At 42.7% G+C, this 47,329-nt stretch carries 36 protein-coding genes (1 of these 36 only partly in view); 14 read left to right on the top strand and 22 right to left on the bottom strand.

From position 1 onward, the window contains the following. On the top strand, nucleotides 1-489 hold the 3' portion of the coding sequence (locus MHB45_RS25940) for an alpha/beta hydrolase (RefSeq protein WP_048688814.1). The gene continues 270 nt to the left of window position 1, outside the view; 489 of the gene's 759 nt are visible here — the last part of the coding sequence; the start codon falls outside the window, past its left edge; its stop codon occupies nucleotides 487-489. 81 nt (nucleotides 490-570) lie between these two features. After that, nucleotides 571-741: a CsbD family protein gene (locus tag MHB45_RS25935; protein WP_065310846.1), complete on the top strand. Its 171-nt coding sequence runs from the start codon at nucleotides 571-573 to the stop codon at nucleotides 739-741. A 112-nt stretch (nucleotides 742-853) separates the two neighbouring features. On the opposite strand, the gene MHB45_RS25930 is transcribed toward MHB45_RS25935, so the two are convergent. The 6 genes from MHB45_RS25930 to MHB45_RS25905 all read right to left on the bottom strand — a co-directional run bounded on the left by MHB45_RS25930 (nucleotide 854) and on the right by MHB45_RS25905 (nucleotide 9,928). Further along, a complete protein-coding gene (locus MHB45_RS25930; RefSeq protein ID WP_340908145.1) occupies nucleotides 854-1,996 on the bottom strand; it encodes a PP2C family protein-serine/threonine phosphatase in 1,143 nt (380 codons plus the stop codon). 380 nt (nucleotides 1,997-2,376) lie between these two features. Then, nucleotides 2,377-3,735, bottom strand: a complete 1,359-nt coding sequence (locus MHB45_RS25925; RefSeq protein WP_072272405.1) for an IS1182 family transposase — start codon at nucleotides 3,733-3,735, stop codon at nucleotides 2,377-2,379. 303 nt (nucleotides 3,736-4,038) lie between these two features. Then, nucleotides 4,039-4,872, bottom strand: coding sequence for a CheR family methyltransferase (locus MHB45_RS25920; RefSeq protein ID WP_063595458.1), 834 nt, complete (start codon nucleotides 4,870-4,872; stop codon nucleotides 4,039-4,041). Between the two features lie 28 nt (nucleotides 4,873-4,900). Beyond that, entirely contained in the window at nucleotides 4,901-7,702 is a 2,802-nt protein-coding gene (locus MHB45_RS25915; protein WP_048688805.1) for a response regulator, read from the bottom strand. A 287-nt stretch (nucleotides 7,703-7,989) separates the two neighbouring features. Next, the gene (locus MHB45_RS25910) at nucleotides 7,990-9,288 is read right to left on the bottom strand and encodes a hemolysin family protein (protein WP_048688850.1); all 1,299 of its coding nucleotides are present in this window, start codon (nucleotides 9,286-9,288) and stop codon (nucleotides 7,990-7,992) included. A 190-nt stretch (nucleotides 9,289-9,478) separates the two neighbouring features. After that, nucleotides 9,479-9,928 carry a MerR family transcriptional regulator gene (locus MHB45_RS25905; protein WP_048688802.1) on the bottom strand — a complete coding sequence of 150 codons (450 nt, stop codon included), beginning with the start codon at nucleotides 9,926-9,928 and terminating at the stop codon, nucleotides 9,479-9,481. A gap of 693 nt (nucleotides 9,929-10,621) precedes the next feature. Between MHB45_RS25905 and MHB45_RS25900 the strand changes: the two genes are divergently transcribed. Continuing rightward, entirely contained in the window at nucleotides 10,622-11,050 is a 429-nt protein-coding gene (locus tag MHB45_RS25900; RefSeq protein ID WP_072274027.1) for a DUF4395 domain-containing protein, read from the top strand. Nucleotides 11,051-11,088: 38 nt separating this feature from the next. On the opposite strand, the gene MHB45_RS25895 is transcribed toward MHB45_RS25900, so the two are convergent. The 4 genes from MHB45_RS25895 to MHB45_RS25880 form a co-directional block, all read right to left on the bottom strand. Next, nucleotides 11,089-12,843: an FTR1 family iron permease gene (locus tag MHB45_RS25895; RefSeq protein ID WP_340908144.1), complete on the bottom strand. Its 1,755-nt coding sequence runs from the start codon at nucleotides 12,841-12,843 to the stop codon at nucleotides 11,089-11,091. A gap of 88 nt (nucleotides 12,844-12,931) precedes the next feature. Further along, nucleotides 12,932-14,218 carry an iron uptake transporter deferrochelatase/peroxidase subunit gene (efeB, locus tag MHB45_RS25890; RefSeq protein WP_048688794.1) on the bottom strand — a complete coding sequence of 429 codons (1,287 nt, stop codon included), beginning with the start codon at nucleotides 14,216-14,218 and terminating at the stop codon, nucleotides 12,932-12,934. Continuing rightward, nucleotides 14,219-15,064, bottom strand: coding sequence for an iron uptake system protein EfeO (gene efeO, locus MHB45_RS25885; RefSeq protein WP_048688791.1), 846 nt, complete (start codon nucleotides 15,062-15,064; stop codon nucleotides 14,219-14,221). Nucleotides 15,065-15,255: 191 nt separating this feature from the next. After that, a complete protein-coding gene (locus MHB45_RS25880) occupies nucleotides 15,256-15,735 on the bottom strand; it encodes a MarR family winged helix-turn-helix transcriptional regulator (protein WP_048688788.1) in 480 nt (159 codons plus the stop codon). A gap of 128 nt (nucleotides 15,736-15,863) precedes the next feature. On the opposite strand from MHB45_RS25880, the gene MHB45_RS25875 reads away from it, so the two are divergent. Then, nucleotides 15,864-17,378 carry an MDR family MFS transporter gene (locus tag MHB45_RS25875; protein ID WP_048688785.1) on the top strand — a complete coding sequence of 505 codons (1,515 nt, stop codon included), beginning with the start codon at nucleotides 15,864-15,866 and terminating at the stop codon, nucleotides 17,376-17,378. Nucleotides 17,379-17,506: 128 nt separating this feature from the next. Next, entirely contained in the window at nucleotides 17,507-18,208 is a 702-nt protein-coding gene (locus MHB45_RS25870) for an SGNH/GDSL hydrolase family protein (RefSeq protein ID WP_048688782.1), read from the top strand. A 42-nt stretch (nucleotides 18,209-18,250) separates the two neighbouring features. Here the strand turns inward: MHB45_RS25870 and def are convergent, their stop codons facing one another. Continuing rightward, nucleotides 18,251-18,829 carry a peptide deformylase gene (gene def, locus MHB45_RS25865; RefSeq protein ID WP_072274029.1) on the bottom strand — a complete coding sequence of 193 codons (579 nt, stop codon included), beginning with the start codon at nucleotides 18,827-18,829 and terminating at the stop codon, nucleotides 18,251-18,253. 250 nt (nucleotides 18,830-19,079) lie between these two features. Between def and MHB45_RS25860 the strand changes: the two genes are divergently transcribed. Next, nucleotides 19,080-20,813: an AAA family ATPase gene (locus MHB45_RS25860; RefSeq protein WP_048688776.1), complete on the top strand. Its 1,734-nt coding sequence runs from the start codon at nucleotides 19,080-19,082 to the stop codon at nucleotides 20,811-20,813. 104 nt (nucleotides 20,814-20,917) lie between these two features. Here the strand turns inward: MHB45_RS25860 and MHB45_RS25855 are convergent, their stop codons facing one another. The 10 genes from MHB45_RS25855 to MHB45_RS25810 all read right to left on the bottom strand — a co-directional run bounded on the left by MHB45_RS25855 (nucleotide 20,918) and on the right by MHB45_RS25810 (nucleotide 36,734). Continuing rightward, complete coding sequence (locus MHB45_RS25855) at nucleotides 20,918-21,172, bottom strand: hypothetical protein (RefSeq protein ID WP_048688773.1); 255 nt, start codon at nucleotides 21,170-21,172, stop codon at nucleotides 20,918-20,920. Nucleotides 21,173-21,284: 112 nt separating this feature from the next. Beyond that, nucleotides 21,285-22,010 (bottom strand): 4'-phosphopantetheinyl transferase family protein, encoded by a 726-nt coding sequence (locus tag MHB45_RS25850; protein WP_048688845.1) that lies wholly within the window; start codon nucleotides 22,008-22,010, stop codon nucleotides 21,285-21,287. Nucleotides 22,011-22,104: 94 nt separating this feature from the next. Further along, on the bottom strand, nucleotides 22,105-23,553 hold the full coding sequence (locus MHB45_RS25845; protein ID WP_226990544.1) for a DHA2 family efflux MFS transporter permease subunit: 1,449 nt from the start codon (nucleotides 23,551-23,553) through the stop codon (nucleotides 22,105-22,107). Next, a complete protein-coding gene (locus MHB45_RS25840; RefSeq protein ID WP_048688770.1) occupies nucleotides 23,550-23,771 on the bottom strand; it encodes an MbtH family protein in 222 nt (73 codons plus the stop codon). Before MHB45_RS25840 ends, MHB45_RS25845 begins: the two co-directional genes overlap by 4 nt. Beyond that, nucleotides 23,771-30,967 (bottom strand): amino acid adenylation domain-containing protein, encoded by a 7,197-nt coding sequence (locus tag MHB45_RS25835; protein ID WP_373689714.1) that lies wholly within the window; start codon nucleotides 30,965-30,967, stop codon nucleotides 23,771-23,773. Before MHB45_RS25835 ends, MHB45_RS25840 begins: the two co-directional genes overlap by 1 nt. A gap of 30 nt (nucleotides 30,968-30,997) precedes the next feature. Beyond that, on the bottom strand, nucleotides 30,998-31,912 hold the full coding sequence (locus MHB45_RS25830; protein ID WP_048688767.1) for an isochorismatase: 915 nt from the start codon (nucleotides 31,910-31,912) through the stop codon (nucleotides 30,998-31,000). A 27-nt stretch (nucleotides 31,913-31,939) separates the two neighbouring features. Further along, on the bottom strand, nucleotides 31,940-33,565 hold the full coding sequence (locus tag MHB45_RS25825) for a (2,3-dihydroxybenzoyl)adenylate synthase (RefSeq protein ID WP_048688764.1): 1,626 nt from the start codon (nucleotides 33,563-33,565) through the stop codon (nucleotides 31,940-31,942). A 22-nt stretch (nucleotides 33,566-33,587) separates the two neighbouring features. Then, entirely contained in the window at nucleotides 33,588-34,811 is a 1,224-nt protein-coding gene (gene dhbC / locus MHB45_RS25820; protein WP_340908143.1) for an isochorismate synthase DhbC, read from the bottom strand. A gap of 54 nt (nucleotides 34,812-34,865) precedes the next feature. Then, a complete protein-coding gene (locus MHB45_RS25815) occupies nucleotides 34,866-35,651 on the bottom strand; it encodes a 2,3-dihydro-2,3-dihydroxybenzoate dehydrogenase (RefSeq protein ID WP_048688836.1) in 786 nt (261 codons plus the stop codon). 213 nt (nucleotides 35,652-35,864) lie between these two features. Next, entirely contained in the window at nucleotides 35,865-36,734 is an 870-nt protein-coding gene (locus MHB45_RS25810) for an alpha/beta hydrolase (protein WP_048688759.1), read from the bottom strand. 450 nt (nucleotides 36,735-37,184) lie between these two features. Here MHB45_RS25810 and MHB45_RS25805 point away from each other — a divergent pair, with 450 nt between their 5' ends. From MHB45_RS25805 to MHB45_RS25790, 4 genes are read left to right on the top strand one after another with little or no spacing between them, the layout of a single operon-like run. Further along, nucleotides 37,185-38,159 carry an iron-hydroxamate ABC transporter substrate-binding protein gene (locus MHB45_RS25805; RefSeq protein ID WP_048688755.1) on the top strand — a complete coding sequence of 325 codons (975 nt, stop codon included), beginning with the start codon at nucleotides 37,185-37,187 and terminating at the stop codon, nucleotides 38,157-38,159. A gap of 22 nt (nucleotides 38,160-38,181) precedes the next feature. Continuing rightward, the gene (locus MHB45_RS25800; RefSeq protein ID WP_048688752.1) at nucleotides 38,182-39,189 is read left to right on the top strand and encodes a FecCD family ABC transporter permease; all 1,008 of its coding nucleotides are present in this window, start codon (nucleotides 38,182-38,184) and stop codon (nucleotides 39,187-39,189) included. Next, complete coding sequence (locus MHB45_RS25795) at nucleotides 39,182-40,204, top strand: FecCD family ABC transporter permease (RefSeq protein ID WP_072274031.1); 1,023 nt, start codon at nucleotides 39,182-39,184, stop codon at nucleotides 40,202-40,204. Before MHB45_RS25800 ends, MHB45_RS25795 begins: the two co-directional genes overlap by 8 nt. A gap of 15 nt (nucleotides 40,205-40,219) precedes the next feature. Continuing rightward, a complete protein-coding gene (locus MHB45_RS25790; RefSeq protein WP_048688748.1) occupies nucleotides 40,220-41,041 on the top strand; it encodes an ABC transporter ATP-binding protein in 822 nt (273 codons plus the stop codon). A 346-nt stretch (nucleotides 41,042-41,387) separates the two neighbouring features. Here MHB45_RS25790 and nagE read toward each other — a convergent pair whose 3' ends face one another. Then, complete coding sequence (gene nagE / locus MHB45_RS25785; protein WP_202186570.1) at nucleotides 41,388-43,298, bottom strand: N-acetylglucosamine-specific PTS transporter subunit IIBC; 1,911 nt, start codon at nucleotides 43,296-43,298, stop codon at nucleotides 41,388-41,390. A gap of 305 nt (nucleotides 43,299-43,603) precedes the next feature. On the opposite strand from nagE, the gene nagA reads away from it, so the two are divergent. The 4 genes from nagA to MHB45_RS25765 all read left to right on the top strand — a co-directional run bounded on the left by nagA (nucleotide 43,604) and on the right by MHB45_RS25765 (nucleotide 47,039). After that, a complete protein-coding gene (gene nagA, locus MHB45_RS25780; RefSeq protein WP_202186569.1) occupies nucleotides 43,604-44,782 on the top strand; it encodes an N-acetylglucosamine-6-phosphate deacetylase in 1,179 nt (392 codons plus the stop codon). Beyond that, a complete protein-coding gene (gene nagB, locus MHB45_RS25775; RefSeq protein ID WP_063595476.1) occupies nucleotides 44,782-45,516 on the top strand; it encodes a glucosamine-6-phosphate deaminase in 735 nt (244 codons plus the stop codon). The genes nagA and nagB overlap by 1 nt, the downstream gene beginning before the upstream one ends. Before the next feature lie 14 nt (nucleotides 45,517-45,530). Continuing rightward, nucleotides 45,531-46,253: a GntR family transcriptional regulator gene (locus MHB45_RS25770; RefSeq protein WP_034304859.1), complete on the top strand. Its 723-nt coding sequence runs from the start codon at nucleotides 45,531-45,533 to the stop codon at nucleotides 46,251-46,253. A 63-nt stretch (nucleotides 46,254-46,316) separates the two neighbouring features. Further along, nucleotides 46,317-47,039 (top strand): SIS domain-containing protein, encoded by a 723-nt coding sequence (locus tag MHB45_RS25765; RefSeq protein ID WP_048688739.1) that lies wholly within the window; start codon nucleotides 46,317-46,319, stop codon nucleotides 47,037-47,039. Nucleotides 47,040-47,329: the final 290 nt, after the last annotated feature.

Here is a 47,329-nt window from a genome sequence, read left to right as displayed (position 1 = left end):
TTCGCCATCGGACAATCCATGGGAGGTGCCCTTGTTCTCGACTTAGCGACAAAATTGGCTTGTGATGGAATTCTCACCATCAACGCCGCTCTCCAAGTTCCTGAATATGAAAGATATCGTAACCAATCGGTTCCACGCTTCATTCCCGAAGGCAAGCCTGACATAAAAGACGATACACCTAAAGAAATCACATATGACCAAGTTCCGTCAAAAGCGATTAATCAATTGCTTGATATAATGGAACATACCAGCCAAAAACTAATAGACGTTTCGTGCCCGATACTTATCTTCCATTCACCAGAAGACCACGTTGTACCGGACTCGTGTTCCTATCAGATTTACGATACTGTCATGTCCGGTGATAAAGAGATGGCGCGCCTTGAAAATTCATATCATGTGGCGTCGTTGGATCATGACAAAGATCATATCATTGAACATTCCTATCAGTTCATTCAAAGGTTAAGTAAAAGGGAAATAATCGCTTCTTAAAACTCCTTTCTCCATATAAATCAGGTTTACCCACTCACTTCATGGGTATATACAGTATATAAAGAAAAAGGAGGTAACATAATGAGCGGTTTATCAGACAAAGTAAAGAGTGCTGTAAATAAAGTTAAAGGTGAAACGAAAGACCAAGTCGGAAACGCGAAAAATGATCCTCACTTACAAGCAGAAGGTAAAGCCGATAAATTAAAAGGCAATCTCCAAGATGGCATTAGTAAATTGAAAAATGACCGTTAATTGCAAATAGCCGAATACAGGATTCACTCTCTTAGAACATTCTCATTTCATATAATAGTGACCCCCCTTTTATAGAGAAGAGGCGGCAGATGATCTGCCGCCTCTTCCTTCTTCAATTCGCTTGAATAACCACAACACACATATCATCAGGCTGATCTTGCTGCATTTCAGGTGACATCAAAAAATCGATAGGGGGAGATTCTTTACAATCAAACCATCTTGTCGAGACCGCTTCTTTTATTTGGTCGAGGCCTTCCGTCCCTTCTCGATCTATCGCTTCCATGACTCCATCCGTAAATAGCATAAGCTGAATCTTCTCTTCATAACGAATGACGGATTTCTCTACTTTCATCTCGGTGAAGAAACCAACAGGACATGTCCCTTTTGAAAGGGAGACCACTTTTCCATCGTCCATTAAAGCAAATCCAGGAGGATGTCCGGCATTTATATATTCCACTGTCTTTTGATCTGTATCAATGATCATATAAATCGCGGTAAAATAATAATGCACTTGATTATCATCTTTATTAAGGGTACTCATCCAGCGATTCATTTCATTTATTACTGACACTGGGTCCGAATGAGTCCTGATGGCATCCCTCAATACGGAGGATATGAACATACACACAAGTGAGGCGGATATGCCATGCCCCATCATATCCAACAGGATGATCCCATACCGATTTTCATCGATGCGGTGCCAATAGTACATATCCCCTGCTAATTTATTCGCAGGTAAGTATGATGCCCTTATAGTTAAGTGGTCATTTATAATGGGTTCACTTAATAAGCTGCTTTGAACCTGCATGGAAAGATCCAATTCATTACGGATTTTTTCATCCTGCATTTTATGCCAATCTTTTTCATATTTAAGTCTTAACCCCACGCGAATCCTCGCAAGTAAATCTATTTTATTGATAGGCTTCATTATATAATCAATTCCGCCAACATCAAGTGCCTCGGCCACCTTGTTTGAATCTTCAAGGGCGGTCACAAAAATCACGGGTATATCTCTAAGGTGAGGAATACTTTGAAGTCTCCTGCACGCCTCTATCCCATCGATCTCCGGCATCATGATATCAAGCAGAATGATATCAACTGAAGTCTCTTTAGGTTGCGGACTATCCACCTGTAAATATTCAAACATCTCAACAGCTGAAGTTAATGATAGAAAATCCGTATAGCCAGCTCGTTTTAGAATTTTCTCTATAACGAAAAGGTTAACCTGGTTATCATCTACGATTAAAATCGTCATTCTTTCATTCCCCTTTTGGCTTATATCGAGCGGCAACATTTATCTTTTTTATATGGAACAGTACTTTTATAAAGCTCCCTTAACAGGGATTTTTCCATTATATTATAACGAAGTTCAGTCTCTTTTAATAATGATAAACTGCAGTCGAGATTCTGCATGGAGACCAACTCATTATATATACCCCTTCTTCCGATGACTTAAACATAGTTATTCAAAAAAAGTGAAAAATAATTTAATCAAAAAGAAAGAGTCCGCATATATGCGAACTCTCAGTTTGTAGACAAAAGGGGTTCGGAATTAAAAAATTCTGAACCCCTTTTGAAATTCCCTTTGAATTTTCGCCTAAAGTTTAGAGATTGGGGCTCTACGAGCCCACTATGTTAGGCCATTTTTGGACCTTGCCATGTCCAATTGGCCATCTTCTTTAAATTAATGGCAGCGAAAGTAAGCATCGCCTGCATCGACAATTTTTTAAGTCCCCTTAAAGTAGTCCAACGCATACCATGCTTTTCTTTTGCATCTGCGAATACACGCTCAATCGTTTCTTTACGTTTTGCATATATAGGTTTTACATCTTGATGATGACGCAGATGATCTGCTTCTTCCACATGTGTTTGCCAGATATGCCGTGTCACCACTTTTTGACAGTCTTTGCTTTCTGTACACCGAGATAAAAATGAGCATGTTGTACAAATTTGTTTTGGCGATTTGTACTCGCGATAGCCCTCTTTATTTGTTGTTGAGTACTTTAAAGTTTCGCCCGAAGGGCAAAGGTAACAATCAAAATGTTCATCGTATACATAGTCCTGTTTGCGGAAAAATCCTTCTTTGGTGCGAGGACGTGTATAAGGTAAAGCCGGTATGATTTCTTTGTTAAATAGGTAGCTTGTAATCGCTGGTGTTTTATAAGCTGCATCTGCGGCAACGGCTTCCGGTTTTCCAACTTTCTCAATCACTTGTTCAACTAGTGGCTCTAAGATCTGACTGTCATGTGTATTTCCAGGTGTTACAATCGTTCCCAATACAAAACCGTTGCGGTCTGCGGCCGCGTGGAATGAATAGGCAAACTGTTTTGTTCGTTCATCTTTCACATAGTAGCCACTCTCAGAATCCGTTGTACTTTCTTTAATCTCTTTGGTCTCTTCTTTATCAAATTTATCTGGTGGAAAAGGCTTTTTTCCATGGTTTTCACGATCTTGATTGATTTCTTCTTGAAGACGTCCTTGATACGCTCGTGTTTCTTTACGAACGATTTTCTTTTCAAATTTCCGTTTATTCGCACTGGCTTTCACATGTGTGGAATCCACGAAAACGTGTTCAGCACTTATTAACTTTTTATTAGCAGCTGTCATTAAAATGCGATAGAAAATCTGTTCAAACAGATCTGTATCTTTGAAGCGTCGCTCATAATTTTTCCCGAACGTAGAGAAATGAGGTACTTTATCATGGAAACCATAGCCTAAGAACCAACGGTAAGCCATATTGGTTTCAACTTCTTCAATCGTTTTACGCATGGAACGAATACCGAAGGTATATTGAATGAAAGTCAGTTTAACTAAAATAACTGGATCAATACTTGGGCGTCCTACCTCTGAATACATATCTTTCACCAAGTCATAAATGAAAGTGAAGTCAATGGCAGCCTCCATTTTACGAACCAAATGGTTCGGTGGCACCAATTGATCTAAAGTAATCATTTCAAGTTGATCTCGCTGAATAGAATCATGTTTAGAAAGCATCCTCATCACCTCAAGTTTTAATACTTCTATTTTAAAACAAACATGACTCCAGGCAAAAGTGTTCTATCTAAAAGGTAAGACAAAGTTGATTGGAACGGAAGGTACGAGACTCCTGCGGGAAAAGCGCGTCTAGGGGAGACCCCGCAGGCGAAAGCCGAGGAGGCTCCCCGACCGCCCGCGGAAAGCGAGTGCCTGGAGTGGAAATCAACGTCCAAATTGTACAAGCCATAAAAATAGACAAACTCGATTTTCATCGAGTTTGTCTACAGTCTGAGAGTCCGCATATATGCGAACTCTTTCTTTTTACAGTTTCCGATAAATCCGTTCCTTTGAATCAAAGTCCTCATAATCCTCCGAAAAGGATGATGTATGAAGAGTTTCCTTGCTGCCGACCGCAAGGAAGCCATCTTTACAAAGACTGTCATAAAACAACTGATTAACATAGGTCTGTAATTCACCGGTAAAATAAATCATCACATTCCGGCACATGATGATATGGAACTCATTGAACGAACCATCAGTAACTAAATTATGCTGGAAGAACACAATGTTTTTAAGGAGGCCCGAATCAAGATAAGCATTTTGATAATCGGTTGTATAATACTCCGAAAATTCCTGGTTACCTCCAGCTTGCAGATAGTTTTTCGTATAAGACTGCATTCTATTTAAAGGTAATATCCCTTTTTCCGCATGACGGAGGACTTCATCATTCATATCAGTGGCATATATCCTTGCCTTATCATAAAGTCCTTCTTCCTTGAGGATGATTGCCATGGAAAAGGCTTCTTCACCGGTTGAACAACCCGCATGCCAAATTCTGATTTCTGGAAGTTTTTTCAGGAGCGGTACAATATTTAAACGAAAGGCTTTAAAGAAATCCGGATCGCGAAACATTTCAGTGACATTTATTGAAAAATCTTTCAAAAGCTTCTCGACATACCCTTTTTCATATAAAACCATTTCTATCATTCCGCTAATCCTGCGTATATGGTCCAGCCTCATTCTATTTTCAACTCTTCTTTTAATAGAAGAACGCATATATTTGCGAAAGTCAAAGCCAGAAACGGAATAAATGGCCTCTAACAATAATTCGATTTCTAAATCTTCTCTTTCTTCAATCGTTAAAGTATCCTTCATGAAAATCCTTCCTCACCCATACTATCAATCAATTAGTCAGCCATACTCTTAGGACGGATAGCAGCTGATCCAATTTTAATGGTTTGCTGACATAATCGGAAGCGCCGGCCTTCAGGCATTTTTCCCTATCGCCTTTCATCGCTTTCGCAGTTAACGCGATGATTGGAAGATCCTCGAATTTACTTTGCTCGCGAATTCTGGTCATCGTTTCGTAACCGTCCATACCCGGCATCATGATATCCATCAAAATAACATCTATATTGTTTCCTTTTTCAAGGAGTTCCAAACATTCAAAGCCGTTTTCAGCTGTAAGGATTTCCATCCCCTCATGCTTCAGCGCATTTTTCAGGGCAAATATATTACGGTGATCATCATCGACGACCAGTACTGTTTTATTGCAGAATGGTTTGGCCTTATCCAGATCTTCTTCATCCATCATACCTGCATCCGGTTCTCCCTGATCTCCAAAAGGCGCGACAGAATCATCGTGGTTAGCTGCTGCCACTTCCGGAGAAGCAGCTATTGCTTCGTCGACATTTTTGAAGCCCTCTGGCATGCTTGGAATAAAGAAAGTAAAGGTACTGCCTTGCCCCTCTTCACTATCTACAATGACCCAGCCTCCCAGAAGTTTGGCAAACTCCCGGCAAATCGATAGCCCAAGTCCTGTACCGCCATATTTTCTCATTGTAGCTCCGTCACCTTGCTGGAATGCTTCAAAGATAAGTTTTTGCTTCTCTTTTGATATTCCGATGCCAGTATCCGTCACCTTAATTTCAACCCAATTGCTCGCTCCTTTTGTCTGTATCCATTGTGCTACATTTTCTTCATCAGCTTTTTTGATTTGGACAGAAACAGAACCTTTTTCCGTGAATTTAAATGCATTGGATAGCAGGTTTTTCAAAATCTGCTGGAAGCGCTGTTCATCCGTAAAGAAAATATCCGGAACGTTTTTACTTTTTTCGATTATAAAGTCAATGTTCTTTTTCTTCGCTACATGATCGAAGTTACGGTGCAATAACTCAGGAAGCTCACTCAAATTCATTTCATCAAAGACCACTTCAAGCTTTCCGACTTCAACTTTTGATAAATCCAAAATGTCATTGATCAACGTTAATAAGTCTTGGCCTGATGAATTAATGACACGAGCGAATTCCTGTTGCTCTTCATTTAATTTACTATCATTAGGATCTGAAAGCATTTCTGATAAAATCAGGATACTATTGAGCGGTGTCCGCAATTCATGGGACATATTTGCCATGAACTCCGATTTATATTTTGAACTTAACTTCAATTCTTCCGCTTGTTTTTCAAGATTCAGTTTAGCGACTTGAAGCTCTTTCGATTTTTCTTCCGTTTCACGATTTCTCTCTTCCAATTGTTCATTGATCATTCGCAACTCTTCAGCCTGTGTTTGCAGTTCCTCCGATTGGGCTTGCATTTCCTCTGACTGTGATTGCAATTCTTCCGATTGAGCCTGTAACTCTTCAGTCTGTGCCTGTGATTCCTTCAATAAACGCTCTATTTCCATCCGGCCCTCCACATTATTGATCGTGATGCCCAGAGTATCAAGAACCTGGTTCAGGAACGTTTTTTGCAGCTTCGTAAAGGCCTCCAAACTCGCCAGTTCAACCATCGCCACCACTTCATCCTCAAAAACGACTGGCGCAATGACAATGCTTTTCGGGTTGACTTCCCCCAATCCTGTCGTAACCAATTGGAAATCTTCAGGGATATCCTCGATGACTTTGGATTTCTTTTCAAGGGCGCATTGACCGATCAAACCTTCGCCAAGACGGAATTCACGCCTGCCCGAATCTTCACCATCTCCAGCAAAGCTGGCAAGCTTCACAAAGCGCATATCCACACCCTCACCCCGTTTGACGTAAAAAGCTCCAATTGAAGCTCCCATCATCGGTGCAAGTCTTGTAATGAACCGGTCAGCAAGGACTTCCACATCAACAATGCGCTGATACATGGTAGCTATATCTGCAACACGGGTCTGAATCCAGTTCTGTTCACTGATCTTTTCAGTGAAATCTTTTTCTTTTTGATTATAGATTTCAAGCGATTCCGCCATATCATTGAACGATTTCGCTATTTCCCCAATTTCATCAGTGGTCCGCACCGGGATTCTTGGTATGACCGACAAATTTTTATAATCGATATTTTCGATGACCTTCGTAATTGATTGCAGATCTTTCGATGTACTGCGGATCATCCAAACAACCGTTACGGAGATGACCAAAATGCTGAGAATAACCGCAAAAATTACAAATCCGATCATATCTTCATAGGTTTGTTTCGAATTACTTAAAGTATCTTTCATGACACCTTCTTGGTAATCCTTAAATTCATCCATCGTACTGATGACTTTCGTTCGCTTTTCCCTTTGGTCATCCATCAGGCTTGAAAGATTATCCGAAGAGTTTTCCGATTTTATCTTTTGGATGATTTCAGCCTCCGTTATGGAGTAAGAAGCATATTGGGTCTCGAACTCTTTCAATAATTGCTTCGCTTTCGCCTGATTTAACGAACCTGATAACCCGGCAATTTTTGATTCAATCAAATTATGATTCTCATTGATGATTTCGAGGCTCTCTGCTCTTTCTTCTTTATTTGCATCATTAGCTGCAAACAAAATCTCACGGTCCGACCTAGAAAAAAGCTGACGGATTTCCATCGAAGCTTGAACTTTTTCATAGCGATTTTCAACTATTTCAGTCATGCTGCTCTTTAAATTGTTTAGCGTAAACATCATGAATGAAAGTAAAATAGCCAAGAAAAGCAAGATCAAACCAAATCCCAACATTTGCTTTTTCTTAAAACCCATTTTTTTCCGCCCACCTTCAATACTTATTTATACCAGCCCGAAATAACGGCTTGCAAAATACTAGAACTCACCTTATATTCTTTGAAATGATATATAGATAGTTTCATTGCTCAAAATCAATTTTAACATTTTCCAGGCTAAAATGGTTACCCACACTATCATTTTACATGAATTCCTTTTCCAATTAAGCAACAGTCTGCCTTACCATTGTCATAAACACCCAAATATATGGTTCGTACATAATAAAAGCCGAAAGTTTTCACTTTCGGCTTTTGGTTTGATCCTGTTTATTTAATCTTCTTCACTTCAACATATAAAACATGGTGGCCGTCCATTTCCTTTACAGTAAATTCATATCCGGCGTATTCAATTCTATCCCCGACAGCAATTTCAAATCTGCCTGTCAGGAACCATCCTCCCAATGTATCGATATCTTCCTCCGGCAAATCGATCGCAAGGGTATCATTAACATCTTCAACCAATGTTTTAGCATCGAATACATAATGCCCTTCATCAATTTTTTGAATGAGCGGACGTTCATCCTGGTCAAATTCATCACGGATTTCCCCGACGATTTCTTCAAGGATGTCTTCAACCGTTACAAGACCAGCTGTTCCGCCATATTCATCGGTCAAAACTGCCATATGGATCCTTTCCTTCTGCATTTTAAGCAGCAGATCATGAATGGCGATCGTTTCAAGAACACGGATGATGGGTGTTACAAAGGAATCCACCGTCAAAGCCGTTACATTATCTTCTGTAATCGTCGCTGTATAAAGTCGCTTGATATTGACCATTCCCACGACATTATCTTTATCACCGTCTATGACCGGATACCTTGTGTATTGTTCTTCTTGAATCAGTTCAACAACTTCCAATAATGGCATGCCTTTTTCGATAACGGTCATTTCCGTACGCGGAACCATGATTTCATTGGCAATACGCTCATCAAATTCAAATATCTGATTGACATATTTGTATTCCGATTGGTTGATCTCACCGCTTTTATAGCTTTCCGATAAAATGATGCGCAGCTCTTCTTCAGAATGGGCCATTTCGGACTCGGACGCAGGCTTTAATCCGAACATGCCCGTCAGCAGACGTGCAGAACCATTCAGTAACCAAATGAATGGGTACAAAATGCGGTAAAAGAGAATTAACGGCTTTGCAAATAGCAACGTTACCTCTTCTGCCTTTTGAATCGCAACCGTTTTCGGTGCGAGTTCGCCGACTACAACATGAAGGAATGTCACGGAACCGAACGCGATCAGGAACGAGATGATGTGACTTACAGATGCCTCTAATCCCCATTTAGTGAACAATGGTTTTAAGATCGCCTCGACAGTCGGTTCACCCAACACCCCTAAACCTAAGGCGGTTACTGTAATCCCCAATTGACAGGCAGATAAGTACTCATCGATATGCGATGTCACTTTCTTGGCTGCGAGGGCATTTCTATGCCCTTCTTCAATTAATTGATTGATCCGGGAACTTCTGACTTTCACGATTGCAAATTCCGATGCAACGAAAAATGCGGTTAATGCTATTAATGCAGCTACTGCCAATAATTTTATAAAAATCTCCAATATGTGCGGGTTCGCCATATAGTTCCAATCCCACTGACCTTCGGATTAGACATGTACGGCTTAATCCCAAGCACCTCCTGTATAAATGGTTATTTTCGTTTAATAAGCGATTTTTTCCTTATAACATGAACCAAAACCATTTAGCCTTAATATGCACCTTTGTGCATAAAACTATAGAGCTAAATTTTAATCATACGAGCAACACTAGTAATGATTGGATCAAGGCCATGCTTTCACGGGATATCTGTTTTTTTAGAAGAAGCTCACTTTTTCCGTCCTTTTCAATCAAGCTGATGAATTCCTGAAGTTCTTCGTTCAGGCCATCCATTTTATTCTTGAGCTGAAGACCTTTTTCCTCAATTGCTGATGCGGCTTCCTTATCCTTTTTAAGTATTTCTTTAATATCTTCCAATGTAAGGTTTTCTCTTTTGTATCCTTCGATACGGCGGAGCCTTTCAAGTTCACCGACTGAATAATAACGGTAATTAGAGGCGGAACGTTCTGCTTTAAGCAAGCCAAGATTCGTATAATAATCTACGGTTCGTTTCGTAACATTCGCCATTTCCGCCAACTCGCCAATTTTTAAAGTCTCGTTCCCAACATAGCCCCTCCTAACCGTCACGTTATGGTTTAGACACATCTAAGATATGTCTATTCTTCCTGACGTTTTATTCTATTCCATAATCGTACATTATTTTAATTGAAATGAAAAATATTTATTATCCTCTTTACCCTTCATTGGAAAAATAAAAACCGATTAATTGAATAATCGGTTCAGACTGTAGACAAACGATTGCCTGCATTTTTTGAGAGTGTATAAAATATGAAGGCTGATTGGAACGTAAGGCACTCGCTTTCCGCGGGCGGTCCGCCTCTGCTTGCGCCTGCGGGGTCTCCCTTGGACACGCTTTTCCCTCAGGGATCTCGAACATCCGCACCAATCAACTTTATCTAAAAATTAAGATGGAACCATTTTTGTCCATAAACTCAAACCGATTAATGGTTTAATTTATCATTTACTCCACGGGGTTTTATTTTTTTGTTTTAACTGAGAATTGATTGCTCAGTATCTTAGGACCGCATTGGCATAGGGAAGAATGCTTCAGCTTTTTTATTGGTGTTCCGCATGTTTCACAAACTTTTGCTACCATTTATACTGTCCTCCTCACTTTAATTTCATGATAAATATATTATACTACTTTTATAATAATAATCAATACTAAATTAAAATTATTATAAATAAGGATAACTTTTGTTTTATTGACCTTTCTCTTCACAAGGGATTAAAATAAGGATAAAATATAACAAAACACATCAGGAAGGTTGGTTTTCTATGACGAGTGAAATTCGCTCCATTCCCCGTCCCTTAGTACGTACGAATCAATGGGTCATTTTCTTAAGCGTAGCCACCGCCTTATTAACGGGTCAATTATGGATATTAGCCATTCCTTTAACAGCGGGACTTTTGGGTCTTCTCTTTAATTTCAATCCAGTGATGCGTCTTGCAAAGCTCTTTCTTAAAAAGAAACCGTCCGATTATATTCCTGAAGATCATTCACAGCAGCAATTCAACCAGGCCATAGCAGTCGTTTGCTTAGGACTTGGATTCACTTCTTTTTTGCTTGGATGGAATGTTACCGGATATATATTCACCTTGATGGTCGGAATGGCTTCACTCATAGCCATTCTTGGATTCTGCATCGGCTGCTTCATCCTTTATCACTGGAAGCAATATTCCTATCGCCGATCTCAACGCCAATAGCACACATAAATGGGACTGACATACGTCAGTCCCATTTATTATTCGGCTGTACGTAAGGAATTACTCTTTTTGACCCAGATGGCTGCCAATGCAATCAGCAAAATCAATAGTGCTTGCGGCACCAGCGTTTCCATTGTTGGATAAAGACCTATCGTTTCTATAAACGGGAAGGCGCTGATCGTATTTGTCTGTATCACTTGCGATACCTGAAGTGAATGGATGGATACTCCAAGAATCTTGAAAGCCAAGGCATATATGAGTATCGTTGCCACTTTAAAAAATAGGGTCATCGGTAATTTCACACTGTACCGCAGCATGACGAAGCCAACTGCCGTTAATAAAAGGATTGCAAGGAAAATCCCGCTCAGCAGCTGCTTTAATTCCATATAAGGAGCCATTCCCGCATAAAAGATAATCGTCTCGGCACCTTCACGGAATATGGATAGAAAACTGATTAAAGCGAAAGAGATGATGCTTCCCGTCGCTATGGCTTTGTTCATTTGCTTGTCGATATACCGGTTCCATGCATGTACATTCGATTTACTATGAAGCCAAAGACCAATTGTCAACATCATTGATACGGCTATTATCCCAGTGATTCCCTCAATATATTCCCGGCTTGACGCAGCCGTGATCTGTGAGAAGACAATATTGATTATGACCGCCAATATGGAACTGGCAGCTAAACCCGCACCAACCCCTGTCCAAATCCATTTTTGTTTGTCCGCTTGCCCGATTTTCTTTAGGAAAGACAATAATGTAGCTACAATCAAGAGTGCTTCCAACCCTTCCCGTAAAAGGATCAAAGCGGCATCCCATGTTGTATAACCTGTATCATCAATTAAAGGGAGTAATCTAGTGTTTAAATCGGATACGATTCCCTTCGCTTCCTCCGACTTTACCTTTTTCGATTGCAATAGGCTGATTGCGGTCGGGACTTTCGTTTCCATATCGCCGTAAAGCTTGCTGTCCCTTGTGGAGACCTCCCCTTCGACATTAGGCCAAATTGTTAAGATTTCATTTAGCTTATCAATGGCGGAATCGATGTCATCCTTTTCAATATCCGTTGCACTTCCTTGTAAAAGTTGCGTTACATCCCCAAGTGAATAGATATTCTTCTGGCTTCCTTCTTCCACTTTACCAGCTAGGAAATCCTCGATTAGTCCCTTTAATTCAGTTAGGTTATTTTGGGCCTTTTCCGAATCAGGGGGGTCTTGAGTAATCGCTATCCGAACAAATGCCATTTTTGTTTCAAATTCGCCATATGCAGCAACACTTTTCTCCCTGACAATGACCTCTGCACCGGTCCATTGATTCAGGAGGTCGGTATATAGAACTTTAGCTTGATCAAAGTCACCTTCAGTTATCAAAGCGTTCAACTCATCTATTAAAGGAAGTATCGCTTCTAACCGTTCCTTATAGTCCGTTTTATCAACAGGGTTTTCAGCGGTATCATAAATAACAAGAGTACTTGATAATGCCGATAATCGCTTCTTGATTTCATCTGTGGAGACCTGGTCCCTCACAGCACTTTTTACCGCGGATAGCTTGTCGTCGACTTTCCTTGCACCCTCGCTGTCCGTTTTTATCGTTTTCCAATCTTTCTCGAATAGATCGATATTTTTCGATACTTCCTCAAGGTCTCCGTATTTCACCTTCATTAGACTATCGCCAATATAAACAAAAAGCTGATCATGGTTTTCACCCGCCGAAACCATCCTTATATTAGTCGAAAGAAATAAAAGGCTGACTATTATAACCCATATCCCAGTCTTCCATCTAGAAACGGCCATACTGGTCCCTCCTTATTCATGAACTAAAATCGCCAACCGGATAATATCCATGCTGGCGATTTTCACGTCATCATTTGAAATTTACATTTTATCCAAAAAGGGAATCCCCAATATAGCCACCCTTTTTCGCACCTGGTAAACAAGCGAACATGGCACTTCCCCTGTGAACGATATATTCGTTGAGTTTATCATTTTTCGCTAGTCTCTCTTGTATGGGTATGAATTGTTTACTTGGGTTTCGCTGAAAACAAATGAATAGCAAGCCGGCATTGAAGCTCCCTGTTTTCGGATCCATTCCATCTGCATATGAATAGGAGCGCCGCAATATCTTTGCTTTTCCGTCCCCCCTGGAGAGACTCATATGCGAATCTTCTGGAATGATCCGATTTCCACTTGGATCTTTAGCTTCAAGATCCACGGTATCGAACTCATTCTTCATTCCTAGTGGAGCTCCACTGTCACGATGACGGCCAAATGTATTTTCTTGCTCTTTCAAGATTGTCCGGTCCCAAACTTCAATGTACATCTGGATTCGGCGCACCACCATATAACTGCCTCCAACAAGCCAGTCAGGACCATCCCCCGCCCTCACCCAAACATGCTCATTCATTTCATTATTATCATTCGTATCCGGATTGACCGTCCCATCCTTAAACCCGAAAAGGTTCCGCGGTGTCGTTTTTTGTGAATCGGCTTGCTTAGTACGTTGAAAACCTGTTTGTGCCCAATGAATGATCGTTTTCCCTCTTCCGATCCTCACCAAGTTCCGAACGGCATGAAAAGCCACTTGAAGATCATCTGCACATGCTTGGATACAAATATCCCCACCGCACCATTCATCATCTAACGCATCTAAAGGGAATTTGGGCAGGTCCTTTAATTCAGGAGGCCTTTTCGATTTCAAACCAAATCGATCTTTACCCTCTTTTGAAAACAGGCTCGGTCCCACTCCAAAAGTGATCGTTAAATTGGAAGGTGATAATTCTTTCGCTTCACCCGTATCCTTTGGGGGCATATTCGTATTAAGTGACGCTTCACCAATCAATTTCCCCGCTGTCATCTGAGCCGCAGCTTCTGTCCAATCCTTGAATAACTGGATTAAGTCGGACCTTTTATCCGTGGTTACTTGCAATGATGCGAAGTAAAGGTTATCTTGCGCTTCGGTGGTGATACCGGCTTGGTACGCTCCATAAAAAGGAACAATATCCTTGGTTTGACCCTTCGCCCTTTGTTCAGAAAGTGTCAGCAGCCCGCCAAATCCAGATGCTCCTATCACGACTCCGATTCCACCGACTCCTGCCGTTTTCAACATGTTTCGTCGACTTACCTTTTTTGTAAAAAGTCCGGTTTCATCTTTCGGCGTATGTTCCTTCAATTAAGATTCCTCCGTTACAATCCCTATTTGCGAAAGTGGTTCGGCCAATGCATCAATTGCTTGACTTAACTCTTTGACTTCAGCTTCCTTTAAATCCGTATATGAAATATAGCCATTCCCTTCCTTATGCTTTTCAAGCAAGCCGTATACATCGTCAAAACGTTGTTGGATTTCCGCAGCTAGCTTCGCATCCTTTTCTTTCAGCGCTGGAGTAAGCAGATCATAGATTTTTTCTGCACCTTCAACATTTGCCACGAAATCATACAGGTCGGTATGGGAGTATCGGTCCTCTTCTCCTGTCACTTTACTCGTGGAAACTTCATTCAATAAATCCACGGCACCCGTGATCAACAAATCGGGCGTTACCTCAACCGTTTCAACTTTGGCTCGAAGCAAATTGACATCATTCATTAATTGATCTGCATACTTTTCGTATCCGTTCGTTGTATTTTCTTGCCATAACCCCATTTCAATCCTATGGTAACCGCCCCACTCTTCATCTTTGACATCCCCTTCACGAGCATCGATTTTGGGGTCAAGATCACCAAATACTTCAGCGATGGGTTCCGCTCTCTCATAATGCATGCGGGCTGGTGCGTATAATTCCTTCGCCTTTTCTATATCACCGGCAGATACGGCCGTAGTGAATTTTTCCGTTGCGTTTACGAACTCTTCTATTTCACCAATGGCATATTCCCGGTACTCACTAGATACATCATCAAGCTTACTCGCACTCACTTCTTTGGCATTATCACCTGCCTGTTCAGTTCCTTCCTTTTCCTGCGCACAGCCAAATAATAGGCTGGTTGATAGTAAGACCGCTAATGACGCATGTGCTTTCTTCATTTTGTATTCTCCCTTTGATATGATTTGTAGATTTATATTAGCAGATAATGAGAATCATTATCAATATATATTTTTAATGGAAATGTGACATTATTCATTCTCTTTGAAAAGAATCCACGCTATCCCTTTTGCTTTCGCAGGATAAGTAGCTCCCAGCTGGCTAAAAATAAAAAAAGCAGCCTACATTTCAGCTACCTTTCACGCTCACTCATTAACTTGTTATTTTCTTTATCCATGATTTTTGTGATTTCCTCAACAAATTGATTGATCAATATTAGCTCTTGCTCATTATAAGCTGAGCATAATTCTTTTGTGGCCATAGAAAGCGATTGATAGTGCGATTTAATCTGTTCCTGCCTTTCCGGTATCGGCATAATCATGACCTTTCTTCCGTCCAATTGATCTCGTTCCCTTTTAACATAACCCGACTTCTCAAGGCGATTGATCAGTGCCGTAACCGAACCCGTGCTCAATCCTGTAATTTTGGATAATTCACCGGCGGTAATCGGTCCTGTTTCATTCAATATTTCAGCACTCTTTAAGTCCGTATGGGACACCCCTATTTTCTGGGCCATATTTTGTTGAAATAACACGGATCTCATTCCATACCGCTGCAATCTGTGTGTTAAACTCTCTAACAGAGCTGAATTCACCCTATTATCGCTTGACATAAAATGCCACCCCTTTTACACTTGAATTTATCTTGATTATCAAGATAAATGTTTTGTTTCATCTTAACGTTACCCTTCAACCATGTAAAGGAAATTCATGAGCTGGTTGATATGAAGGAGGAAAATAAATGAACGTTCAAAAAAAACAAAAATTCATTGTTGCCGGTTTATTGCTGGGTATCTTGATGTCAGCAATGGATAATACGATTGTTGCGACTGCTATGGGAACGATCGTTTCTGATTTAGGTGGATTTGATAAGTTTGTATGGGTGACATCTGCCTATATGGTCGCCACGATGGCAAGTATGCCGATATTCGGGAAGCTTTCGGACATGTATGGAAGAAAGAGGTTTTTTATTTTCGGACTTATAGTCTTTTTGATTGGTTCCGCATTATGCGGCATGGCTCAGAGCATCGTGCAGTTAAGTATCTTCCGTGCAATCCAAGGGATCGGCGGAGGCGCCCTGATGCCTATAGCCTTTACGATCATTTTTGATATTTTCCCACCTGAAAAACGGGGAAAATTAACTGGCCTTTTCGGTGCTGTATTTGGGGCATCAAGCGTATTGGGACCACTTTTAGGTGCCTATATTACCGAATACTCCAGCTGGCACTGGATTTTCTACGTCAATGTTCCGATTGGGATCATTTCTTTATTTTTCATCTGGAATTATTACAAGGAGTCACCCAACACCCGAGAGCAAAAAATTGATTGGGGTGGCGCAGCAACTCTCGTCATTTCCGTTATCAGCTTAATGTTCGCTCTCGAACTGGGCGGAGAGTATGGCTGGAGTTCCTCTCCCATCATAGGCCTGTTTGCCAGTTTTGTGGTTTTCTTCGTTTCATTTTTCTTTTTCGAAAAAAGAGCAAAAGATCCAATCATTTCATTATGGCTGTTTAAAAGGCGATTATTTGCCACTTCTCAGATTTTAGCCATTCTTTATGGCGGTACATTCATTATATTAACCGTCTATATCCCGATTTTCGTGCAGGCAGTTTACGGTGGTTCCGCAACAAATGCAGGACTGATCCTAACTCCCATGATGCTTGGTTCTGTATTCGGCAGTGCAATTGGCGGGATATTCAATACAAAGACAAGCTTTCGTAACTTAATGACGGTTTCCGTCATCTGTTATTTTGCAGGAATGCTTTTATTAGGGACCATCACCCCTGATACCAGCAGGACTTTATTAACTTTGTACATGATTTTGACTGGATTTGGCATGGGCTTTTCCTTCTCCCTCTTGCCTATAGCATCCATCCACAACTTGGAACCTAGATACCGGGGGTCGGCCAACTCAACAAACTCCTTCCTTCGTTCTTTTGGGATGACACTCGGTGTAACGATTTATGGAGCGATTCAGAACAATGTATTCACAAGTAAAATGACGGATGCGTTTAAAGGAATGCAAGGAAGTCCGGATACAGCCGGATTGATGGAGGATCCACGCCAGCTCTTCCAATCGGATGCACGTGCCGAGATTCCGGATTTTATCCTGGATAAAATCGTTCATGCGATGTCCGATTCGATATCATTGATATTCACCTTGGCTCTCATTCCGATCGGTCTTGCAGCCATCACTGTGTTCTTTATGGGAAAAACAAGGGTGGAAACACCTTCGAAAAAGGAATCCTTTCAATAAACAAGAAGCGCTGCACTTCCAGCGCTTCTTGTATTTTCATCTCCCTTCTATAAAGGAGGTGATGATTGCCGAAAAATCATTCGACTACTAAAATATAAGTAACACATTCACATACCGAGGTGAGAAGTTTGAAAATCGTATGTTTTGGAGACAGTTTAACCAGAGGCATTTCTTATGTTAGAGGGCGCCTTCGCATCATTAAAGAAAATTATCCAAACTCTTTAGCTAAGCTAACAGAATCTTTGCCATTCGTCGAAGTATTGAATAAAGGGGTTTTCAATGATAACTCCGACCTGTTGGTTAGCCGGATCGAGAAAGACGTCATGTCGGAAAATCCCGATATCGTATTAATAGAAGTCGGTGGAAACGACTGTAACTTCCATTGGGACGAAGTGGCCAAGAATCCAGATGGTGACCATGAGCCCATCGTTCCAATCGAACGCTACCTGGAAAATATCACACAACTTGTCAAGCAGGTTCAGGACAAGCATATTACCCCTTTCCTTTTAACTCTTCCGCCACTGGATCCTGCCAGGTATTACAGATCCATCGCCGATAAGTTCGGTCATTCAATCGGGCATTTCGTTTCCCATGTCGGCGGTATTGAACATTGGCATGGGATGTATAATCGCCAATTGAAAAGCCTTGCAGAGGAACTAAAGGTGCCTTTGATCGACGTCCGTTCCTATATTAAATCCTCCGGTGACTTGGGTCCCTTGATTAGCGATGATGGCATCCACCTCACTTCAGAAGGATACCAGCAAATGAGCCTGGCCATTTTCAGTGATTTGCGGAAGCATATGGAAGTTGATAGGTTTACTCAGCCATAAAACGGTAAAAAGGCAAAGCATGGCGCTTTGCCTTTTTGGGTTTTACAGACTTTTCACTTCCACGTTTTCCGGAAGCTTGAAAGGGTTTTCGGTATTGATCCGGTCATAAAACATCATCCCGTTCAAATGATCTAGCTCATGTTGAAACACGATTGCAGCAAAGCCCTTCATCCGCATTTCTATTTCCTCACCATTACCGTCCAAAGCTTTGATTTTAACCCGTTCATAACGCGGTACATATCCTTTAATATCACGGTCGACAGAAAGGCAGCCTTCACTTTGCGGTAAATAGATCATTGTGGCGGAATGGCTGATGATTTTCGGATTCACAAGGGCATATTCAAACAGCTTCCCCTTTTCGTCGGGAAAATACATGACGAACATGCGTTTATTCAAGCCTATCTGATTGGCAGATAACCCAACTCCTTCACGCAAGTTGAACTTCTTTTGGAGTTTTGGATCCTGACTGTTTTTCAGGTATTGCATCATGCATTCCAGCGTTTCACGATCTTCATCCGAAATCGGCAGGCTAACTTCATCCGTTACCTGACGCAGAATGGGATCCCCTTCTCTAACGATATCCTTCATCGTAATCATATAGTCTTTTATAAATTTACTCATAGAACTTCACACTCTTCTACCATTTTATTTTTTCATGACTTAGACCATTTCACTTTAGCATTTCGCATTTAAAAAGTCTAATATGCCGGTTAGATTAAATATTTCTAAATTCCGGACTCTTTAAACTCTCATATATAAGTGTTATTTCTTACCTTTAACATTATTTACCTTTAATTTAAGGTACAAAGACCTATAGATTACATGTTTAAAAATTTTATACTGAATATATATTCTTAAAGGAGATGAAAAATTGAACTCGAACTCTAAATTAGTTTCGAAATTGCTGCCGTTCCTTACGGCTCTCATTGTGATAATTGCTGGAATCAGTTGGTATGCTGTTACTCAGTCAAAGGATATGGTCATTCCTTTTTCATCCGTGGAAAAAACGATTAAAGCCCAAAATGGAGCTCTTGTCACCATTGAAGAAAAAAGAAATGGCACTCTTCACATCTCCACACCAGATGGAGAATACGTTTCCAGTATTCCTCCCAACAGTCAAATGATCAATAAACTTGTCGAAACTTATAACGTTCAATATTCTTTTTCATCAACTAATAAATCAGCATTATGGATTTTAGGCGGGTTAATGGCGGCTCTCGTCACAACCGGTGTCATTATACAGAAAAAATCAAAGGGCGGATTGCGGATCGGCAGCAAAAAACAAAGCCTTTCCACCCCAAAACCCCTGCCAGAGATAACTTTGGATGATGTAGGCGGTTTGCAATCCGAAATCAAACAGGAAATCCTTCAGACACTTACTACACTAAAGGAACCTGAACGTTCAGCTAAAATTGGAATTAAGCCGCCTCAAGGCATTTTATTATACGGCCCTCCTGGAACGGGGAAAACGCTGCTTGCACAGGCAATTGCAAAAGAGCTTGGTGCAAACTTCTTCTCAACGAGCGGTTCAGCCTTCAACGAAATGTTTGTTGGAGTCGGTGCAGCCCGAGTCCGCAGCCTTTTCCAAAATGCACGTAAGCAATCGCCAGCTGTCATTTTCATCGATGAAGTGGACGCATTGGCTGGTAAAAGGAAACCTCATGGCGGGGAAGAAGGCGAAAAAACGTTAACCGAACTGCTTGTCCAATTGGATGGAGGCCATCCAAATGAAGGCATTTTATTCATTGCAGCGACCAACCGGAAAGATATGCTCGATGAGGCATTTCTACGTCCTGGCAGGATTGATTTCTCTTTCCAAGTCCCACTTCCGGATACACAAGGAAGAAAGGAAATCATCGATATCCATACGAAGGGAAAGCGTCTAGCGACAGATGTCCTGGCTTCCCTGGATGAGTTGGCTGAAAGTACATCCGGTTTCTCCGGCGCTGACTTAAGCTCCCTTTTCGATACTGCCTCACGTCATGCCCTGAGGAATGAACAGGATATGATTCGTAAACAGGATCTTGATTACGCCATTGACCGTACGATTCTTGGAGCGACATCACGTACCTTGAATGACGCGGATACGAAGCGGCGTGTGGCCATCCATGAAAGTGGACATGCCCTTATTGCTGCTTTGACAAAGCCTGGTTCCGTTAGAAAGGCGACCATCATTCCGCGTGGGGAAGCCCTTGGATATGTAGCGCCAATACCAAAAGAACTTCATCTGGCAACAGCCAGTGAATTGCTTGATCAAGTCAAAATGATCTTGGCAGGCGGCGTGGCGGAAAGAATGTATTTAGGGGAACATAGCATCGGTGTAGGCGGAGATGTACAGCAGGCAAAACATCTGCTGGAACAAATGGTCGATACCGGAATGCTTCAAGATGGATTCACCCTCACCTTCAATAAAGGTGAGAAGGAGCAAAAGATGCAGGAATTATTCACGAAAGCGATTCAGGAAACGGAAATGTTGATTGACTCGAATCGCCTACAGTATGAAGAGCTCGTTGAAGAGTTATTGAAAAAAGAGACACTTGAGGGAACTGAAGTTCAGCGTATCGTTGACGCTTCGGAAATAACCGGCATATGCTCGAATGCATAATACTCTTCCCACTAAGTCTTAAGAACTGATTTCCAGAGCCTGTTTGCAATAAAACAGGCTCTTTTTTTTTGACCATATATGGAAGCAGAAATGATGAAGGGAAATTAACCAGATGGAATTTCCTCATCCAAATCAACACGACATGTTCCTTTACGGTTTTTCCTGCCCTTGTTGCTGCAATCCAAAGAACAATATTTACTATCTGCTTTTCTTGGTTTGTACTTCTTCCCGCATTGTTCACATTTCTTTAATTCATATTTTATATAGGCTGTCCCTTTACAGCTCTGGGAACAGTATTTAGCATTTTCGTTATAACTTTTAAATCCACGACCACATATCTGGCAAACGAAATTGGCCATTATAAATCCTCCAAATCATGCTAACTGACATTAGCCTTCTATCAATCTATCTTTTCGTACCGTTGCTGGAACTCCCCAATAGAGTTAAAGTTGCCCATTTATATGAATTTCATCAGTTTTGCACTTCCAGCCGAGTGATATTCAGATTCTCACATATTTGTTGAAAAGTGACTGATCTGTGGTGATCCTTAAAACTTTCGGCACTTACCTGATATGCACAAACGGCAAGCCGATACTCACTGTCTACCTTATACTGCCTACAGGTGAAGTCCGTTATTGATAGATTGCTATGTACATCAGTTAACTGAATGTCTTCCATGCCATGCCTTCTTACATTAAAGCTGTGCAAAGGTATGGATAAGCCCTTACCTATTGCTTTGATATAGCTTTCCTTCAAAGTCCATATATCATAAAAGGAAGAAAGTCCGTCTTCTGCTTCCAATACTTGCTTATACTCTTCTTCGGTAAAAAAAACCTTGGCCAGCTGTAACTCAAACGGCCCTATTTTCTCTATATCCACTCCCACCTCTGCATCATGCACGGCACAAACCACATACTCGCCAGAATGGGAAATATTATAATGGAACGATGGATAATCGGGCAGAAAGGGCTTCCCAAATGAATTTGTCCTCCATCGCAGTTCTTCCTTAACCGAACCGTATCGTTCTTTAAGAACAAACCGCACCATCAAATCCCCTATAAGGGAGCGGTAGGCATCATCCAACTTGACGAACCTTTTCACCCGCCGTTGCCTTTCGATTGAAACATGGACAAGCAGTTTATTTAAGTCGGACTCCTCTTTCTTTATGGGCAATTTACATATATATAGTTCAACCAATTCTCCTGCCCCTTCCCCTACTGCCAGCAAAATGAAGGGGAGGTCACTGGTAAAAATCCAGTGACCTCCCTCAAAAATTAACCGAATGAGTAACTTACCCGCTTTTGACCGGTTTTACATCAAGGGAATTAGCCCTGTCCTGTTTCGGTATGGTGGCCTTAAAATCATCCTTCTTTAAACGCATCGCAAATATTAGGGCTATGACGAGCAAAATGGCAGAACCGAAGAGAGCGAATTGATAGGATGATAAGTTAACATGCCCATTCGTTCCCATCGTGTCAGCGCCCACTGCCCCCAGGATGCTGGCTAGGATGGCGACACCCATCGCAGAGCCAATCCGGTTTTGAACATTGAACAATGTGGCGGCCATCCCCATCGAAGCCGAGTTGATATTAGTGAAAGTGGAGTACTGTATGGCCACAACTGTATGTCCCAAACATACGCCGACGCTAAATAACAGGGCCCGAAGGAACCACGGGTTGGCGGTCGGTCCCACGAGGCTAATCAAGGTATAAATGATGATTGTGCTAAGCAGCCCCATCTGGATCACCTGATGTATGCCCAGTTTCTTTGTAGTCAAAGGCATCATCCGGGATGCTACCATCAAACCTATGGCTTCCGGGAATGTCGTCAGCCCGCTTTCCAAAGCTGAAGCATGAAGCGCACTTTGATACATTAACGGAAACACAAAGAGCATCCCCAATAAGCCGGCCATTGAAAATAATGAGATGATGCCCAATGTCCGAAACAAACGATCGGATAATAAACGCAAATCAAGCATTGGTTGGTCCACACGCAGTTCCAATAGAATAAATGAGAGAATAAGAACTGCACCGATAATTCCTGTATACATGATAACGGGGGAGTCCCATCCTTTGGATGGTCCTATGTTCATTGCATACATCATCATGGAAAAGCCTGAAGCTGACAGCAGGAATCCTGGAAGGTCCAACCTGCCAGCCGTAGGCTCTTTATGTTCTTTTAAAAACAGTACACCGATTAACAGGACCATAATCCCGAAAGGAACATTAATATAAAATGCCCAACGCCAAGACATCTGCTCCGTGAAGAACCCGCCAACGATCGGACCAATGGCTGGTGCGAATGCAATGGGCAGCACAAGGGAACGGGAAACCTTTGGCCTTTCCTCCGGAGAGAACGTTCTGAATAAAATCGCCATTCCCACCGGTGTCAGGATCCCGCCTCCAGCCCCCTGCAAAACCCTGAACAAGTTCAAGGTTTGCAGATTATTGGCAAAGCCGCATAAAAAGGAAGCAGCCGTAAAGACACCCAATGCAATCAAGAAGATCTTCTTGGTCCCAAATCGATCCCCTAGCCAACCCGCTACTGGAAGGAAGACAGCCAGGCTAACTAAATATCCAATATTAATGCCGCTGGTTGAAGAAGGATCTAGGTTAAATTCATTACTGATTGTCGGGAGGATCACATTGACAATCGTCCCGTCCATCGAAACCATGAACATCGCTATGACATAAACGATGCACACTACTATTTTAGGGTCTAGCTGTATCCGGGATTTCACTTTGTTCCATCACTGCTGGCAACTAGTTTTAAACTATTGGGCAGCAAATCCGGCCAGTTTTTGTTGATGTATTCCAGGCAATCCTGCCGGCTTTCTTCCCGATATATGACGGACCAGCCTTCCGGAATAACCAAAAAGGCGGGCCAAAGGGAATGTTGACCTTCTTCATTTATCAATACATGGTAGATGCCATTTTCATTTTCGAAAGGGTTGGTCATCAGATATGTCCTCCTTCATTATTTTTTGCCAACTTCTTCATGGTGGATAGTTTGTTAGCGATAACCTGGCCAATTTCAGCAAGCGGTTCCGGCTGGCACATATCCTTATGGCGGCATTCAATATTATGCTGTTCAATCATTCCATGGATATATGGGTTCCATGTATCAGGATAAATGGGATCAAACCAGTCCGGAATGATCGTCGACCTGAAGAACAGCACATTCCCCTTAAAGGTTTTAGGTTTATACTCACCCATGATCCGAACAGAATTTACATATGTCTCTTTAAGGTTCAGGATCGTTTCTTCTTCTAAACTAGCCAATGCACTGCCATCTCGGCGAAGAATTTCTATGGCACTGGCATTATCCAATGGCTGGTCTCCTAAACTATCAGGATCATAACCTCCCAATGCCAGCAATGCGATTAAAGCCTCCTCATCATCCGGAGCCTCTTTTATTGGCAAGAAATGACTTGGATAAGCATCAAGGATTGCAACCAAACGGACGGCCTCTCCCTCATTTTGCAATTGAGTGGCCATTGCATGGACGACATTGCCTCCGAGAGACCATCCCAATAGATGATAAGGTCCTTCTGGCTGGATTGTCCGTAACTGATCGATATAGTCTGCCGCCATTTCAGTCAGTGTTTTCGGAAGTTGCTCCCGCTCTGATATTCCTCGTGCCTGTAACCCATAGATTGGATAGTCAGGGCCCAGTGCAGTCATCAATCCAGCGTAGCACCAGCTAAGCCCTCCCGCCGGATGTACACAAAACAGCGGAAGTTCCGACCCATTTTTCCTAAGCGGCAGCAGGACGTCCAAAGCACTTTTGCTCGTGCCCATTTCAAGTCGTTCAGCGAGCCCCGCAACAGTCGGAGCCTCGAATAGGTTACCAATACTCAACTCAACGCCAAGTGCTTCACGTATTTTGCTCATCAAATGGACGGCAAGCAGCGAGTGGCCACCTAGATCAAAGAAACCGTCATCTATTCCGACATGGGGCAAATCGAGAACCTCCATAAAAAGGTCGCACAGAATCTCTTCCTGCGGAGTCCTCGGTCCGCGCCCTGATTGATCAGTACCGAATTCCGGCGCCGGCAATGCCTTGCGATCCAGCTTACCATTCGGTGTCAAAGGCAATTCGCCCATTTCAACGAAAGCTGATGGCACCATGTAATCCGGAAGGCTGTTTGCAACAAATTGACGTACATTCGCCGGATCGAAGGTGACGTTTGACGCAGATACGACATATGCGACCATACGCTTATCACCCGGATTGTCTTCACGAACCACTACCGCAACTTGTTCAACATGGGAATGCTGAGCAACCAATGCCTCGATTTCCCCCAATTCAATACGGAATCCACGGATTTTAATCTGATGATCGGCCCGACCTATATAATCCAAAGATCCATCTACAAGCCAGCGGGCCAAGTCGCCTGTGCGGTACATCCTGCTGCCTGTTGAACTGAATGGGTTGGCGACAAAACGGTCAGCCGTCAAACCTGGCCGGCCTAAATAACCACGGGCGAGACCAGGTCCGGAAACATAAAGTTCCCCAACTACCCCTGGCGGAACTGGCTGTAAGCTTGCATCTAGCACATACACGCCCAGATCGGGTATGGCACAGCCAATCAGGCTATTTGCTTTTATGGATGTTATATCCCGATTAAGCTCAAGATAGCTGACATGTACGGTAGTTTCCGTTATTCCATACATGTTGATGAGATATGGCGCATTTTCCGGATGGCGGCTGTACCAGTTCTCCAAACGGCTCAGTTCAAGTGCCTCCCCGCCATAAATCACGAAACGTAATTTAATGTCCTGCCCTAGTTCCGGCATTTTCCGATCAGCCTGCATCAATTGATAAAATGCTGATGGGGTCTGGTTCAGTACCGTTACTCCTTCTTTAACAAGCAGTTGTAAAAATTCTTCCGGTGACCGGCTGATGGAATGAGGGACGACCACAAGCTTGCCTCCGTGAAGTAAAGCTCCCCAAATCTCCCAAACCGAAAAGTCAAAGGCATAAGAGTGGAACATCGTCCACACATCTTCGGAATTGAAATGGTACCAATGTTCCGTCGATCCAAAAAGTCTGATTACATTTTGGTGCGGGACCACGACTCCTTTTGGTAAACCGGTGGATCCTGAAGTATATATGATATATGCCGAATTTAAAGGTGATAACGGGTGAATTCGATCACGATCGGTTGGATTGAGAATTGAATGATGACCCAATTCTTTTATGGTACTGGCTTCATCCAATATGATTTGCCTGATATCATGCATCTCAGGAAGCTTGGAAGCTACACCCGAACTCGTTAGAACACAAGCAGGCTGAGCATCAGACAGCATGAACGTTAACCGATCATTTGGATATTCAGGATCTAAAGGCAAATATGCCGCCCCTGCCTTGAGTACAGCCAGCAATCCTACAACCATTTCCAATGATCTAGGCATGGCCAATGCAACGAATTGCTCTGGTCCTACACCTTTAGCAATCAAGAGATGGGCTAGCTGATTCGCTTTTTTGTTTAACTCCTCATAAGTCAAGGAAGTGTCCTCATATACCAATGCAATATTGTGAGAACACTGGCTTACCCGTTCTTCCAGTAATGCCGGTAAGCACTTATGCGGTATTTCTTCGGAACTTCCATTCCAATCCACAAGGATTTCCTTGCGCTCTTCAGTTGACATTATTTCCAATAGTCCAATTGGCCGGTCCGGTTGCGATATGGCGCCGTTCAACAATCTTATTAATCGATTTATTAACATCTCGGCGGTCTCACGCTTAAATAGATCTGTACTATATTCAAGGAAGCCATTTATCCCATCCGGACTCCCATTTTCAGCATGCTCTTCACGTAATTCGATCGTCATATCGAACTTTGAAGCGCCTACGCCATATAACTTCAGGTTGGATTGAATCCCCGGAAGCTCCAATTTCGGATCAGGCGTATTCTGCAGCGCCAGCATGATCTGGAATAATGGATGCCTAGATCGAGAGCGGACTGGGTTCATCACTTCCACTAAACGCTCAAAAGGCAAATCTTGATGCTCATAGGCATTTAAATTAACCCTTCGCACCCTGTCAAGGAGTTCACGGAAAGTGGGGTCGCCGGAAGTATCCGTCCGCAACACCAATGTGTTGATGAACATCCCTACAAGATCGCTTAAGGCATCGTCGCTTCGACCTGCTATCGGACTTCCGATAGGGATATCGTTACCTGCCCCAAGGCGAGTGAGGAGCGCCGACAGTCCAGATTGCAAGACCATGAATAAGCTGACGCCATTATCACGGGCCAAATTCAGTAAACGACGATGCATTTCAGGATTGATAGAAAAGTCTACGGTTTCACCTCTATAACTAGCCTCAAGGGGACGCGGATAATCAGTGGGCAATTCCAATTGATCTGGCAGATTGGCCAATGTTTCTTTCCAGTATTCCATTTGTTCAATGGCTAAACTGGATTCATCACCCTCACTCCCTAAAAGGCTTTCCTGCCAAAGCGCATAATCGGCATACTGTACTGGTAAAGGGGGCAGGTTAGGTTCTTCGCCTTTACTTCGCGCCACATAAGCTGCCGTTAAATCGCGGGTAAGCGGTGTCAGGGACCATCCATCTCCTGCAATATGATGTAATAATAAAACCAATACATGCTTGTCCGAGGCCATTGTGAAAAGCTGGGCACATATGGCCGGTTCTTTTGCAAGATTGAAACTATATCGCGCAGCTGTAGCAATTTCAGCTTCAAGTTCGGACTCTTTGATGTACGATACCAACAATTCCACTTGTGCTTCTGATGAATCCAGAACATATTGATGAGCTGTACCCGAGGTAACAGGGAAAAGCGTACGCAAGGTTTCATGACGCTCGACTACATCATTGATCGCAGCCTCTAGTGACCTAGTATCTACTTCACCGGACAATTCAACAACCAGTGGAATATTGTACGTTGGACTTGGTCCTTCAAGACGGTGAAGGAACCATAATCGCCTCTGTGCAAAGGAAAGGGGCACTGTTTCCGGCCTATCGGCTTTCTTTACAGGCAACCTTGCACTCTTTCCATTGGAAAGCTGTTTTACAAGTCCCGAAACTGTTGGTGTCTCAAAGAGTTTACCAATGCCTATTTCGACTCCGAATGTATCTCTGATTCGAGCCATCAGTGTTGAAGCAAGAAGGGAGTGACCGCCTAAATTAAAGAAGCTATCATCGATACCGACCCGGGAAAGACCAAGAACCTCGGCAAAAAGATCGCACAATATTTCCTCCTGCGGTGTTCCAGGAGCCCGATCTGATACAAGTGCAGTGAGGTCAGGCACAGGCAATTCTTTCCGGTTAAGCTTTCCATTCGGGGTCAATGGCAACTCGTCCATGGTTATGATTGCGGACGGCACCATGTATTCCGGTAGACCGCTGCCTACAAATTCCCGAAGTTCAACCGATTCCGGTGTCGCTTCCAAAGAAGGGACGATATAGGAAACGATACGTTTATCTCCAGGCTGATCTTCACGAACAATGACTGCAGCCTGGTTAACGCCAGGATGCTGGGTAAGTTTCGCTTCAATTTCCCCCAATTCGATACGATAACCCCGAATTTTGATTTGATGATCGGCCCGGCTGATATAATCCAATGAGCCATCCTCTCTCCAACGAACTAGATCGCCCGTTCGATACATACGGCTACCTTTTAATCCATAAGGATTGGCGACAAACCGCTCAGCGGTTAAATCCGGCCGCCCTAAATAACCACGGGCCAACCCTGTACCGGCAATATATAATTCCCCTACTGTTCCTTTGGGAACGGGCTTTAAAGCTGCATCAAGCACATATAGCTGTGTATTCCATATGGGTTTTCCTATGGAGGGCATACCACTTTGATGCGGATCTAGCGTAATGGATGATGACCATATTGTCGTTTCCGTAGGTCCGTATAGATTAGTCACTTCACACCCTAGTTCATGTAAGGCATTGATCAGACTAATCGGAAGGGCTTCCCCTCCTACAAGCACTCTAAGATTCTTTATCACATCCGGATAGTTCGTTACCAGCGAATGCCAAAGCGTCGGTGTTGCCTGCATGATGCTTATATCATGGTGAACGATCATATCAGACAGAGTCTTAGGGTCTTGAACCGTTTCCTTGGCAGCTATGACACAACTTGCCCCATTCAATAACGGCAGGAAGATTTCTAATCCGGATATATCAAAAGCTATTGTCGTTACCGCCAAGAGCCGATCCTGATGTTTCAAAGAAAATTGGCTTTGCATGGAAGAAAGGAAGTTAATAAGGCTAGCCGATTGAATCAAAACACCTTTCGGTTTTCCGGTAGAACCTGAAGTGTAAATCATATAAGCAGGATTAAGTGGCGAGACTGACCCCATACGTTTTTCATCATCCACATTTATATCCGGATAACTCCCAATTCCAAGTATGGTTTCTTCCTCATCCAAAACGATGCGCTCCGCTACATGGACACCCGATAATTTTGAAGATAATTCTTTACTTGTTATGATGGAAGAGGGCCGTGCATCATTAAGCATGAAATCGATTCGATCCGTTGGATAATCCGGGTCTACAGGTAGATAGGCCGCTCCCGTCTTTAACACGGCCAACATGGAAATGACCATATCCACCGAACGGTTCAGTGCTATAGCCACGAATTTCTCAGGTCCTATACCCTTCTCCAACAGAAGGTGGGAAAGGCGATTGGCCCGCTTGTTTAAATCCATATAACTAAGGACAGTATGCTCATCCATCACCGCTGTCAAATCAGGGGTTTTGGAAACTTGATTTTCAAATAATTTTGGTAAAAGCAAAGAAGGGAGTTCCTCTTCCGTTCTATTCCATCGTTGCAGGACTTGCTCCCGTTCCTCAGGTAGAAGCAGTTCAATTTCCCCGATTGATTGAGTCTCTGCTGCCGCAACCTTTTCAAGGAAATTCAGGAATCGCTTATGGTGAGCACTCAAATCTTCAATAGCATATACCTCTGGGTTTGCATCCAAATCAACCCTTAGCCCGTTACCATCGGACTTGTCATAAATGTTAATCGACAAGTCATCGACAGGTCCTGTTGCCAGCTTATGTGTGATCGCTTTACTTCCCGAAAAATCCAGTCCATAATCAAACGGCATAATATTAATTTGAGGTCCGAATAATCGCTGGTTGTCACCCAGCAGTTTAAGGTCCCGACGCAATTCTTCATGTCGGTAATTTTGATGTCGGCGGATGGTACGGACTTCCTTCGACACTTGCTTCACTAACTCTTTAAAACTCATCTCAGGTTTTACAGACAACCGGAGCGGCAACAGATTCATGACCATACTGGGGATATTCAATGAGGAAGATCCCAACCGGCCCATCATCGGTAAACTCAGGATGACATCTTCCGAGCCTGTCAATCGATTTACGTAAACGGCCGTTACTGCAATCACGACTTCATGCCAGCTTCCTGAATATGTATGTGCATTCGCTTTTAAGGATTGTGTAGCGGCAGATGATAGATAACCCGTTTGACTAATGAATCCTTTAGAAGTCCGGGGGGCTCGATCAGCTAGGCTCATAACCTCTGGCTGATCAGCAAAACGGTCTTGCCAATACTGGCGATCCAGTTCGAACTTCTCGGATTTCCTGTACGCCTCATCTTCCTCTAGAAGTAAGTGTAAAGGAGCGAAGGCACCTTCCTCCAGATTTTGTCCCTTTTGAAGAGCTGTATATAGTTTAGCTACCCGTTGCGAGATAAGTGAAAATCCAAAAGCATCCATTACAATATGGTGAATCCGCTGATACCAGAAAAAGCGATCTGAATCCACTTTGATCAAGGCTTGATTGAAAAGTGGATCATTTTTCAAGTCAATAGGTTGAGCCAGGTCTTTTTTCATCCATTGCATAGCTTTATCCCGTGGGTTTTCCTCTCCACTGATATCAATGAATTCAAAAGGAAATTCACTCGATTCCCCGCTGACCTGAAACGGTCCATTATGATCCTCACCAAAGCGGACGTGTAAAAACTCCGCCTCCATGACTGCCTGTTTCAGCGCCTGTTCAAATTGTTCTATATCAATCCGGCTATCTATTTCTATGTATTCCCCTGTGTTATAAATTGGATTATCCGGCTCCAGTTGCTGAGCAAACCAGATACCGGATTGTGCGCCGGACAATTGCCAGCGCACATCTTGGTCCTGAATATTAATCACTCCGTTTTACCTCCTTCTCTTTGGATTCAGTCATGCTAACGCCTTTTGGGAAGACATTAGTTCCCACCAAGCTGCGATTGTCGGTTTTTCAGCCATCTGCATGAAATTAATTTCAGCCCCTTTTCCCCTTAGGATCTCAACAAGGGTCATCATTCTGATCGAATCCATTCCAAGATCCACTAGATCCTCGTCATCATCAATATCTGATGGGGATTCACCCAGAAGATCTGCGATTTGATGCCTTAGGCCCTGCAATGTCAAACCGTGTTCATCATTTTCTTCAATGGGTTCAGCGAATGATTGCTCTTCGCTTTTCAATTGTTCAAGCAATAGAGATGTTGAGGTTGTTACAGCACACCGTTCAGCTGCATATTTAATCGCCATTTTATGTTCTTCCAATGAAAAGTCCGCTACTGCATCAGATACCAAAAATGGTTCTATATCCTGCATAAAGGCTTCACTTGCTGTCAACAAACATCCAATATGGGCATATACCCCGCAAATGATCAGTTGATCACGCCCTTGTTCTTCCATCATCTCTAAAAGGTTCGTCCTTTTAAATGCGCTATAACGCCATTTAGTCAGGACGATGTCATCCTCACTTGGAGCGACCTCATCCACCACTTTCGTTTGATTGATATCATCATCAAGTCCCGGGCCCCAAAAATCTGTAAGCAGTGCCCGATCTTCCGGGTTTTGATTACCTGGTTGTGCTGTATAAACAACAGGGATCCCCAGTTCCACACAGCGACTTTTGATGCTCTGAATATGTGCTATCAGTTCAGTTATCGGTGACTCGCTTGCTGTATAGTAATTAAGGAAATATTGCTGCATATCATGAATGAGAAGCACTGAACGCTTTGGATCCGCTTTCCAGGCAACCTTATTTTTTGGTAATTCCGATTCAACAGGCATTGCATATGGGGTGATAGCAGGAATAGCCATCAAATCACTCCTTCTATGGTTTTTTATTTATTTCATCGTAATTCGACTGTTAAGTTTATCTGATATAGTTTGTCGCAATGCTTTCTTACTCACTTTACCTAGCGGCGTTTTTGGGAAGGAATCAATGAACTCAACCCGGTCAGGAATTTTAAAGACGGCAAGCCCCCGCTCCTTCAAGAATTGTTTAAGTTCCTTTGCCGTCGGCGCATGATCGCGGGGTATCACAAATGCACATGATCTCTCCCCTAGATAATCGTCCGTCATGGAAACGATGGCTGCATCATGTACTGCATCATGGGCCAGGAGATGATTTTCAACTTCCTCAGCGGCAATTTTTTCACCGCCACGATTGATTTGGTCCTTATCGCGGCCTTCCACGACTATATAGCCCGAATCGGTCATGCTTACCAAATCACCAGTTCGATAGAATCCATCCATGGTGAATGCCTTCGCATTATGCTCTTCGGCTTTATAATAACCGCAAATGGTATAGGGTCCTCGCGTTAACAAATGTCCCACTTGCCCCTGTTGGACATCCCGGTCTTCCTCATCGACAATTCGGATTTCATCATATTCCGACATCGGCCTGCCTTGTGTGTTGATGATGATTTCGTCAGGATCGTTTAGTCTTGTATAGTTAACTAGACCTTCTGCCATGCCAAAAACTTGCTGTAACTTGCAGCCGAAGGCGGGAGTTACCCTACGGGCAGCTTCTGCACTGAACTTAGCTCCCCCAACCTGAATCACTTGAAGGCTGGATAAATCATGGTCACGGGTAGATACTGCATCAAGCCATCTTAAAGCAAGAGGCGGTACAAGAGCTGTGATCGTCACACCTTCTTTTTCAATAAGCGGAAATGCCTCATCAGGACTTGGACCTGGTGAAAGGACTACCCTGCCGCCTGCATAAAGGGTACCAAGAATACCTGGCGAGCTAAGTGGATAGTTATGGGCAATAGGAAGAACTGCGAGATAAACACTATTCATATTCACCTGGCAAATTTCCGCGCTAAGCCTCAAACTGTATATATAATCATCATGTGTTCTTGGGATCAATTTTGATAATCCAGTACTTCCCCCTGATAATTGAAGAAAGGCAATGTCACATGAATCCACTTTTGTTTCATTCTTAGTTGGGTCGATATATAAATCCGCCAAATTCACGAATTCTTCTTCTTCCCCCAGGACAATCACGTTTAACAACGTATCGTTCTTGCTTTTTGCACCTCTTGCAAGATCGCGATAGTCAAATCCGGCATGCTTGTCCGGGATGATGTAGGCAACTGCCTCAGCAAACTCGCAAAAATAGTTAATTTCACTGCTTCGGTGCGACGGCAGAGCAAATACAGGCAATGCCCCTAATCTAAATAGTGCAAAACAAACCTCAAAGAATTCGATTACATTGGGCAACTGGACCACCACTCGATCACTTTTCTTTATTCCCAGTTCCTGAAATCCAGCCGCTAACCGATCGGCCCCATTATCCAATTCCGCATAGCTCATGTTTCTTTCTCCGCTTGTGATGGCGATGCGCTCCCCATGTACCTTGGCACGCTCACGCAACATTTCCCCGAAGGTTTCCCCTTTCCAGCACCCTTCCTTTCGATATAAATCCGCAAATTCCTTAGGCCACGAAGTACACCCTGTTAACATCCTTTATCCCTCCACACACACTTTAATTTAGTGATTTTGCATCTATTCCCATTGCACGCAGCATAGTCTGAAATTCAGCTGATGTTTCCGCAAGCTCTTCTTCCGGTTTGGATTCTGCAACTACTCCAGCACCAGCGAATAAGCGAAGAACTTGTCGCTCTACTTCCGCGCAACGGATGGTAACGACCCATTCCCCATCTCCTTCTGCATCGCACCAACCAACCATTCCTGTAAAGAATCCACGATCAAATCGTTCGATTTCCTGGATGGCTCCTCGTGCCAGGTCCGTCGGTGATCCACATACAGCAGGAGTCGGATGAAGTGCAATCGCTAGCTCCAATGATGAAGTTGCGGGATCATTAAGCTCACCTTTTACTTCCGTCGATAGATGCCACATGGTTTCGGTATGTATCACTGTTGGTTTTTCCGGCACATCCATCGTTTTGAAAAATTTTCTCAGCGCCTCAGCTACGGCATGGACAACAACAGCATGTTCATGTAAATCCTTGGAGGAAGAAAGTAACTCGTCCGCTCTCCGCTTATCCTCGATAGGGTCATCACTCCTTGGTCTGGACCCTGCCAATGGATTTGCCAGAACCTGTAACCCCGACCTTGAAACAAGCAATTCTGGGCTAGCCCCAATCAGCGTTTTCGAGAATGGGGTATCACCTTCTCCCTCGATACTTTGAGGTAAATCCACGGCAAAGGTATAACCGTTCTTGTTATGTTGAGCTAGATTATGAAGTAACGGATTGATATTCACTGTTTCTGATGAAGTAAGATGCAACGTTCTTGATAGGACAATTTTGTCAAGATGCCCGCTTTTTATATACGTAAGGCCGCGTTCCACCCCCTCCTTATAAAGGGAAGGTTCGGGTACCGACTTCATTTCATAAGTCGGCTTTTGGGTTTCCATTGAAAAGCTGGCGTCATTATCTTGCAAAGGGACTGATGAACGTATGTTTTCAGGTACAATAAGTTGGGCGTCCTTTTGATGATCGAATGGTACAGCACCCGTTACCACTGGATTGGCATGTCCTTCCACGTTCGCCTGTTTTAAAGCAGCAGCCACTCTTGCGGCGAGACTTTCCATTTGATTCGCATTTTCTTCATCTCTTGGAACCGTAATGAAGGAACCTTTTCCCAATAGTGTTCGGTTTGGCGATGCAAGGAAAAAGTCACCAACCTCATACTCGTCCAACAGCTGTTTTTCCAAGATGGCAGAATCGCCTTTAAACTTCGACATATTAAAACCCCTCCGATTTCACTTAATATTCAGACTCATGCATGAATGGTCGTCTTAAGCACCTAAAGTGGCCCCACCATCCACACATAAATTACTCATTGTAATGTGATTTGATTTATTCGATATGAAAAATAGGATTGCGTCCACTATATCAGTAGGCATGGCTATTTTTTTCAGTGGGATTCCTACCTTGAATGCATCAGGCATACCATTTATGACAGCCTCGGCACCATTCTCTTCATTCCACAGGGACCATTGCATCTCCGTGTCCGTAGATCCGGGGGAAACGATATTGCAGCGGATATTATATTGGGCCAATTCCAACCCTAAACACTTCGTAAACATGACGGCAGCTGCCTTCGATGCCGCATAGGCAGCCAAGGAAATTCTCGGTACACTTGCGGCATTGGATCCGACCGTGACAATCGACCCTCTTTTTCTGGTCATCATGTATTTGCTCACTGAACGAGACAAATTAAAAACACCAGTGGAATTGACGGAAAATATTTTAGCCCAGTCTTTGTCACTGAATGACTCGATCATCCCTGTACGTAACACTCCGGCAACATTGACCAGTGTCTCTATGGGACCAATATCATTCTCAATTTGATCAACAATGCGATCGATTGCATGACTGTCGCTCACATCTGCTGGAAAGGCATATACCTCCAAACCTTGAGACTTCAATTCACTCACGTATTTATTAAGCTTTTCAGCATTATAATCAATGGCCGCGACAATCAGGCCAAGCTTGGCTAATGCCTGAACCACGGCACCTCCAATACCTTGAGCACCTCCCGTTACAAGCGCAACTTTCCCTTTACATTCCAAAAAGTCCACTTTGACACTCCCTTTCCTAATCAAATAATTCGATGTATAGCAGCTCAAATACAATCCCCTTGGCAACCCGGGGCGATACATGGCTTTAGCAATTGCTGAAAAAAGCAAAATACCAATTGATAACGATAATCATTATCAATTGGAATCTACAGGTAATGATATATATTTATAACTTACTGGTCAAGTGCCTTCCGTGGATTTACTGAGAAAGTCCTATTTCTTACCAGTCACATTTCTCTTTAAAGCAAAACGCAACGCCCTGTTAATCAAAGGCGGCAAAACTGAAAGATGCCCTTCCCCTTCAAACTCGTTGAATTGAACATTCACTCTGCTATCCTTCAAGGATAATCGTTTTGATAATTCCAAGGCATTTCCATTCATGCCGCTTTTATGGGTGCCTTCCAGCTCCCCCACGCCAAGCAATAAGGAAATATCACCATTTCCTTGATTCAATCGGGAAAGAAACTTCTCCTCCTCCTCACGGAACCACTTTTTGTTCCAATGGAGAGATGGGCTTCCAGCTATATATGTTTGGAAGGCATACGGTTTTTCAAAAAGAACATATAAAGCGAAAAGGCCGCCAAGGGAATGCCCGAAAAGCGTTTGGCTATCGTGATCCACTTTATACCTTTTATCGATTTCCGGTTTTAAATCTTCTTCTATGAATTTCAGAAAGTCTTCCGCTCCTCCATGCGAAGGCCATGGACTTCCATCCGGTCTTACAGGTAACTCGCTAACTGCAACAGGCAGAGTGTAATCATAATAACGTTCAGAAGAAAATGGTCCATTGGTGGCATAACCAATGCCTACAATGATGGCGGGAACCACTCCTGACTTTTCCGGCCGGCGAGATTGCAACCGTACCGCCTCGACCATCGTTCCAAATACCGAATTGGCATCAAGCAAATAAATGACTGGATATCCCCAGGATGGCGGCTCTTCCAATGGTTTTGATACAAAGATTTGGTATTCACGTTTCCCGGCACTCGACTGCATGGGAATCTGTTGAGTTCCTTTGATCGTAACCTCTGTGCTTGCAGCAGTTTTGTCCATTACGTTTTTGTCCATTTTTTTATGCATCATCTAAATGAATTCCCCCAACCTCTAATACTAGTAATTTTATTCAGGTGATTTTTAAAAGAATATAATTGAGAAAGATTACCACAACATCGATAATGATAATCTTTCTCAATGGATATATCAACCATACACCGATAATTTTTTCCTATCATTTTACAAAAAGGGGCTTTCCCATTCCTTTATAACCCTGATTTTCAAAGCCTTTTGGACATACCCAAAACATTACTATGGAAAATTATTCTTGAAATAATAGAAAATTAATATTATATTAAATAACATGTGAAAGTGATAATGATAATCGTTATCAATATCATGCATCATTATGTGAAGCTATTGTTAATTTCAACGGGCAAAGGAAGTGAAAATAGATTGTCAACCAATAAGGATTTGTTTTTAAATCCTATTAAGCAGGGATAAATGACATTTAATCTATTCAAAAAGGGGAATCGGCTAATGAAAAAGCAATTATTCGTACTTGGAATGGCAACAGTATTCAGTTTGGGACTATGCGCTTGCGGCAATGCCGAAAAGACTTCAAGCGATGCTTCAGAAAAAAGCAAAGTGACGGATTCGTCTAAAAAAGAAACAAAGACCCAAACCGTCACATATCTGGATAAGGAGTATACAATCCCAGCCAAAGTTACCAGTATCGCCACTGCTAGTTTGGAATCAATGGAGGATGCAGCCATATTGGGGATTAAGCCTTCGGGTGTTGTTACTGTAGGTGGGGAAATACCTGAATATTTAGCTAAAGACCTCGAAGGTGCTAAGTCGATCGGTGAAAAAATGCAGCCGAACTATGAAACTCTTCTTGGGATGAAACCTGATGTCATCATGTGGTCTTCTAAATCTCCAGCTAATGTGACGGAAAAGCTGGAAAAAGTGGCGCCAACATTCCCTTATTCACATATTTCGACCAATTGGGAAGACAATCTGCGGTTAATGGCCAGCCTTACAGATAAAAAAGATGAAGCGGAAAAAATCATCACAACCTATAATGATGACGCCGAAAAAGCAAAACTGGAACTCGGTGAAAAGCTGAAGGATAAAAAGGTATTAGTCGTGAGAATCCGGAACGGCAGCCTATTCCTATATCCTGAGGATGTGTATTTCAACCCAGTAATCTATAAAGATCTTGGCTTGACCGTCCCTGAAGAAATCAAGCCAATTAAAGCACAAGAAATGATTTCATTAGAAAAATTTGCAGAACTTGACCCAGATTATGTTTTCTTGCAATTCTCGGAAAGTGAAAATGCACAAAAACCGGAAGCATTAAAAGATTTGGAAAACAACTCGATTTGGAAGAGCATCACGGCAGTAAAAGACAATAAAGTGTTTGTAAACTCGGTTGATCCTCTTGCTCAAGGTGGAACGGCTTGGAGTAAAACAGCTTTCCTGAAGGCTGCAACGGAAGAATTAGCTAAATAAACAGTAAGGTGCGTTGATTGATATGGCAAAAACAAATTCGTTACCAATAATAATTCTTTGTATGGCACCTCTATTGATTTGTTTCTCCATCGTATTATCGATTTTATATGGTGCCAAAAATATTGATTCCATAACGGTATGGAATGCCATTTTCCACTATGACTCTAGTAATGTTGACCATACGATCATTATGGCTTCTCGCTTGCCTAGAGTTTTGGGTGCCCTTCTCGTCGGGGCATTTTTAGCCATATCAGGAGCACTCATGCAGGGGATGACAAGAAATTATCTTGCATCCCCTTCAATTATGGGAGTGACGGATGGCTCTGCGTTCGTGATTACACTTTGTATGGTATTTGCTCCAGGTATGTCTTCATTCCAAATGATCCTCTTTTCCATGCTAGGTTCTGCATTGGGGGCCGGAATTGTCTTTGGTTTTGGGTCGCTGCTTCCAAATGGGTTATCACCCGTTCGATTAGCCATAATCGGAACTGTGATCGGGACATTTTTAAGCAGTATTTCTGCAGCCATAGCATCCTATTTCCAAATTTCCCAGAATGTGAGTTTTTGGTACAACTCGAGGTTGCACCAGATCGATCCCAATGTACTGAAATTGGCGATACCGTGTGGAATGGTGGGAATCATCCTCGCCCTATTCATCTCAAAATCCATTACGATATTATCTTTAGGCGAAGAAATTTCCATCAATTTAGGTCAGCGCACAAAAGTAATAAAAGCTGTGGCCCTCCTTTCCGTCATCTTCTTAACGGGAATCGCAGTGGCGCTTGTAGGGAAAATCGGTTTTGTTGGACTTATCATCCCCCACATCACCCGGTTTTTAATTGGGATTGATTATAAGTGGATCGTTCCATGTGCAGGGGTAATTGGTGCAGTTTTTCTAGCTTTGTGCGATGTCTTGAGCCGGTTTGTTAATTATCCATTCGAAACCCCAATAGGGGTCGTCACTTCCTTGATCGGCATTCCTTTCTTCCTGTACTTAATAAGAACGAGAGGGGGAGAAAAGAATGGATAAGAATGCACGGTGGCGCTTCACCATCACGATGACCATCATTTTATGTTTAATCGTCGTTACAAGTTATTTTAGCTTGATATCCGGAACATTCGACATGACCGTCAAAGCTGTCCTCCAAACCTTATTCCGGGTGAATCCAGTGTCCGATTTTGATTTGGTCATCTTTGAATTCAGGCTCCCCCGCATTGTGATTTCCGGTTTGGTGGGAGTGAGCTTAGGAATTGCGGGAACTGTCATTCAAGGGGTTACGAAAAATGGCTTGGCCGATTCCGGTATTCTCGGTATTAATGCTGGTGCTGGGACAGCCATTGTCATTTTCATGTTTTTCTATCAAGGTCAAAACAGCGGCTCGGACTGGATCTCCATTATGAGTTTTCCGCTATTCGGTTTGGTGGGCGGGCTTTTGGCAGCCCTATTGATTTTCCTTTTCTCTTGGAAGAATGGCACCCTGGACATGAGTCGCCTGTTACTGACCGGAATCGCCATAGGCTCGGCGTTTGGTGCCCTTTCCTTATATTTATCATTAAAAATGAACTCAACCGATTTTGAAATGGCAACGGTTTGGCTCTCAGGAACGATATACGATGCCAACTGGAAGTACATCGCATCCATGTTACCCTGGATGATAGTCCTGATTCCTATTATTAAGAAAAAGGCTTATTTACTTGATTTGTATCAGTTGGAAGAATCAAGTGTTAAAAGTTTGGGGATTTCAGTAGAAAAGGAAACGATCATCCTTTTACTTTGCAGCATCGGATTGGTGGGCGCCTCCGTTTCCGTATCGGGAAATATCGGTTTCGTAGGTTTAATGGCTCCCCACATTGCGAAGCACCTTGTAGGTATCCATCATAATCAGGTCATCCCGGTATCGGGAGCAATTGGCGCATTGCTGGTGATCGTATCCGACTTTATCGCAAAAACCGTTTTTGCACCGGCTGAATTGCCAGTCGGGATCGTCATCTCAATCATTGGTGTTCCTTATTTTCTTTATTTACTAATTAAAGCTAAAGCGTAGAAGGAGAGATGATCAGTGAGTATTCTCCGTACGGAAAATCTAGAAACGAATTACGAGAAATTCACGGTATTCAAGGACTTGAACTTGGAAATAAAAGAAGGCCTGGTCACTACCATCATTGGTCCTAATGGCTGTGGTAAATCCACCTTACTGAAGACGATAGGCCGTATTCTAAAACAAAAGAGCGGAAGCGTATTTTTACAAGGACAGGATTTACATAAGATCCATACGAAGCAGATTGCCAAGCAGCTGGCGTTACTCCCCCAAAACCCGGTTGCACCAGCCCAATTGAAGGTAGAGGAACTCATTTCATATGGAAGGTATCCGCACCGCAATAATGTAAATAAATTAACGAAAGAAGATAAAGAAACGATTGAATGGGCCATGGATATCACAAAAACCCTTTCATTTCGGAACCGGCAGATCGCCAATCTATCCGGTGGTCAAAGACAAAAGGTTTGGCTGGCAATGGCTTTAGCACAGAAAACGGAGATTTTATTATTGGATGAGCCAACCACCTACCTTGATATGGCACATCAACTAGAGGTTTTGCAAATAGTTGAAAAGCTTAATAAAGAACAAAAAATAACGACTGTCATGGTATTGCATGACATTAACCATGCGTCACGGTTCTCACATGAAATCATAACGATGAAGGAAGGGGAAATCGTTAAAATCGGTACCCCGGGGGAAATCATCACACCTGCCGTTTTAGAGGAAGTCTTTCGTATTCATGCAAGGGTGATGATAGATCCGGCCAATGGAGCACCCGTTTGTTTTGGTTATGACAATTTATCACAGCAAGAAGTATATAAAGAAGCCGTTTTATCCAATTGAAAGATGTGGTTCGGAAAACGTATAATTCATCAAATGATATTCCCGAATCAACTGACCCATACCAACACCTCCAACTCCTCAGGTATGGTTTCCATCTGAATTTTATAACATAGTTGATTGGAGAGGAAGGTACGGGACTCCTGCTTAGAAAAGCGCGTCTAGGGAGACCCCGCAGGCGCAAGCCGAGGAGGCTCCCCAACCGCCCGCGGAAAGCGAGTGCTTGGATTGGAAATCAACATCCAAACTGTACAAGCCATAAAAAAACTGCAGGCAAACTCACTTTAGTTTGTCTACAGTCTAAAGTCAAAAGGGATGTCGACAAGTCGACACCCCTTTTTTAACCGTTTTATAGTTTTTCCAACTGGATGATATCTGGTGTATTTTGTTTCTGGATCCCTGACTTTTGCAACTTCACTGCCGTTCCTTCAGGTAAGTTAGTGAATATAATAGGAGTGACCGTTGATGGTGCATTCCGTTTAATGAAATCTAAATCAATTTCCAAAAGAGGTGTTCCCTTTGTTATTCTTTGGCCTTCTTGAACAAGAGCTGTGAACCCTTCTCCATTTAATTTAACTGTATCCAAACCAACATGGATCAGAATTTCCAGACCATTATCCATTTTCAAGCCCAGTGCATGATTTGTCGGGAAGATACTTAGAACTTCCCCATCGATTGGGGATACTAGTTTTCCGTTGACTGGCTCGATAGCAAAGCCATCCCCCATCATTTTCATGGCAAACACTTGATCGGGAACTTGTTCTATCGGTAAAATGGTTCCTTCAATTGGAAGGACAAAGTCATTTGCACCCAAAGCTTGGTTTTCCTCTACTATATCCTCTGCCACTTGTGCAGATGGACTTGTTTTCACTTGGCTTGGGTCGACTCCATCCTTGACAAGCTGTTTCATTGCATTTGCAACGAATTCAACATTCGTTCCAACAATGACCTGCACACTCGATTTATTCAACTTCATGACACCGCGCGCACCATGCCGTTTTAAGGCTGCTTCATTCACATTTCCTGAATCGGCCACTTGTAAACGCAAGCGTGTTGCACAGTTATCAATTAGCTTTATATTCTCTTTACCGCCAAGATCTTGAATGAAAAGCGATCCCATATCGGTATATTTATCCCCTGTTTTCACAATAGTTTCTTCTTCCACTTCTTCCTCATCGTCTTCACGGCCAGGTGTTTTTAAATCCATGATCTTGATGACAAAATAGAAAATCACGAAGTAAACTGCCGCGTATACCAATCCAATCGGGATTAACCATAGCGGTTTTTGCGCAATACCAAAGTTCAAGAAATAATCAATGGCTCCTGCGGAGAATCCAAACCCATGATGGATATCCAATATAACAGCAAGTGCCAGAGAGACCCCGGTTAAAAGGGCATGTATTACATATAACACCGGTGCGATGAACATGAACAGAAATTCAATCGGTTCAGTGATTCCTGTAAGGAAAGAAGTGAAAGCCAACCCAATAAGCATCCCTGTCACCAATTTACGTTTCTCTTTCTTAGCAGCTGCAATCATCGCTAATGCTGCAGCTGGAAGACCGAACATCATGATCGGGAAAAAGCCGGTCATGAAGGGCCCAGCAGTCGGGTCCCCTGCGAAGAAACGATTTATATCACCCGTCGCTCCATTGTACTCACCAAAGACGAACCAAACCATACTATTCAAGACATGATGCAATCCTACTGGAAGCAATAAGCGATTCAATACGCCGAATACGCCGGCACCCAATGCCCCTGCACCTGTAATCCAGTCACCGACACTATTGATTACATCTTGAATCGGAGGCCACACAAAACCGAATATTCCCGCAAGTATGATCATCGCAAGCGAAGTGATGATCGGGACGAATCGTTTCCCTGAAAAGAATCCAAGCCATTCAGGGAGCCTTATGTCGGAGTATCTATTATATAGAAGAGCTGCAACTATACCCGATATAATACCGCCTAAAACAGCCATGTTGATTTCTTTATCAATCGCTTGTGTACCATTCGTTAATACAAAGTATCCAACAAGGCCTGATAATGCCGCAGCGCCACTTCCATCTTTGGATAATCCTATCGCTATTCCCAAGGCGAACAATATCGCAAGGTTATCGAATATCGCCTTTCCAGCTGCGGCAATAAAGGCAATATCAAGTAAATCCGGTTGCCCTAAACGAAGCAATAACGCGGCTGCTGGTAAAACGGCAATCGGTAACATTAAAGCTTTCCCAATCTTTTGTAAAAAATTTAACATCGAACTCATCTCCCTTGTACCTAACTTCTTTGATCAACAACAAGATGTATTAAGCGTTTTCATTTTATCAATATAATAACTTTTCTTTGGGATTATACTAGCACAGAAAATATATAGATGTCTATACCAATTTACTTGTAAATATACTATATTCTTCGAAAACAAAGTAAAAATATCATTTTTGTTCTTGATACTCCTGAACTGGTCTAGACAACTTTTAATAAAAACGATAAAATGAGGGCAAAATATATGAGACCATTTCATGACTCATTCATTAAGTTTTACTTTCATAAAGGAGATTATGTATGAAAACATTCATTATTAATAATCTAATGGTTTACAGCGAAAAGGAAACATACAAAAATGGATTCATTAAAGTCGTGGATGGAAAAATTGCCGAAGTTGGTCCAGTCAGCCAATACAAACAGGACGATGATGCCAAGGTAATTACTCTTTCACCGGATTATCAGGTAATTCCCGGTGCCATCGACATTCATATTCACGGAGCATCCAATTCCGATGCAATGGATGCCACACATGACGCATTATCCACAATGGCAAAGACCCTTCCTAAAGAAGGAACCACCAGCTTTCTGGCCACTACAATGACCCAATCCACCCAAGCCATTGAATCAGCACTTCTTAACGCTGGTAAATATATCGAGAATCAAACTCAAGAACACGCTGAAATAGTTGGAATTCATTTAGAAGGTCCTTTCATTTCACCGGCCCGTAAAGGAGCACAGCCTGAGGATTATATCGTTGATCCCGATGTCACTCTATTTAAAAAATGGCAGGAAATGGCCGAAAATCAAATCAAACTTGTAACGCTTGCTCCTGAACAACCGAACGGATTAGATCTTGCCGCCCACTTAAGGGGGACTGGCGTCGTCGCCTCCATCGGCCATTCAGATGCAACATATGACCAAATAGATGAAGCAATCCAGGCAGGGACTACCCACGTTACACATCTTTATAATGGGATGCGTGGACTCCATCACCGCGAACCAGGTGTTTTGGGAGCTGCTTATCTTCGAGACGAGCTATATGTTGAACTTATTGCTGACGGCATTCACTGCAGGCCGGAAATGATCAAGCTGGCATATAACCAAATTACCAGCGAACGAATGATACTGATAACGGACTCGCTTCGTGCCAAATGGCTTGAAAAGGGAACCTATGATTTAGGTGGTCAGCCTGTTAATGTTGACGAAACTAAAGCAACGCTTTCAGACGGCACACTAGCCGGCAGTATATTGAAAATGAACGATGCCATCAAGAACACAATGAAATATACCGATTGTTCCATGACTGACATTATAAAAATGACGGCGGAAAACCCTGCCAAACAACTTCGGATTTTTGACAGAAAAGGAAGCATCCAGGTCGGCAAAGACGCAGATCTTGTAATATTGAATGACCGCTTGGACGTCGAAATGACGTTCTGCAGAGGAAATTTAGCTTTTAAAAAGGAGAATGTATAATGAATATCATACAAGTGCAGGACTACACGGAAATGAGCCGGACAGCCGCAGAAATATTGATCGGAAAAGTCAAAGGAAATCCAAATATCAAATTGGGCCTTGCAACAGGCGGTACCCCTAAAGGAATGTACGATAATTTGATTGAAGATCACGTGCGCAATCATACTTCATATGAACATGTAACGTCTTTTAATCTTGACGAGTATATCGGCTTAAAACCAAATGATCCAAACAGTTACCATTTTTATATGGATGACTCCTTATTCACTCACATCAATATAAATAAAGAGCGTACTCACCTGCCTAATGGCACAGCCGATGACACGAACGGAGAATGTCAACGGTATGACGAAATGATTGATTCCGTGGGTGGGATCGATCTTCAGATACTTGGCATTGGCCAAAATGGCCATATTGGTTTTAATGAACCTGGAACTTCCTTCACATCCGGTACACATGTCGTGACACTTGAAGATTCAACGCGCCAAGCGAATGCACGTTATTTCGACTCCATAGACGAAGTACCGACACATGCCGTTACGATGGGCATTTCAACAATCATGAAAAGCAAAGAAATTCTGCTGCTGATTTCTGGTGAAGAAAAAGCCGAAACACTGAAGAAATTGATTCACGGTGACATTTCCGAGGAATTTCCTGCATCTATCCTAAAAAAACATAATAGTGTTACAATTATCGCAGACCAAAAAGCGTTATCCGGAGTGATAATACCCTAAAGGAGCGAAAGTCGATGATTGATAAAAACTCACCTCTTCCGATTTATTTTCAAATCGAAGAACAAATAAAAAGAAAAATAGAAAACGGTGAGTTCCAAGCGCACGATGCCCTTCCATCTGAACGTGAATATGCCGAGCAATTCGAAATTAGCCGGATGACCGTCCGCCAAGCCATTAATAATTTGGTGAATGACGGATACTTATACCGTCAGAAAGGAAGGGGAACCTTTGTCGCCGATAAGAAATTGGAGCAGCAGCTCAATGGGCTGACCAGTTTTACCGAGGACATGAAGGCAAGGGGATTAAATCCAAGTAGCAAGCTGCTGAGCTTTGAAATCATTCCGGCTGATAAGAAGATTGCCAGTGAATTGCACATTTCCCTTTATGCTCCCGTTTATGAAATAAAACGCATTCGGTTGGCTGATGATGTTCCAATGGCGCTCGAGACCGTGTACATGTCTGCCAATTTAATTAAAGGATTAACGGAAGAAATCATTAACCTTTCCCTTTACCAGTATGTGGAGAACTACGTTAAACTAAAAATAGACTATGCTTCACAAACGTTGGAATCATCGATTGCTTCTGAATTGGAAGTGACCCATTTAGCAATTCCGAAGCACTCACCCATATTATTCATTCAAAGGAATACGTTCTTAATAGACGGAACTCCCCTTGAATATGTTAAATCGGCTTATCGTGCGGACAGGTATAAGTTCACTATCAACATAAGCAGATAAAATTGAATATTTTCATCACTATAGTCTTTTAATTGCCAAAGGTAATCGGAGGGTGTCACATATATGAACTCATACTTTGAAGAAGTGCAGGCATTACTCACAATTGTGGGAGAACAGGAAAAGCAATCAATTAAGGAATCTGTGGAACATATCTCAAAAGCAGTCATGTCGGATGGGATCATCCATCTATTCGGGAGCGGGCACTCCCACATTTTGACCGAAGAGGTATTCTACCGGGCAGGTGGGTTAGCCGCAATTCGTCCAATTTTCGTTGAAGATCTAATGCTTTTTAAAGGAGCTTCAAGGGCATCCCAACTTGAACGCCAAAATGACCTATCAGAGAAATTCATGCATGATGAAGATATCCGTCCTGGTGATGTCTGTATTGTCATTTCGTCATCCGGCGTAAATCCCGTTCCGATAGATGTCGCCACTATCGCAAAAGAAAAAGGGGCATTCGTCATTGGACTAACATCACCGGAGTATGCAAAAAGTTGTTCTTCACGGCATAAACAGAAGCATTATCTCCACGATGTCGTTGATTTGGTCATAGACAATCATATTGCCAAAGGTGACACATTACTGAAATCAAATAATATACCTTTTGGTTCCGGATCGACCGTGGTCGGGGCCGTTCTCCTCAATATGGTTTTCACGCAAGTCATCCAAACGATTATTGAATCAGGGGAAACCCCTCCCGTATTCCTAAGCAGTAATATCGAAGGGGCAGATGAACACAATCAAAAGATCATCGCGAAATATAAAACAAGAATTCCCCAATTATGAAATGGAATACATAGTTTTTTTGTTTCGGTTGTTTATTTCTTACTGTAGGCAAACTCCATCGAGTTGGTCTACAGTTTTTTTGAGAGTTTGGAAGTTGACCGTTGAATTCCACTGCAGGCACTCGCTTTCCGCGGGCGGTCCGTGTGCCTCATCGGCGCCTTTAGCGCACGGTATGTCTCCCTTGGACTCTCTTTTCCACAAGAGTCCTGTACCTTCCTTTCCAATCAACTCTGCGTGAAAACTACGTTTGAACCCTGATTGCCCCACAGTTTTGGGGAATCAGTACATTG

Source organism: Peribacillus sp. FSL K6-5616 (assembly GCF_038008245.1).
Taxonomy (GTDB): domain Bacteria; phylum Bacillota; class Bacilli; order Bacillales; family DSM-1321; genus Peribacillus; species Peribacillus frigoritolerans.
This window is presented reverse-complemented; position numbering and strand designations above follow the sequence as displayed.

Bases quoted from the DNA above. Each gene is read 5' to 3' on its own strand.
- nagB (WP_063595476.1), top strand. From the start codon at position 44,782: ATGAATATCATACAAGTGCAGGACTACACGGAAATGAGCCGGACAGCC.
- MHB45_RS25915 (WP_048688805.1), bottom strand. From the start codon at position 7,702: ATGGGTTTTAAGAAAAAGCAAATGTTGGGATTTGGTTTGATCTTGCTT.
- nagE (WP_202186570.1), bottom strand. From the start codon at position 43,298: ATGTTAAATTTTTTACAAAAGATTGGGAAAGCTTTAATGTTACCGATT.
- MHB45_RS25825 (WP_048688764.1), bottom strand. From the start codon at position 33,565: ATGTTAACAGGGTGTACTTCGTGGCCTAAGGAATTTGCGGATTTATAT.
- nagA (WP_202186569.1), top strand. From the start codon at position 43,604: ATGAAAACATTCATTATTAATAATCTAATGGTTTACAGCGAAAAGGAA.
- dhbC (WP_340908143.1), bottom strand. From the start codon at position 34,811: ATGTCGAAGTTTAAAGGCGATTCTGCCATCTTGGAAAAACAGCTGTTG.
- MHB45_RS25810 (WP_048688759.1), bottom strand. From the start codon at position 36,734: ATGATGCATAAAAAAATGGACAAAAACGTAATGGACAAAACTGCTGCA.
- MHB45_RS25900 (WP_072274027.1), top strand. From the start codon at position 10,622: ATGACGAGTGAAATTCGCTCCATTCCCCGTCCCTTAGTACGTACGAAT.
- MHB45_RS25765 (WP_048688739.1), top strand. From the start codon at position 46,317: ATGAACTCATACTTTGAAGAAGTGCAGGCATTACTCACAATTGTGGGA.
- MHB45_RS25925 (WP_072272405.1), bottom strand. From the start codon at position 3,735: ATGCTTTCTAAACATGATTCTATTCAGCGAGATCAACTTGAAATGATT.
- MHB45_RS25770 (WP_034304859.1), top strand. From the start codon at position 45,531: ATGATTGATAAAAACTCACCTCTTCCGATTTATTTTCAAATCGAAGAA.
- def (WP_072274029.1), bottom strand. From the start codon at position 18,829: ATGAGTAAATTTATAAAAGACTATATGATTACGATGAAGGATATCGTT.
- MHB45_RS25795 (WP_072274031.1), top strand. From the start codon at position 39,182: ATGGATAAGAATGCACGGTGGCGCTTCACCATCACGATGACCATCATT.
- MHB45_RS25840 (WP_048688770.1), bottom strand. From the start codon at position 23,771: ATGACCAACCCTTTCGAAAATGAAAATGGCATCTACCATGTATTGATA.
- MHB45_RS25805 (WP_048688755.1), top strand. From the start codon at position 37,185: ATGAAAAAGCAATTATTCGTACTTGGAATGGCAACAGTATTCAGTTTG.
- MHB45_RS25880 (WP_048688788.1), bottom strand. From the start codon at position 15,735: ATGTCAAGCGATAATAGGGTGAATTCAGCTCTGTTAGAGAGTTTAACA.
- MHB45_RS25875 (WP_048688785.1), top strand. From the start codon at position 15,864: ATGAACGTTCAAAAAAAACAAAAATTCATTGTTGCCGGTTTATTGCTG.
- MHB45_RS25830 (WP_048688767.1), bottom strand. From the start codon at position 31,912: ATGGCTATTCCTGCTATCACCCCATATGCAATGCCTGTTGAATCGGAA.
- MHB45_RS25920 (WP_063595458.1), bottom strand. From the start codon at position 4,872: ATGAAGGATACTTTAACGATTGAAGAAAGAGAAGATTTAGAAATCGAA.
- MHB45_RS25800 (WP_048688752.1), top strand. From the start codon at position 38,182: ATGGCAAAAACAAATTCGTTACCAATAATAATTCTTTGTATGGCACCT.
- MHB45_RS25930 (WP_340908145.1), bottom strand. From the start codon at position 1,996: ATGACGATTTTAATCGTAGATGATAACCAGGTTAACCTTTTCGTTATA.
- MHB45_RS25905 (WP_048688802.1), bottom strand. From the start codon at position 9,928: ATGTGTCTAAACCATAACGTGACGGTTAGGAGGGGCTATGTTGGGAAC.
- MHB45_RS25895 (WP_340908144.1), bottom strand. From the start codon at position 12,843: ATGGCCGTTTCTAGATGGAAGACTGGGATATGGGTTATAATAGTCAGC.
- efeO (WP_048688791.1), bottom strand. From the start codon at position 15,064: ATGAAGAAAGCACATGCGTCATTAGCGGTCTTACTATCAACCAGCCTA.
- MHB45_RS25935 (WP_065310846.1), top strand. From the start codon at position 571: ATGAGCGGTTTATCAGACAAAGTAAAGAGTGCTGTAAATAAAGTTAAA.
- MHB45_RS25855 (WP_048688773.1), bottom strand. From the start codon at position 21,172: ATGGCCAATTTCGTTTGCCAGATATGTGGTCGTGGATTTAAAAGTTAT.